Genomic DNA, 57,304 nt, shown 5'->3' on the forward strand with positions numbered 1-57,304 from the left:
CCGGGCCGGGGGCCCCGGGGGGGGGGGGGGGGCCCTCTGCCATGCCCGGAGGGATCAGCCCTGGTCGGTCAGGCGTGCGATCGCCTCGTCGACGGTGAGCTCCTCGCGCTCGCCCGTGCGGCGGTCCTTCAGTTCGAGGACGCCTTCGGCCGAGCGGCGTCCGGCGACCAGGATCTTCGGGACGCCGATGAGCTCGGAGTCGGTGAACTTCACGCCGGGCGAGACACCCGCGCGGTCGTCGACCAGGACGCGCAGGCCGGCGGCGTTGAGCTTCTCGGAGACGTCCAGGGCCAGCTCGGTCTGGAGCGCCTTGCCCGCGGCGACGACGTGCACGTCGGCAGGGGCGATCTCGCGGGGCCAGCACAGGCCCTTGTCGTCGGCGGTCTGCTCGGCGAGGGCGGCCACCGCGCGGGAGACGCCGATGCCGTACGAGCCCATGGTGACGCGGACCGGCTTGCCCTGCTGGCCCAGGACGTCGAGGGAGAAGATGTCGGCGTACTTGCGGCCCAGCTGGAAGATGTGGCCGATCTCGATGGCGCGGTCCACCTGGAGGCCGGCGCCGCAGTTGGGGCAGGGGTCCCCGGCCTCGACGACGACGACGTCGAGGTGGTCGTCGACCTCGAAGTCGCGGCCCGCGACGACGTTCTTCGCGTGCACGCCCTCCTTGTTGGCACCCGTGATCCAGGCGGTGCCCGGGGCGACGCGGGGGTCGGCGATGTAGCGGACCTTCTCCAGGCCCTGCGGGCCGACGTAGCCGCGCACCAGGTCGGGGCGGCCCACGAAGTCCTCGGCGGTGACGAGTTCGACGACGGCGGGGGCGAGGTGCTCACCGAGCTTGCCGAGGTCGACCTCACGGTCCCCGGGCACGCCCACGGCGACGATCTCGCCGTCGACCTTGACCAACAGGTTCTTCAGGGTGGCCGAGGCCGGGACGCCGAGGTGCGCGGCGAGGGACTCGATCGTCGGGGTGTCGGGGGTGTCCAGCTCCTCGACGGCACCGGCCGCGGAGGCGTCGGCGGCGGACGTGACCTTGTACGTCACCGCCTCGGTGTTGGCGGCGTAGTCGCAGTTCGGGCAGTCGACGAAGGTGTCCTCGCCGGCGGGCGCGGGGGCGAGGAACTCCTCGGAGGCGGAGCCGCCCATGGCGCCGGAGACGGCCGAGACGATGCGGTGGTCGAGGCCGAGGCGCTCGAAGATCCGGATGTAGGCGGCGCGGTGCAGCCGGTACGCCTCGGCCAGGCCCTCGTCGGTGGTGTCGAAGGAGTACGAGTCCTTCATCTGGAACTCACGGCCGCGCAGCACACCGGCGCGGGGTCGGGCCTCGTCGCGGTACTTGGTCTGGATCTGGTAGAGGATCACGGGCAGGTCCTTGTAGGACGAGCACATGTCCTTGACGACCTGGGTGAAGATCTCCTCGTGGGTGGGGCCGAGGAGGTAGTCGGCGCCCTTCCGGTCCTTGAGCCTGAACAGCAGGTCGCCGTACTCGTCGTACCGGCCGCTCGCCTCGTACGCCTCCTTGGGGAGCAGCGCGGGGAGCAGGACCTCCTGGCCGCCGATGGCGTCCATCTCCTCGCGGACGACGCGGGTGACGTTCTCCAGGACCTTCTTGCCGAGCGGCAGCCACGACCAGATGCCGGCCGCGGTGCGGCGTACGTAACCGGCGCGGACGAGGAGCTTGTGGTTGAGCGTCTCGGCGTCCGCCGGGTCGTCGCGCAGTGTCTTGATCATCAATCGGGACATGCGCTGGACCTGGGCCATGATGAACTCCTGCTCGGAAGGGTGGTGAGCCCGAGGTTAGCCGGGGGGCCCATGCGGGCGGAAATCGATTCGTCAGCCGCGGCGCAGCGGGAGGGGTGCGCCCATCACCGCGTACGGCTTGGGCGCGCTCGGGAAGAGCACCTGCCTGGCCAGGTCCTGGTAACCCAGAGCGCGGTAGAGGCCGCGGGCGGGGCTCTCGGTGTCGATCGCGGAGAGGATCGAGCGGGGCAGGCGGACCGCGTCCGTGATGGTGGTGATCAGGCTGCGGCCGATGCCGCGCTGCTGGAAGTCGGGGTGGACGTGCAGCTCGGTGATCACGAAGGAGCCGTCGAGCCAGTCGTCGGATCCCGTGGCGCGCAGATACGGCTCGACGACGGTGGACCACCAGTGCGCCCGGTCGTTCGGCAGGCCGTAGACGAACCCGACGAGCCGTCCATCCGCGGCGGTGGCGCCGAGGGCGCGGGCCTGCGGGTGGTCCAGGTGCCGGAGCACGATCTGGCGGCGTACGTCGATCTCGTCCTGGCCGAGACCGAAGGCGAGGGCCTGAACGGCGAGGGCCTCGTCGACGCGGGCGGCGAGGTCGAGCGGTCCGACCGTGATGTCGGGGGACCCGGAGCCCCGGGGGGACGCGGGCGTTGCTGCTGCCATGCGGGGAACCCTACTGGCCGCCCGCCGGGTCAGAACAGCACGCTCATGAACGCGCCCGTCTCACGGAAGCCGACGCGGCTGTACGCCCTGCGTGCGGCGGTGTTGTAGTCGTTCACGTACAGGCTGACGACCGGCGCCACGTCGCTGAGCGCGTAGCGCAGGACGGCGGCCATGCCCGTCTCGGAGAGACCCTGGCCCCGGGCCTCCGGGGCGACCCAGACGCCCTGGATCTGGCAGGCGCGGGGGGTGGCCGCCCCGATCTCCGCCTTGAAGAGGACCTTGCCGTCCTCTATGCGCGCGAAGGACCGGCGGGAGGTGATCAGTTCGGCGACCCGTGCCTGGTAGAGGAGCCCGCCGTCGCCGGCCAGCGGGGAGATTCCGACCTCTTCGGTGAACATGGCCACGCAGGCCGGCATGAGGACGTCCATCTCCTCCTTGCGCACCCTGCGTACGAGCGGGTCGGGGGCCACTTCCGCCGAGGTGCGCTCGGTCACCATCAGCGGCTGGTTGGGCCGGACCTCGCGGGCGGGACCCCAGCTCGGTTCGAGGAGGCGCCACAGCTGGGCCGTGGGGCCTGCGGGGCCGACGATCGAGGAGCAGCGGCGGCCCGCCCGCCGGGCGCGGTCGGCGAAGGCCCTGACGGCCTCGGGGGTGGCGCAGATGGGCACCAGGTTGGCCCCGGAGTAGCAGAGCGAGCGCAGCCGGCCGTCGGCGTACCAGCCCCACATCTCGCCGCCGAGGCGCCAGGGATCGAGTCCGGCGACCTGGACGCGTGAGGTGACGAACGCGTTGTCCACGGGTTCGCTCTCGAGGATGGCGAGCGCGGCGGGGAGCTCACCGGGGTCGAGGACCCGGGTAGTGGTCTGCGTCAACACTGGGGCCTCACCAAACGGTCTACTTGATGTCCGCACTGTACCCGCGAAGGCTGTGGGGTGCCGCCCCGCGCGGGAGGCCCGGGAAACACGCCTGTGCCCCGCAGGACGGGGCCTGCGGGGCACAGAGGGGCCGGTGGGTCAGCCGGCGACGGAGATCTGGGGCTCGCCCGAGGCGGTCCCGTCCTTCTCCATCTGCTCCGCGATCTTCATGGCTTCCTCGATGAGGGTCTCCACGATCTTCGACTCCGGGACGGTCTTGATGACCTCGCCCTTCACGAAGATCTGCCCCTTGCCGTTCCCGGACGCCACACCCAGGTCGGCCTCGCGGGCCTCGCCCGGGCCGTTCACGACACAGCCCATGACCGCGACGCGCAGCGGGACCTCCATGCCCTCCAGGCCAGCACTCACCTGGTCCGCGAGCTTGTACACGTCCACCTGCGCGCGCCCGCACGAGGGGCACGAAACGATCTCCAGCCGCCGCTGCTTGAGGTTCAGCGCCTCGAGGATCTGCAGCCCGACCTTGACCTCCTCGGCGGGAGGTGCGGACAGCGAGACCCGGATCGTGTCCCCGATGCCCTCCGAGAGCAGCGCGCCGAACGCCACCGCGGACTTGATCGTCCCCTGGAACGCCGGGCCCGCCTCCGTCACACCCAGGTGCAGCGGGTAGTCGCTCTGCGCCGCCAGCTGGCGGTAGGCGTTCACCATGACGACCGGGTCGTTGTGCTTGACCGAGATCTTGATGTCGCGGAAGCCGTGCTCCTCGAACAGCGACGCCTCCCACAGCGCCGACTCCACGAGGGCCTCCGGCGTCGCCTTGCCGTACTTCTTCAGCAGTCGCGCGTCCAGCGAGCCCGCGTTCACACCGATGCGGATCGGGGTGCCCGCGTCTCCGGCGGCCTTGGCGATCTCCTTGACCTTGTCGTCGAACTGCTTGATGTTGCCCGGGTTCACCCGGACCGCCGCACAGCCGGCGTCGATCGCCGCGAAGACGTACTTCGGCTGGAAGTGGATGTCCGCGATCACCGGGATCTGCGACTTCCTCGCGATGGTCGCCAGGGCGTCCGCGTCGTCCTGCGTGGGACACGCGACCCGCACGATCTGGCAGCCGGAGGCCGTCAGCTCCGCGATCTGCTGCAGCGTCGCACCGATGTCCGACGTGCGCGTGGTCGTCATCGACTGCACCGACACCGGTGCGTCCCCACCGACCGCCACCGATCCGACCTGGATCTGGCGGCTGACCCGTCGGTCGGCGAGCTTGGTCGGAACGTCCGGCATTCCGAGAGAAATCGCAGTCATGCGCTGAGCATCCCCAAGGTGTGGATCAGTGGTGATCGTGGTCCCGAGAACAGCGGGCTCCGGGCTTCGAGGTTACGGCACCGGAGGCGAACGAGGCGCACCCGTGCCGTCGAACCGCCCGGGGGCGGGTGGCCGGACACCACGTGGAAGTCCGGCCACCGCCCATGGGCGGACGGGCGGGTCAGGTGATCTTCACGGGGTTCACGATGTCGGCGACCAGCACCAACAGCGTGAAGCAGATGAAGATCCCGGCGACCACGTAGGCGACGGGCATGAGCTTCGCCACGTCGAACGGGCCGGGGTCGGGCCGTCGGAAGACCTTGGCCGCATTGCGGCGCAGGGCCTCCCAGAGCGCACCCGCGATGTGCCCGCCGTCCAGCGGGAGGAGGGGCAGCATGTTGAACAGGAACAGCGAGAGGTTGAACCCGGCCAGCAGGAACAGCATCATCGCGACCTGGTTCTGGGCCGGGATGTCGAGGTTCATGACCTCACCGCCGATCCGGGCCGCGCCGACCACACCGACCGGGGAGTCGTCGGCGCGTTCACCGTCGCCGAAGGCCGCGTTCCACAGGTCGGGGATCTTGGTGGGCAGGGCGATGATCGAATCGACGCCGTTCTCGATCATGTCGCCCATGCGGACCACCGAGTCCCCGAAGGACAGCGGCAGGATCTCCGTGTTGGCGGCGAAGCCGAGGTAGCCGGCGGTGACGTACTCGCCGGGGACGACCTCGCCGTCGGCGTCCTTCTTGGCCACGGCGTTCTTCTCCAGAACGGCGTTCAGGGTCTGTTCCCGGCCGTCGCGCTGCACGGTGATGGTGGCGGGGCCGACCGTCTGCCGGATCTTGTCCGACAGGGTGGCCCAGTCGTCGATCCTCTGCCCGTCGAAGGCGACGATCGTGTCGCCCTCCTCGAGACCCGCGGCCTTCGCCGGTGAGACCGGGTCGGACGCCTTGCAGGTGTCGCGCTTCTCGCTCTGCGAGATCACGCACTGCTGGACGCCCGCGACCTCGGTGGTCTGGGTCTGGAAACCGAAGGTCATCGCGACGCCCATGAAGATCGCGACGGCCAGGACCAGGTTCATGAAGGGTCCGGCGAACATCACGATCACGCGCTTCCACGGCTTGCGCGTGTAGAAGAGGCGCGACTCGTCGCCGGGCTGGAGCTCCTCGAAGGCGGCAGACCTGGCGTCCTCGATCATTCCGCGCCAGGGGGAGGTGGAGCGTGCCTCCAGCCGGCCGTCGGGCCCCGGGGGGAACATACCGATCATGCGGATGTAGCCGCCGGCGGGGATGGCCTTGATCCCGTACTCGGTGTCGCCCTTCCTGCGCGACCAGATCGTCGGGCCGAAGCCGACCATGTACTGCGGCACACGGATGCCGAAGAGCTTGGCCGTCGAAAGGTGGCCCAGTTCGTGCCAGGCGATCGAGAACAGCAGACCCACGGCGAAGATGGCGATCCCAAGGACCGTCATCAGGATCGTCGTCATGCTCATGCGTGCGCCTCCGCTGTCGCTTCCGCCGAGAGTTCTCGGGCCCTGGACCGGGCCCAGGTCTCCGCTTCGAGGACGTCCGCGACCGTCAGTGAAGTTCCCGTGGCGGGGGTGCCGTGTTCGGCCACCACCGCTGTGACCGTATCCATGATTCCGTTGAAGGGCAGCCGTCCCGCCAGGAACGCGTCCACGCACTCCTCGTTGGCCGCGTTGAACACCGCGGGTGCGGTGCCGCCGAGCGTGCCCACGTGCCGGGCGAGCCCGACGGAGGGGAACGCCTCGGTGTCGAGCGGGAAGAACTCCCAGCTGGAGGCCTTCGTCCAGTCGAAGGCGGGGGCCGCGTCCGGGACCCGCTCGGGCCAGCCGAGACCGATGGCGATGGGGCCCCCCATGTCGGGCGGGGTGGCCTGGGCGAGGGTCGAGCCGTCGGTGAACTCCACCATCGAGTGAACGTAGGACTGGGGGTGGACCACGACCTCGATCCGGTCGAACGGGATGTCGTAGAGCAGATGCGCCTCGATGACCTCGAGGCCCTTGTTGACCAGGGTCGCGGAATTGACCGTGATGACCGGGCCCATGGCCCAGGTCGGGTGCGCCAGTGCCTGCTCCCGGGTCACGTCGGCCAGCTCGGCGCGCGTACGCCCGCGGAACGGGCCGCCGGACGCGGTCACCACGAGCTTGCGGACGTCCGCGCGCTTGCCCGCGGCGAGCGCCTGGAAGAGCGCGGCGTGCTCGGAGTCGACCGGGATGATCTGGCCGGGGGCCGCGAGTGCCTTGACCAGCGGGCCGCCGACGATCAGCGACTCCTTGTTCGCCAGGGCGAGCGTGCGGCCCGCCTTCAGCGCGGCGAGCGTCGGGGCGAGGCCGATGGATCCGGTGATCCCGTTCAGCACGGTGTGACAGTCGCCCGCCGCGAGCTCCGAGGCCGCGTCGGGGCCCGCGAGGATCTCCGGGAGCGGCTCCCCCGCCCCGTAGACCTCGCGCAGTGCCTCGCGCAGCGCCGGCGCCTTGTCCCCGTCGGCGACAGCGACCGTACGCACGCGCAGCTGCCGCGCCTGCTCGGCGAGGAGCCCGACCCTGCCGCCCGCGGCGGAGAGGGCGGTGACGCGGAAGCGGGCGGGGTTGCGCAGGACCAGGTCGATGGCCTGGGTGCCGATGGACCCGGTGGAGCCGAGGATCACCAGATCCCGGCGGCCTTCCGCCGCGTCGAAGACGAGATGCGGGTCGGCGAGGGGTGCGGGGCTGTCGCTCATGGCCCCCATTGTTGCCGCATCCGCTGTGCGCGCTGACAGCGCTCCCCCGGCGGCGCGTACTTCAGGCCTTGCCCGGCACCGGATTTCCCGCACCGGTGCGCCGCTGACGTGACCCGCAGCGGCCCACCGTCGTCACCGGCCGGCGGTCCTCGCCACGAACTCGGCGAACTCCTCGTGGAACCCGGGGAAGGTCTTCCGCACGCAGCCGGGGTCGTCGTAGGTCGTGCCGGGCGTACGCAGGCCGGCGACGGCGAACGACATCACGATGCGGTGGTCGCCATGGGTGACGATCTCGGCGGGCCTCGGGGTACCGGGGTGGATCTCGATCCAGTCGGGACCCGTGTGCACGGTGATGCCCATGTTCCGCAGGTTCTGGGCGCAGGCCTCCAGCCTGTCGCATTCCTTCACCCGGGTGTTCGCGACGTCCTCGATCCGTACCGGCGACGTCGCGAACGGCGCGATCGCCGCGAGGGTCGGCATCGTGTCGGAGATGTCACGCATGTTGACGGTGAGACCGGAGAGCTGCGCGGTGGACCGCACGGTCGTGGACTCCGCGGTCGTCCGCACCTCGGCACCCATGCGGCGCAGTACGTCGGTGAAGCGCAGGTCGCCCTGGAGCGCGCCCGTGCCGAGGCCGGGGACGGTGACCTCACGGCCGGTGAGGGCCGCCGCGGCGAAGAAGTAGCTCGCGGTGGACGCATCGGGCTCGATCGCGTAGGTGGTGGCGCGGTAGCCGCCGGGCGGGACGCTGAAGGTGTTCCCCTCCCGGGCGACCTCGACGCCGAAGCTGCGCATCATCGCGAGGGTGATCTCGATGTACGGCGCCGAGACCAGCTCCGTGACGTCGATCCGGAGGCCTTCCCGCGTGAGCGGGCCGAGCATGAGCAGCGCGGTGAGGTACTGGGACGACTCCCCCGCGTCCAGGGTCAGTTCGCCGCCCTTGACGCCGGACGCCTCCACGGTGAGCGGGTGGTGGCCCTCCGCTCCCTCGTGCCGCAGGTCCACGCCGAGGGCGCGCAGGGCCTCGGTGAGGGGTGCGAGGGGGCGGCGGCGCATCTGCGCGGAGGCGTCGAAGCGGTACGTGCCGGAGGCCGCGGCGGCGGCGAGCGTCGGCAGGAAGCGGGCAGTGGTGGCCCCGTCACGGCAGTGGACCTCGGCCTCGGCGGCGGCCGGCCCCGAGGGGCTGCCCTCGATGTGCCATCGGTCCCTTTCCCGGCTGACCCCGTAGCCGAGGCGGGTCAGTCCCTCGGTGAAGCCCTCGGTGTCGTCCGAGTGCAGGGGGCGCAGGAGGGTGGTGGTGCCCTCCGCCGCGGCGGCCAGGAACAGGGCGCGGGCGGTGACGGACTTGGAGCCGGGGATGTCGATGACGGTCACGGGCGTCCATTTTGCCCTGTGGAGGGCGTGCCCGCGGGGCGCGTCCAGGCAGTGGACGCGCCCCGCGGGGTGTGCCGGGTTCAGCGGATGGGGTGGTGGACGTTCTCCCCGACGGCCGGGCCGGGAGTGGCGTCGGCGATCCAGGGGCCGTCGCCGCTCGGGTCGATGACCCCCTCCTCCAGCCAGGTGTAGGTCCCGGAGAGGACACCGTCGACGACGCGCCTGTCGATGTCGTCGGTGTTGGACCAGAGCCGGTTGAAGAGCTCCTCCACCCGGATGCGGGCCTGCCGGCAGAACACGTCGGCGAGCTGGTACGCCTCGCGGCCGTGGTCGTCGTCGGCCCGCAGGTGCTCGGCCCGGACACAGGCGGCGCTCATCGCGAAGAGTTCGGCGCCGATGTCGACGATCCGGCCGAGGAAACCCTGCTTGGTCTCCATGCGGCCCTGCCAGCGGGACATCGCGTAGAAGGTCGAGCGGGCCAGCTTGCGGGACGAGCGCTCGACGTACCGCAGGTGCACGGAGAGGTCGGGGTGCCCGGGAACGCGGAACTCGCCGTAGGCGTTGGGTCTCTGACCGGGTCCGCTGACCAGCTTGGGGAGCCAGCGTGCGTAGAACCCGGCGGCGTTGGCGCCTGCCCTCGCCTTGTCGGAGAGCGGCTTGTCGGGGTCGATGATGTCGCCGGCGACCTTGAGGTGGGCGTCCACGGCTTCGCGGGCGATCAGCAGGTGCATGATCTCGGTGGAGCCCTCGAAGATCCGGTTGATACGCATGTCGCGGAGCATCTGCTCGGCGGGGACGGCGCGTTCGCCGCGGGCCGCGAGCGAGGCGGCGGTCTCGAAGCCGCGTCCGCCGCGGATCTGGACGAGTTCGTCGGAGATCAGCCAGCCCATCTCGGACCCGTACAGCTTGGCGAGCGCCGCCTCGATGCGGATGTCGTTGCGGCTCTCGTCGGCCATCTGCGAGGAGAGGTCCACGACCGCTTCGAGGGCGAAGGTGGTGGCGGCGATGAAGGAGATCTTCGCGCCGACCGCCTCGTGCCGGGCGACCGCCCGGCCCCACTGCTCCCGGACCGCCGACCACTCGCGGGCGATCTTCAGGGACCACTTCCCGACGCCGACGCACATGGCGGGCAGCGAGAGGCGGCCGGTGTTGAGCGTGGTGAGGGCGATCTTGAGGCCGGCACCCTCGGGGCCGATCCGGTTGGCCGCGGGGACGCGGACCTGGTGGAAGCGGGTCACGCCGTTCTCGATGCCGCGCAGCCCCATGAAGGCGTTGCGGTGCTCCACGGTGATGCCCGGGGAGTCCGCCTCGACGACGAAGGCGGTGATGCCGCCCTTGTGGCCCTCGGACTCCGGCACACGCGCCATGACCACGAGCAGGTCGGCCACGACGCCGTTGGTCGTCCAGAGCTTCACACCGTCGAGGACGTAGTCTCCCCCACTCCCGGCTTCGCTCGAGCGGGAGGTGCCCCCATCGTCGGGCACCGCCGTGGTCGCGAGCCGTGCCGGGTCGGAGCCGACGTCCGGTTCGGTGAGGAGGAAGGCGGAGATGTCCGTCCGCGCGAGGCGGGGCAGGAAGGCGTCCTTCTGCTCCTGCGTGCCGAACATCTTCAGCGGCTGCGGTACACCGATGGACTGGTGGGCGGAGAGCAGCGCGCCGATCGAGGGGTTCGCCGAACCGGCCAGCGCGAGAGCCTTGTTGTAGTACACCTGGGTCAGCCCCAGGCCTCCGTACTTGGTCTCGATCTTCATGCCGAGCGCGCCGAGCTCCTTGAGGCCGTTGATCACCTCGTCGGGGATCCTGGCCTCGCGCTCGATCAGGGCGCCGTCGACGTGGGTCTCGCAGAATTCGCGCAGCCGGGCGAGGAAGGCCTCGCCGCGCCGTACGTCGTCCGGGGCCGGCTGGGGATGGGGGTGGATCAGGTCCAGCCGGAAGCGTCCGAGGAATAGTTCCTTGGCGAAACTCGGCTTACGCCAGTCCTGTTCACGGGCGGCCTCGGCCACCTGCCGCGCTTCGCGCTCGGTGACTTTGGGGGCCTGGGGGATGTCGGATGGGGCGGACATGAGGAGCTCACCTCGCCGCGAGTCGGGGTAGGGGTCGGGCCGTACGCGTGCCGATCGGTACCACTCGTCCGTATCTACCCGATCTGCGTCACCCCCACCACCCCTGCGGCGGGCTCCCGGCGGCATACGGAACCGGCCGGAGCCCCGCACTGCGGGCTCCGGCCGGTCCGTATCGGGTGTCGCGCCTACAGGGCCAGGCCGGTGAGGACCAGCACCCGCTCGTAGGTGTAGTCGTCCATGGCGTAACGCACGCCCTCGCGGCCCACTCCGGACTGCTTGGCACCGCCGTACGGCATCTGGTCGGCGCGGTAGGACGGCACGTCGCCGATGACCACGCCACCCACCTCCAGGGCGCGGTGGGCACGGAAGGCGGTCTGCAGGTCGTGGGTGAAGACGCCGGCCTGCAGGCCGTACTTGGAGTCGTTGACGGCGGCGAAGGCCCCGGCCTCGCCGTGCGTCCTCCGGACGTACAGGACCGGGCCGAAGACCTCCTCGCAGGCGATCGTCGTGGTGTCGGGGAGGTCGGCGAGGACCGTCGGGGCGTAGGTGGCGCCGTCGCGCTTGCCGCCGGTCAGCAGGGTGGCGCCGGCCGTGACGGCCTCGTCGACCCAGGACTCGACCCGGCGGGCGGCGTCCTCGCTGACGAGCGGGCCGACGTCGGTGGCCGCGTCCGAGGGGTCACCGGTCACCAGGGCCTCGACGGCCGCGACGATCTTCGGGACGAGCCGGTCGTAGACGGTGGCGTCGGCGATGACGCGCTGCACCGAGATGCAGGACTGGCCGCCCTGGTAGTTGGAGAAGGTCGCGATACGGGTCGCGGCCCAGTCCAGGTCCTCTTCGCGGGAGTAGTCGCCGAGCACGACGGCGGCTCCGTTGCCGCCGAGTTCCAGGGTGCAGTGCTTGCGCGGCACCGACTCCATGATCGAGTAGCCGACCGGTCCGGACCCGGTGAAGGAGATCACCGGCAGCCGCTCGTCCTGGACCAGGGCGGGCATCTTGTCGTTGGGCACCGTCAGCACGGACCAGGACCCGGCGGGCAGCTCCGTCTCGGCCAGCAGCTCGCCCAGGATCAGCGAGGAGATCGGGGTGGCCGGCGCGGGCTTCAGGATGATCGGCGCACCCACGGCGATGGCCGGGGCGACCTTGTGGGCGCTCAGGTTGAGCGGGAAGTTGAAGGGCGCGATGCCGAGGACGGGGCCGCGCGGGAAGCGCCGGGTGAGCCCGAGGCGGCCGGTGCCGCCGGCGTCCGTGTCGAGCCGCTGGGCGTCGCCGCCGTTGAAACGGCGGGCCTCCTCGGCCGCGAACCGGAAGACGGAGACGGCGCGGCCGACCTCGCCGCGGGCCCACTTGATCGGCTTGCCGTTCTCGGCTGAGATCAGCTGGGCGATCTCCTCGGTGCGCTCGGTGAGGCGGCGTACGACGTGGTCGAGCGCGGCGGCCCGCACGTGCGCCGGAGTCGCGGCGAACTCCTCGCGCACGGCGTACGCGGCGGCGACGGCCTCCTCCACCTGGGCGTCGGTGGGCACGGAGACCGTGCCGACGAGACGTTCGTCCCAGGAGTTGGTGACGTCGAAGCTGTCCTCGCCGGTGGCCTGGCGGCCGGCCAGCCAGAAGGCGTGGGTGGAAGTCATGGCGGTTCCGGCCCTTCGGGGGTGGTGTACGACGATCGCCGGGCGCCACGAGGGCACCCTTCGGCCCCACCGTAGGGCGGCCCGGTACGGATCAGGTTTGTCCGCCGTGGAGTGGAGGGGGTGAGGGGTGCGCCGGTTTGTCGTAGCCGGCCGGCAGCTTGCTCCAGGGACCTGGCTACTGCGCCCCCGAGGAGGCGGCCGTCGTCTTCAGGGCCAGCCACAGCTCCATCCGGACGTCCGGATCGTCCAGTGAGCGGCCCAGGATCTCCTCCACCCGGCGCATCCGGTAGCGCAGGGTGTGGCGGTGGACACCCAGGTCGGCGGCGGCCGCGTCCCACTGGCCGTGCCGGGAGAGCCAGGCGTGCAGGGAGGCGACCAGATCGCCGCGGCCCTTCGCGTCGTGTTCGTGGAGCGGTCGCAGCATCCCGTCGGCGAAGGCGCGTACGGCGTCGTCGGCGAGGAGCGGCAGGACGGAGCCGGCCGCCAGCTCCTCGTGCTCGACGAGGGTCCTGCCCCGGCGGCGGGCGACCGAGAGGGCCTGTTCTGCCTGCTTGTACGCGGCGGACACGGCGATCGGGCCGGAGGGCGCGGAGACGCCGACGACCACGTCGGCGTCGTCCGTACCCGGCTCGCGCGCAGGCTCGTCGTCCGCGGCCCGGGCGTGGGCCGCGCAGGCCGCGACGGCCGCGCCGCCGTCGACGGCCAGCACCACGAGGCGTTCGCCCTCGGGCACCGCCAGCAGGGTCTCGCCGGACCGCGAGGCCGCGGCCTCCATCGCCTCGGCCAGCAGTTCCGTCCCGGCAGGGGCCGGAGCCTCGGCGATCAGAAGCCGGAAGGGGGCGTCGAGCAGCCCGCCGTACAGGTCACCGGCGACGGCCCGGGCGTGGCCGGACTCGCCCGCCAGGAGCATCCGCAGGACCGCGGCGCCGAGGCGCTGCTCAGCGCCCAGGAGCGCGCGGGAGCGGGCCGTGGTCAGGGTCAGCAGGGCGACCGCGGAGTGCACCGCGTAGCGCTCCGCGGTACCGAGAGCCGCCCCGGTGCCGACGGCCAGTGCACCACGGTTACGGCGTCCGGCGCCCAGGGACTGGAGCTCGACCCGGTCGTCGCTGTCGCTGTCGCCGACGACCGCGCTGGCCGGGGCGGGACGGTCGCGCAGCCGCTCCACCTCGGGGGTGAGCCGGGCGGCACGACGGGCGGCCCAGGTGGGCGCGGCGGCGACGACGGCACCCGAGGAGTCGTACAGCGCGGCCCACCCGTCGACGTGCGCGGCGAGGCGGGTGAGGAGTTCTCCTGGACCGTCACCGGCGACGGCGGCGCGGGTCAGCTCCCGCTGGGCCTCGAAACCGGCGGTGACGGACCGGTACTGGTCCGCGGCGATCGCCGCGGACACTGCCTTGCTGATGGCGAGGAAGGGTGTGCGCCGCGGCACCTCCAGGAGCGGAAGCCCCGCTTCCTCCGCGGCGTCCACGAGCGCCGACGGGATCTCCTCGTAGGTGACGCCCACGGCGAAGCCGAGCCCCGCGACACCGGCTCCGACCAGTCGCCGCACGTACCGGCGCATGGTCGCCGGGTCACGGGCGTCGAGGTTGGTCGCGGTGACCAGGAGCAGCTCACCGCCGTCCATGTACGGGACCGGGTCGGCGAGCTCACTGGCGTGCGCCCAGCGCACGGGGGTGCCGAGCCGGTCGGCGCCCGCCCGGACGGTGAGCTTGAGCGCCGAGTGCTGGACGAGCGAGGCGAGAGTGGGAGGCATGGGACGCCGGACCTCTGAGTCGTGGGCGCCGCCCGTGCGGGCGGCTCGATTGGGCCACCCCGCGTGGGCGGCTCGATTGCGCCGCCCCGTACAGACGACCGACTTCGACTATGCCAGGGTGGCAGGTTCTCCGTAACCTCGCGCTCAGCCGCCCAGCTCGACCAGCAGCGGGGGCGCGTGCTCGCCGTCCACCGTCGTCAGTGACAGGACCGCATGGCCTGCGGGCAGCTGGTACGCCAGCTCCGACGCGGACCAGCGCTCCCGCTCGACCCGCCGTACGGTCACCGCGTCCCTCGTCACCGCCTTGCCGGTGACGAGCTTGCGCAGGCCGTGCAGGGCGCGGGTGAACGGCTGGTCCGCGAAGACCGCGTGCTGGGCGACCTCCCGGGTCTCCACCCACTCCTTGCCCCAGACCTCGGCGAAGCGCTTGCCGTCCCAGGTGGTGACCCCGCTGAAGGCCATGCAGCAGCCGAAGGCGCCGAGCAGCGCGGTGTGCAGCCCCTCGGGTACGTCGTCGACGGTGCGCAGGGTGAGGAGCGCGCCGGCGTTGACGGACCGCAGCCGCCGGATGCCCCGGACGGTCTCGGGGGTGACGGTGTGCGTGGCGTCGTCCAGGACCAGGCAGACGAAGAGCGACCGGTCTGCGCGGGCGGCGGCGATCGTCGTGAACTGGGCGAGGACGAGCCGGGTGAGCAGCCGCGACGCCTCGGCGTGTGCCCGCTCGGGAAGGTCGATCCTGACCCGGAGCGGCAGGTGTTCGAGAGAGCGCAGCGAGAAGGGGCGGGCGCCCTCCCCGGTGGCGAAGAACGGCGCGAAGGCGGGCCGGTCGAGCAGCGCGATCCGGTCGGCGAGCACCGGGCCGGGGTCTCCGGCTCCGCCCTTCTGCCGGGTGCGGGCCTCCAGCTCGCGCAGCATGGCCTGGTGGCCGCCCGCCCCGAGGGCCTCCCTCAGCGCTCCGGTCGCGGCGAGGTCGCCGTCCAGGAGCTCCCGGAGAGCGGGCACCCCGGGGAAGTGGCCGTGGACGGCGCGGTAGGGCCCGAGCAGTTGTGCGAGCACGGTGGCGGCGCGCCTGCTGTCCAGGTGTGTCACATCGCCTACCAGGCCCTCCGCGAGCACGCCGGCGGCCTCGTCCGGGTCGGTCGTGCCTCCGTACAGGTCGAAGTCGTGCACGGAGGCCGGGTCACCGATCCGCACCACGACGTCGAAGGCGTCGTCCGGACCGAGTTCGCCCCCGGCGCCGCCGACTGCCAGCACCGCGGCCCGGCCGGCGAGGGCCTGCAGGGCGAGCGACTCGACGACGGGCCGCACCAGCCGCGCGGTCTTGCCCGCCCCGGGCGGGCCGACCGCCAGCAGTGAGGTGCCCAGCAGGGCGGGTTCCAGGGCGACGCCCGAGCCGCGGCGGACGTACGGGTTGTGCGGGTCGTCGGCGCAGCCGCCGAGGCGGACCTGGCCGGTGAGCAGATCGTGCCGGGCGGTGCGCCGCGGCAGGTCCCGTGCGCCCGAGGGGTGGAGCGCGGCGGCGCCGCCGGCGCGCAGGACGGCCTCGGTGAGTGCGGCGAGCCGCTCGGGGTGACCGGTGCCGACGGTCCAGGCGTGGCGCAGCCGCGCCACGTCGACGTCGTTCATCCGGCCGGTGCGCACCTCGGCGGTGAGGGCCTCGGCCGCGTCGGTCAGACCGGCCGCGCGGAGCTCCGGCCACTGCTCGGGGGTGGGGGCGTCGGGTGGCCCGGCAGGGGCCTCGGGCGTCGCGGAGCCCCTGCCGAGCCGGGTGGCGAGCAGCGCGCGCCAGTGGCCGAGACGTGCGAACGGCCAGAGCACCGCGACGGCGATCAGGGTGTAGAGCACGTTGACGACGGCCTGGCTCTGGTAGATCTCGCCGCCCGCGACGGAGGCGACGAGGATCAGCACCGGCCGGACGAGCGGCACGGCGTCCTTCCATACGAGGAGCTCGGCCAGGGCCCCTCCGGCGGCGGTGGCGAGTCCGAGGAAGGGCTGCCCCCGGCCTGCGACATGGCGCCGGAAGATCTCGGACCAGTTGCCCATCCGGCCGCAGCCGTAGACGAGGAGCCCGAACAGGACGGCCTCGTAGACCGTGAGGGCGTCGGCGCCCTCGATCGTCCGGGGCCCGCCAAACGTGCCCGCGTACCACCAGTCGCCGGGGGTGAAGAGCTTCAGCGGGACGAGCCGGTAGGGGATGTACCCGTTGCGCCAGAGGGACCACAGGAGCAGCCCGCTGAGTACGGAGATGAGGACGCCGACCAGCAGCGAGCGGTCGGACACCCCGTCGGGCTTCTCGGGCGGGCGCGGCGTGTGCCCGTAGCGCCATACGCCCGGTTCCCGCACGGGGCGCGGGGTGCGCAGCCACGCCTCGACACCGGCGTCGCCCGCCGATGGGTGACGGGGTCCCGGGGCATACGCGGGAGGGGGTGGCGCCGCGGGCGGTGGCCCGGCGGGCCGGGGCACCCGGTCCGCGCCCGTACCCCGTGCGTCGTACGTGCCTTCGGTGTCCATGAACCGCTGCCCCCTGACCAGCCGCGTCCCGCCTTCTGCACCGGCCAATCTAGTGCCCGGGCACCGGGAGTTCAGCCATGCGGCCGTACGGCCCGGCGGGGACGTCGCCGGGCGGCTCCGCCGGGGACCTGTCCGCCGCGGACAAGGACACGCACCCCATCACTCCCGATCGGAGCATGACCGCTGCCTTCACCCGCCCCTAGCCTGCAGAAAGAGAAGCGTCCGAAACACCCCCAGGAGCCCCGCATGTCCGACATTCCGCAGGAGCGCCGCGTCGTCACCGCCATTCCCGGCCCGAAGTCGGTGGAGCTGCAGGCCCGCCGCGTCGCGGCCGTCGCCGCGGGCGTGGGTTCCACGCTGCCGGTCTTCACCGCTCGGGCGGGCGGCGGAATCATCGAGGACGTGGACGGCAACCGGCTGATCGACTTCGGTTCCGGTATCGCCGTGACCTCGGTGGGCGCCTCCGCCGAGGCGGTCGTGCGCCGCGCGTCGGCCCAGCTCGCCGACTTCACCCACACCTGTTTCATGGTCACGCCGTACGAGGGCTACGTCGAGGTCTGTGAGCAGCTCGCCGAGCTGACGCCGGGCGACCACGCGAAGAAGTCCGCGCTGTTCAACTCGGGCGCCGAGGCGGTCGAGAACGCCGTGAAGATCGCCCGCGCGTGGACCAGGCGCACCGCGGTCGTCGTCTTCGACCACGGCTACCACGGCCGGACCAACCTCACGATGGCCCTGACCGCGAAGAACATGCCGTACAAGCAGGGCTTCGGTCCGTTCGCTCCCGAGGTCTACCGCGTACCGGTGGCGTACGGATACCGCTGGCCGACCGGCGCCGAGAACGCCGGCGCCGAGGCGTCCGCGCAGGCCATCGACGAGATCACCAAGCAGATCGGCGCGGACAACGTCGCGGCGATCATCATCGAGCCGGTCCTCGGCGAGGGTGGTTTCATCGAGCCCGCCAAGGGCTTCCTGCCGGCGATCGCCGAGTTCGCGAAGGACAACGGGATCGTCTTCGTCGCGGACGAGATCCAGTCCGGCTTCTGCCGGACGGGCCAGTGGTTCGCCTGCGAGGACGAGGGCATCGTGCCCGACCTCATCACCACCGCCAAGGGCATCGCCGGCGGCCTCCCGCTGTCCGCGGTGACCGGCCGCGCCGAGATCATGGACGCCGCGCACGCCGGCGGCCTCGGAGGAACGTACGGCGGCAACCCGGTGGCCTGCGCGGGTGCGCTCGGCGCCATCGAGACGATGCGCGAGCTGGACCTGAACGCCAGGGCCAGGCGCATCGAGGAGGTCATGAAGGGCCGTCTCGCCGAGATGCGGTCGAAGCTCCCGAACGGCGACATCATCGGGGACATCCGCGGCCGCGGCGCGATGATCGCGATCGAGCTGGTGAAGACGGGCACGAAGGAGCCCGACGCGGCCGCCGCGGGGGCCCTGGCCAAGGCCTGCCACTCCGAGGGTCTGCTGGTGCTGACCTGCGGCACGTACGGCAACGTCCTGCGCTTCCTGCCGCCGCTCGTCATCGGCGAGGACCTGCTGGACGAGGGCCTGGACATCCTCGAGCAGGCGTTCGCGCGCCTCTGACATGTGCGAACCACCCGGGCGCCGGGCGGGGTTCACGACGCCTCGGAACGGCGCCCGGGTGAGGGCGTGTGAAGAAGGTGTGCGGGGGCGATGGCGGGATACCGTTGCCGCTTCCGGTGCCTCCTCCCTCTGACGTACGGTTTTCCCAGATGAGAGAAACACCCCGCCCGCAGGGGACTGCGGGTGATGCCGGACCGGAGCTCCCCCAGCGCCGTTCCGGCCGTGCCATCGCGCACACCGCTGGAGCTTCGGGCTCCGGGACTCCTCACCGATCGGATGGCCGCCCGCCCCACACCCCCCGGGGCGCGCGGCAAACCGGTCCGACCGGCCACCTCGGAACAATCCCCCCTGTTCCCCGGTGGCCGGTTCTTCTCGTTTCGACGGCCGCCGCGCTGCTCGCGCTCTTCCTCGTGATCACCTGGCAGGTGCTGGCCGACGGCCCTCTGCTGGATCCCGACGAACGGCTCGGCCTGGAGCTGGCGGGGCGCGGCCCGGCCCCGCTCACGGATCTCCTCGCCGATCTCGGCAACATGCAGGTCGCCGTTCCCGTGCTGGCGTGCGCGGTCCTCGTCGCCTGGCTGCGGCACGACCGGCGCGCGGCCGCGTACGCCGTCCTGGCCATGGCCGCCGTCCCGGCGCTCGTCGTGCCGCTCAAGCTGTGGACCGACCGTCAGGGGCCGCTGACGGAGGCGACGGGCTACTTCCCCTCGGGGCACACGACCACGGCGATGGTGGCGTACGGCGCCGCGGCCCTGCTGCTCGCCCCGCACCTGAGGCGGACATGGGTGACGCTCGTCACCGCCGTCCTGCTGACGGCGGCGACGAGCGTCGGTCTGGTGCTGCGCGGTTACCACTGGCCGCTGGACGTGGTGGCCGGCTGGTGCCTCAGCGGGATGCTGCTGCTCGCGCTGCGGGCGGGTACGCGAAGCGGTCAGCCCCCGAAGTAGGCGTCGAAGTTCTTCGAGAACTCCCAGTTGTTGAAGCGGTCCCAGTTGATGGACCAGGTCATCAGCCCCCGCAGCCCGGACCAGGTGCCGTGCGTCTGGTAGGAGCCACAGGACGTGCCCGCCTTCTTCGTCAGGCAGTCGAGCGCCTTGGTGACCTCGGCGGGCGACGTGTGGCCGTTGCCCGCCTGGGTGGACGCCGGGAGGCCGAAGGCCACCTGTTCGGGCCGCAGCGCCGGGAAGACCTTGGTCCGGTCACCCGCGACGGGGAAGCCGGTGAGCAGCATGTCGGTCATGGCGATGTGGAAGTCGGCGCCGCCCATGGAGTGGTACTGGTCGTCCAGGCCCATGACGGAGCCGGAGTTGTAGTCCTGGACGTGCAGCAGGGTGAGGTCGTCGCGCAGGGCGTGGATGACCGGCAGGTAGGCGCCGGCGCGCGGGTCCTGGCCACCCCAGGGGCCGGAGCCGTAGTACTGGTAGCCGAGCTGCACGAAGAAGGTCTCGGGGGCCATGGTGAGGACGAAGTCGTCACCGTACTTGGCCTTGAGGGACTTCACCGCGGAGATCAGGTTGACGATGACGGGGGTCGTCGGGCTGCGGAAGTCGGTGTCGCCGGTCGCGAGTGACAGCGAGTGGCCCTCGAAGTCGATGTCCAGGCCGTCGAGGCCGTAGGTGTCGATGATCTTGCCGACGGAGCTGACGAAGGCGTCACGGGCCGCGGTCGAGGCGAGCTGCACCTGCCCGTTCTGGCCGCCGATCGAGATGAGCACCTTCTTGCCGGCCGCCTGCTTGGCCTTGATGGCGGCCTTGAACTCGGCTTCGCTCTCCACGTTCGGGCACTCGGCGACAGGGCAGAGCGAGAAGCGGATGTCCCCCGAGGTGACGGACGTCGGCTCGCCGAAGGCGAGGTTGATGACGTCCCACGAGTCCGGCACGTCGGCCATCCGCGTGTAGCCGGAGCCGTTGGCGAAGCTGGAGTGGAGGTAGCCGACGAGTGCGTGGGCCGGGAGCCCCCCGTCACCGCCTCCCCCGCCGCCGGTGGCCGTGGTGGCGCTCACGGCCGCCGACTTCGCCGACTCACCGGCGGCGTTCACGGCGGAGACCTGGAAGCTGTACGCGGACGAGGCGGCCAGCCCCGTCACGGTCGCCGAGGTGCCGGTGGTGTCGAGGACCTTCGCACCGCCGCGGTAGACGCGGTAGCCGGTGGCTCCGGCGGACGCGGTCCAGGACAGCGGGACGGCCGACGCGGTGGCGGTACCGGCTCTCAGGCCGGCGGGAGCGGCGGGCACGGCGACGGGGTCGCCGCCGGGGCCGGTCAGGGTGAGGTCGTCGGCGTGGTAGGCGGGGGTGCCGTACCAGCCGTGGGTGTAGACCGTCACCGACGTGGTCGTGGGGCCGGTCCTGAAGGTGGTGGTGAGCTGCTTGTAGGCACCGGCGGACTGGGTCCAGGTGGAGACGTCGGTGGTGCCCGTGCCGGACGCCCCGAGGTAGACGTAGCTTCCCTGCACCCATGCGCCCAGCGTGTAGGCGGAGTCGGGCTTGACGGTCACCGTCTGGGAGCACCGGGCGTTGTCGCTGCCCGCCGGTGTCGCCTTCAGGGCCGAGGTCCCGCTGCGCACGGGCGTGCTGACGGCCACTCCGCTGCCCCCGGTGCAGCTCCAGCCGTCCAGCCCCGCCTCGAAGCCGCCGTTGCGCGCCAGGTCGGCGTCGGCCGCTCCGGCGGCCGGTGCCGTGGCGGCCAGGGCGCCGACGGCGAGCACGACGGCCGAGAAGGCGGCCAGGAGCCCGGAGAGGCGGACGGGTGGTCGGGATCCGGTGCGTTCCACAACAGCCTCCGAGCAAGGGCGAATTGAGTGGTGCGCACAACATGGTCCAGACCAATCAGGTTGTCAATACCTCTGGCGGCGCCTCACCTCCCGTCACCGCGCGCCGCGGACAGCCGCGGCCTCGTGCAGGGCGAGCTCCAGGAGGCTCGCGTCGGTGAGGGTTCCGGAGCCGTCGGGCGGGATCAGCCACCGCACCCCGCCCACGGTGCCGCCCGGCCGGGGAACCACGATCCACACCCCCGCCCCGACACCGCGGATCCCCGTCCCGATCCAGCGGGCCGCCGTACCCGGGGGCACGAAGAAGCCCATCCGGGAGTCCCCGAAGTCCGCGAGGACGGGCCCCGGCCTGTCGAGGAGCCGGGTGAGCACGTCGAGCGTCGGATAGCCCAGCTCACCGGGGACGATCAGCACGTCCCAGCGCTTCCCGGCGGGCAGGAGTGCCATCCCCTGCGGGTCGCGCTCCCACTCCCTCAGGCACGCGCCCGGATGCGGTGCCACCGATGCGAGCCATGCGACCGCGGTTTTCGCACCCGTGCCGGTCATGGACTGCCTCCCTCTCCCCGTGGGCACCGGCAGGGTCCTGCCGGTGCGTTCACGGGAGAGAGGGGGCGGGCGCGGGATCATGACGCGGGTTCCGCCGCCGATCGGAAGTGATCTGGATCACCCGTGACGGGCTGCCGGTCGACGCCGCGGCCGGCCCGCCGGGGGTCAGCTGTCGAAGCCCAGCCCCAGCCGGTCCATGGTCCGCAGCCACAGATCGCGGCGTCCGCCGTGGCTGTCCGCCCGGGCGAGGGATCTCTTGGTGAGCTCGATCCCGGCCCAGGCGAACGGCTCGGGCGGGAAGGGCACCGGCCTGGACCGGACCATCCGCAGGGCGGTCCGCCCGGTCTCCCGGCCCGACAGCAGGTCGAGCATCACTTCGGCACCGAAACGCGTGGCCCCGACACCCAGCCCGGTGTATCCGGCGGCATACGCGACCCGCCCGCGATGGGCCGTTCCGAAGAACGCGGAGAAGCGGGTGCACGTGTCGATCGCGCCTCCCCAGGCATGGGTGAAGCGCACACCGGCCAGCTGGGGAAAGCACTCGAAGAACTGACCGGCGAGCTTCAGGAAGGTCTCCGGCCGCTGGTCCAGCGAGGGATCCAGCCGGCCGCCGAACGGATAGACCGCGTCGTACCCGCCCCAGAGGATGCGGTTGTCCGCGGAGAGCCGGAAGTAGTGGAACTGATTCGCGCTGTCGCCCAGCCCCTGACGGTTGCGCCATCCGACCGAGGCCAGCTGTTCCGCGTGGAGGGGCTCCGTCATCAGCGCGTAGTCGTACACCGGGACCGTGTAGGGGCGTACCCGTCGCACCAGGGACGGAAAGATGTTCGTCCCGAGAGCGACGTCGCGGGCGAACACCCTGCCGTACGGGGTGCGCACGGCCATGCCGGCGCCCGACGGGGCTAGTTCGAGGCCAGGGGTGTGCTCGTGAATCCGTACGCCGAGGCTGAGGCACGCCTCCTTCAGACCCCAGGCGAGCTTCGCCGGATGCAGCATGGCGACGCCGCGGCGGTCCAGCAGACCGCCGAGGAACGTCGGTGAGTCGACTTCCGCGCGCACCTGGTCCCGGTCGAGGAACTCCGTTTCCCCGAAGCCGAGTTCCCTGGTCGTGCGATGCCGCTCCCGCAGCTCGTCGAGCTGGTGGGGCTGCGTCGCGATGTCGATCTCCCCGGTGCGCTCGAAGTCGCAGTCGAGGGAGTAGCGGGCGACGGCCGCCTCGATGGCGTCGAGGTTCCGCGCGCCCAGCTCCTCCAGCTTCCCGATCTCGTCCGGCCAGCGCTCCAGACCGTTGGCCAGGCCGTGGGTCAGCGAGGCGGCGCAGAATCCTCCGTTGCGTCCCGAAGCCGCCCAGCCCACCTCGTGCCCCTCGATGAGGACGACATCGCGCCCGGGGTCCCTCTCCTTGGCGATGAGCGCGGTCCACAGCCCGCTGTAACCGCCGCCGACGACCAGGAGATCGCACCGCTCGTCGCCGGTCAGAGCGGGACGGGCCCGCGGCCTCCCCGGGTCGTCGAGCCAGTAGGACAGGGGACGTGCGTCGGAGAGTGAGTGTGCGGCAGTACGCATGGCGTCCGGGGCCATGGTTTCCAACTCCTTCGGCTTCTACTTGACCGCGTTGCTCTTCCGCCGGTTCGCGATGAGCTGTCCGGCGAGAACCACCACCACGGCGATGACGAACATGGCCGTGCCGATGACGTTGATCTGCACGGGTGTTCCACGCTGCGCCGATCCCCAGACGAACATGGGGAACGTCACCGTGGAGCCCGCGTTGAAGTTGGTGATGATGAAATCGTCGAAGGAGAGCGCGAAGGCGAGCAGCGCCCCGGCGGCGATTCCCGGGGCGGCGATCGGGAGGGTCACCCGGAGGAACGTCTGCACGGGGCCCGCGTAGAGATCGCGGGCCGCCTCCTCCAGCCGCGGGTCCATCGACATCACCCGTGCCTTGACGGCCGTCACCACGAAGCTGAGGCAGAACATGACGTGGGCGATCAGCACGGTCCAGAAGCCCAGCTGTGCGCCCATGTTGAGGAAGAGGGTGAGCAGCGAGGCCGCCATGACGACCTCGGGCATCGCCATCGGCAGGAAGATCAGCGAGTTGATCGCGCCGCGGGCCCGGAAGCGGTAGCGGACCAGCGCGAAGGCGATCATCGTGCCCAGCGCGGTCGCGCCGATCGTCGCCCAGAACGCGATCCGCAGCGAGAGCGAGAGCGAACCGCAGAGGTCGGCGACGCCGCAGGGATCCTTCCAGGCGTCCAGGGAGAAGCGCTGCCAGGCGTAGTTGAAGCGTCCGTTCGGCTTGTTGAAGGAGAACACCATCACGACGATGTTCGGAAGGATCATGTACGCGAGGGTCAGCAGACCGGCGAGCACGACCAGGTTCCGGTGGATCCATCGGAGTGCGGGCATCAGACCAGGTCCTCCGTGCCGGAGCGGCGGATGTAGACGGTGACCACGAGCAGGACGACCGCCATGAGGATGAACGAGAGGGCGGCCGCCGTCGGGTAGTCCAGGACCCGCAGGAACTGGGTCTGGATGACGCTGCCGACCATCTTGGTGTCGGTGGAGCCGAGGAGTTCCGCGTTGACGTAGTCGCCGCTGGCCGGGATGAACGTCAGCAGGGTGCCGGAGACGACCCCGGGCATGGACAGCGGCAGCGTCACCTTGCGGAAGGTGGTGGCGGGCGTGGCGTACAGGTCGCGCGCGGCCTCGTGCAGACGGCCGTCGATCCGTTCCAGCGAGGTGTAGAGCGGCAGGATCATGAACGGAAGGAAGTTGTACGTCAGACCGCAGACGACCGCCATGGGGGTGGCCAGGACCCGGTTGTCCCCGGTCCAGCCGAGCCAGGCTGTGACGTCCAGGACGTGCAGGGTGTTCATCACCCCGACGACCGCTCCGCCGTCCGCGAGGATCGTCTTCCAGGCGAGCGTCCGGATCAGGAAGCTGGTGAAGAACGGTGCGACGACGAGCACGAGCACGAGGTTGCGCCAGCGGCCCGCCTTGAACGCGATGAGATAGGCGAGCGGGTAGCCGAGCAGCAGGCACAGGAAAGTGGCGGTGCCCGCGTACAGGAGGGACCGGACGAACTGCGGGTAGTAGTCGGCGAAGGCGTCCCAGTAGGTCCGGACGTGCCAGGTGACCTGGAAGCCCTTCTCCAGGGATCCGGTCTGCACGGAGGTCGACGCCTGGTAGACCATCGGCAGCGCGAAGAAGACGAGCAGCCACAGGATGCCGGGGAGCAGCAGCCAGTACGGGACGAGCCGCCTGCGGGCGGACGGTTTGCGGACGTCGGTGTTCACTGAGGGCGCCGGTGGCGCCTCGGCGGCGCTCACGCCGCTTCCTCCATGCCTTCCGCACCGGCGTTGATGTGCTGGGCCGCGTCGAGCCCGAAGGTGTGCTCGGGATTCCAGTGCAGGACGACGCCGGCGCCGGGTACGAGCCGGCCGTCGCGCTCGATGTTCTGCTCGTAGACCTGGAGCGCCGTGCCGGCGGGGCTCTCGACGACGTACTGCGTGGAGACGCCGATGAAGCTGGAGTCGGTGATGCGGCCGGTGACCCGGTTGCGGCCGTCGGGTATCGCGGCCGCGTCGTCGGCGTGGGTCAGGGAGATCTTCTCGGGGCGCACGCCCACGAGTACCTTCCCGCCGCTCTCCGCCGAGGACGGACACCGCCCGCCGGGCAGTCTGAGCCTCCCGCCGCCGGCGGCCACGACGACGTCCGCTCCCGTGGAGACGATCCGCCCCTCGATGAGGTTGGAGGTGCCGAGGAAGTTCGCCACGAAGGTGGTGCGGGGGTTCTCGTACAGATCGGCGGGGGCGCCGAGCTGCTCGACCCGGCCGCCGTTCATCACCGCGACGGTGTCGGCCATCGTCATGGCCTCCTCCTGATCGTGGGTGACGTGCACGAAGGTGATGCCGACCTCGGTCTGGATCCGCTTGAGTTCGAGCTGCATCTGGCGGCGCAGTTTCAGGTCGAGGGCGCCGAGCGGCTCGTCGAGGAGGAGGACCTGGGGGTGGTTGATGAGCGCGCGGGCCACGGCGACGCGCTGCTGCTGTCCGCCGGAGAGCTGGTGCGGCTTGCGTCGGGCGAAGTCGCCGAGCTGGACGAGGTCGAGCATCTCGCCGACCTGCTTGGCGACGGACTTGATGCCGCGGCGGCGCAGCCCGAAGGCGACGTTCTCGCTGACATCGAGGTGCGGGAAGAGCGCGTAGCTCTGGAAGACGGTGTTGACGGGGCGCTTGTACGGGGGCAGGTCCGTGATGTCGCGGCCGCCGAGCGAAACTGTGCCGGTGGTGGCCTCCTCCAGGCCCGCGATCATGCGAAGGGTGGTGGTCTTGCCGCAGCCGGACGCGCCGAGCAGCGCGAAGAAGGAGCCCTGCGGGACGGTGAGGTCGAGGGGGTGCACTGCGGTGAAGGAGCCGTAGGTCTTGCTGATCCCGGTGAGACGGACGTCGCCGCCCTCTGTCTGCTGCTGTGTCATGGGTCGCGGTCCCAGTGGTGTCGAGGGAAGATCGGGAGGGGGACGGGCCGGTCAGGCGCCGATGAGCTTGGCGAACTTCTCCTCGTACGCCGTCTCTTCCCCGGCGCTGAGGGAGCGGAAGGACCGTGACTTCGCGGCCATCGCCCTGTCGGGGAGGATCAGCGTGTTGGACGCCATCGACTCGTCGATCTTCGCGAGCTCACCGGCGACGCCGTCCACCGGGCAGACGTAGTTGATGTAGGCGGCGAGCTGGGCGGCGACCGGGAGCTCGTAGTAGTGGTCCATGAGCTTCTCGGCGTTGGTCTTGTGCCGCGCTCCGGCCGGGACCAGCATGTTGTCGCTCGACGTGATGTAGCCGGCGGACGGGATCGAGAACTTGATGTCCGGGTTGTCGGCCTGGAGCTGGATGATGTCGCCCGCCCAGGCCACACAGGCCGCGATGTCCCCCTTGCTCAGGTCCGCGGTGTAGTCGTTGCCGGTGAAGCGGCGTATCTGCTTCGTGTCGACACCCTTCTGCATCCGGCCGACGGCCGCGTCGAAGTCGGCGTCGGTGAAGGACCCGGGGTCCTTGCCCATGTCGAGGAGCGTCATGCCGACCGAGTCGCGCATCTCGGAGAGGAACGAGACCTTGCCCTTGAGCTTCGGGTCGTCGAGGAGCTGGGTGACGGAGTCGACCTTCCGGCCACCGGTCGCCTTCTCGTTGTAGGCGATGACGGTCGGGATACCGGTCCACGGATAGGAGTAGGCGCGCCCCGGGTCCCAGTCGGGTGTACGGAACTGGGGCGAGAGGTTCGCGAAAGCGTGGGGCAGGTTCGCCGGATCGAGCTTCTGCGCCCATCCGAGCCGGATGATGCGGGCGGCGAGCCAGTCCGTCACGATGATGAGGTCGCGTCCGGTGTCCTGGCCCGCGGCGAGCTGCGGCTTGATCTTCCCGAAGAACTCGACGTTGTCGTTGATGTCCTCGGTGTACTTGACCTTGATCCCGGTGCGTTTCGTGAACGCGTCAAGGGTCGGACGGCTCTTCTCGTCCTCGCTCACGTCCATGTACTCGGTCCAGTTGGAGAAGTTGATCCGCTTCTCCGTTGCCGAGTGGTCGTCGAAGGACGCGGCGTCCCCCTCCCGTTTCGCGGGCGGTATCCCGCACGCGGTCAGCGCTCCGAGGCCACCGAGGGCGAGGGCTCCCATGCCCGACGCCCTGAGAAGCGAACGGCGGGTGAGGGCGCCCCTGCCGTTTCCGAGGCTGCGCCTCATGGCTGCCAGCTGTGGCGCGGAGAGGCGCTCGGGCTCGTACTGCTCCATACGCGTGGGCCCTTCCGGGTGGGTGGGGCCGCCGGGCGGCGGCCGCTGCTATCGGTCCCCGAAGACGGTGCGGTGCCAGTCCTTCCGGGCCACCGCGGTGTTGTCGTACATGACGTGCTTGACCTGCGTGTACTCCTCGAAGGAGTACGACGACATGTCCTTGCCGAAGCCGCTGGCCCGGTATCCGCCGTGCGGCATCTCGCTGATGATCGGGATGTGGTCGTTGATCCACACGCAGCCCGCCCTGAGCTCACGGGTTGCGCGGTTGGCCCGGTACAGACCGGTGCTCCACGCGGAGGCGGCCAGCCCGTAGGGGGTGTCGTTGGCGAGGCGGATTCCCTCGTCGTCGGTGTCGAAGGGCAGCACGACGAGGACGGGGCCGAAGATCTCGGAGGTGACGATCTCGCTGTCCTGGGCGGCGCCCGTGATCAGGGTGGGCCGGTAGTAGGCACCGGCGGCGAGGTCACCTCCGGGGGCCCCGCCGCCGGTGACGACGGTGGCGTAGGCGCGGGCGCGGTCGACGAACCCGGCCACCCGGTCACGATGCTGATGGCTGATCAGCGGTCCGAGGTCGGTCGAGGGGGCGAAGGGGTCACCGAGCCGCACGGTCTCCATCAGGGCGGCGACCCCGCTCACGAACGCCTCGTAGAGGGGACGCTGGACGTAGGCGCGGGTGGCGGCCGTGCAGTCCTGGCCGCTGTTGATCAGGGCTCCGGCGACCGCCCCCTCGATCGCGGCGTCGAGATCCGCGTCGTCGAACACGAGGAAGGGCGCCTTGCCGCCGAGCTCCAGGTGCAGGCGCTTGACGGTGGCGGTGGCGAGCGCGGCGACCCGCCTGCCGACGGCGGTTGATCCGGTGAAGGAGGTCATCACGACGTCGGGGTGGCTCACGAGGTGCTCGCCCGCGTCCCGCCCGGCACCGGAGACGATGTTGATCACGCCGTCGGGAATGCCTGCCTCCGTGGCCGCCTGCGCGAACATCAGCGCCGTCAGCGGCGTGATCTCGGCAGGCTTCAGCACGATGGTGTTACCGGCGGCGACGGCCGGGAGGATCTTCCAGGCCGCCATCTGGAGCGGGTAGTTCCAGGGCGCGATCGAGCCGATCACACCGAGGGCCTCACGGCGCACGTAGGAGGTGTGGTCGCCGCTGTACTCGGCGGCCGACTTCCCTTCGAGGTGACGGGCGGCGCCGGCGAAGAACGAGGCGTTGTCGACCGTGCCGGGGACGTCGAACTCGGTGGACAGCTTGACGGGCTTTCCGCACTGCAGGGACTCGGCGTACGCGAGGTCCCCGGCCTGGTCGGCCAGTACGGCGGCGAAGCGGTGCAGCGCCTGCGAGCGTTCGGCGGGGGTGAGCCCCGACCAGCCGGGGAACGCCTCGCGGGCGGCCGCCACGGCGGCGTCGACGTCGCCGGTGCCGGCCAGTTCGTAACGGAGGACCGTGCGGCCCGTGGCGGGGTCGACCACGTCCTGGTGGCGCCCCGAGGTGCCGGGGCTCAGCCGGCCGCCGATGTACTGCGCGCCCCCGGCGAAGCGGTCCTGCGGCTGGAAGCCGTTGCCCATGACGTTCTCCTCCACTGCGCCGTGACCAGGGGCGGCGTAGCTTCTTGTCGAATTGAGTGCCGATCCTGACAGAGCAGACCTCCACCAACAAGTGATTCCGTTGTTTCCATTTGGTTACGCAACGGAATCTGTCGACGATGTGTCTCGCACGTGCGGAAATCCATGTACTCACTGTCAGTGGCGGATGCCAGACTCGGCTGCCATGGGACAGGAACACATGGACCTCCTCCTGGAGCGCACGGCGCGCGGGGAGAACGTGAAGTACCTGCCGTTCTGGGGGCACCGGCCCCGCACGGACGGCAGGCTCGGGGAGAGCTGCCTCAGCCAGTGGTGGCCGGCGCCGTTCACGGTCGGTCCGGTGGCCTACGCGACTGCGGAGCACTGGATGATGGCCGGCAAGGCGCGGCTCTTCGGGGACGCGGACGCCGAGGCCTCGGCCGTGGCGGCGGGCAGTCCCGCGGCGGCGAAGAAGGCGGGCCGGCTGGTGAGGGGCTTCGACGAAGACGTATGGGCGCGGGAGCGGTTCGCCCTGGTCGTCGCGGGCAGCGTGCACAAGTTCGGTCAGGACCCGGCGCTGCGGGCGTATCTGCTGGGCACCGGGGAGCGCGTGCTCGTCGAGGCCAGTCCCCTGGACCGGATATGGGGCATCGGACTGTCCAAGGACGATCCGCGGACCGCGGATCCGGTTTCCTGGCGCGGGCTGAATCTGCTGGGCTTCGCGCTCATGGAGGCGCGTGCGCGGCTGCGCGCGGGGTGACGACGCGCGCGGCCGCGGCCGGGAGATGCTTCCCCCGGCCCGGCCGTCCCCCGCTGGTCAGCGGTCGGTGCCGACGACCAGTGACGTGGAGTAGGGATCGTCGTAGTCGTAGCCATTGCTCGATTCGTCGTTGGCGATGGCCCAGATGATGAATCCCAGGAAGACCGCGCTGATGACGATTCCGACCGACCCCAGGATGATCCCGGCGAGCGCCATGCCCCCGTTGGTCGCCTCACCCCGCCTGGCGCGACCTCGGCCGATGATGCCGAAGATCAGAGCGAGGACGCCCAGGATGACGCCGAACCCGTACATGCAGAAGCCGACCACCGCGATGATGCCGAGGACCATCGCGGCGATGCCCAGCCCGTTGGTGGGCGCCGGGCCCCAGGGCTGCTGGCCGCTGTAGCCGGGGTATCCCGGGTAGCCGTACGCAGCCGAGGGTGCGGCGGGCGCGGACGGGTAGCCGTACCCAGCCGAAGGTGCGGCAGGCGCGGACGGGTAGCCGTACCCAGCCGAAGGTGCGGCGGGCGCGGACGGGTAGCCGTGCTGCCCCGGCCCGTTCGGCCCGACCGGCGGCGCCGGCACGGGGGGCTGTTGCGGACCGAAGGAGCCGACGGGTCCGGGTCCAGGTATGGGCCCGGCGCCCGTGTCGGGGCTCGGCATGGACGTGACCGTGGGCTGGTTGTGCACCGCGGGCGGCACGGCGTCCGTGGGCTGCTTGCCCAGGTCGACCCTGTTGTCCGGCGGAGCCCACGGATCGCGCGGTGCGCCCTCGCCCCCGGGCTGCTGTGTGTTGTCTGACATGGGCCTCCCCCATCGTGGTCCCGCCATGCTACGGCCCGGTCCGCGGCCGCAGGGTCCCGCCTACGATGATCGGTGCAGCCGGTGCACCCGGCCGAATTTCAGAGATCCGGGAGTATCCGATGAACGATCTGCACCCCTTCGTCGCGGGGCTGCCCAAGGCCGAGCTCCACGTCCACCACGTCGGGTCGGCCTCGCCCCGCATCGTGGCCGAACTGGCGGCGCACCACCCCGACTCCAAGGTCCCCACGGACCCGGAGGCGCTGTCCGACTTCTTCACCTTCACCGACTTCGGGCACTTCATCGACGTCTACCTCTCGGTCGTGGACCTGATCCGCACCCCCGAGGACGTCCGCCTGCTGACCTTCGAGGTCGCCCGGGACATGGCCCGCCAGAACATCCGGTACGCGGAGCTGACCGTCACCCCCTTCAGCTCGACCCGCCGGGGCATCCCGGAGCAGGGCTTCATGGAGGCCATCGAGGACGCGCGCAAGACCGCCGAGTCCGAGCTCGGCGTCGTCCTGCGCTGGTGCTTCGACATTCCCGGCGAGGCCGGTCTCGAGGCCGCCGAGGAGACCGCCCGCCTCGCCGTCGACCTGCGGCCCGAAGGACTGGTCTCCTTCGGCCTGGGAGGACCCGAGGTCGGCGTGGACCGTCCGCAGTTCAAGCCCTACTTCGACCGTGCCATCGCCGCGGGTCTGCACTCCGTCCCGCACGCCGGGGAGACCACGGGCCCGCAGACCGTCTGGGACGCCCTCACCTCGCTGCGCGCGGAGCGCATCGGCCACGGCACCAGCTCCACCCAGGACCCGAGGCTGCTGGCCCACCTCGCCGAGCACCGCATCGCCCTGGAGGTCTGCCCGACGTCGAACATCGCCACCCGTGCGGTGGCCGACCTCGACCGGCACCCGATGCGGGAGATGGTGGAGGCGGGGGTCCTCGTCACGGTCAACAGCGACGACCCGCCGATGTTCGGCACCGACCTCAACAACGAGTACGGGGTGGCGGCCCGGCTGCTCGGCCTGGACGAGCGCGGAGTGGCCGACCTGGCGAAGAACGCCGTGGAGGCGTCGTTCCTGGACCCGGCCGGCAAGCGGACGCTGGCCGCCGAGATCGACACGTACACGACGAACTGGCTGGAGGCTCCCGGCCGCTGACCCCGGCCGGTCACAATGGCCCCATGACCACCACTGTCACCGCCGTGGCACACCGCGGAGATCCCTACCGTGCCCGCGAGAACACCCTTCCCTCGATCCTGTCCGCCGTGGAACAGGGCGCGGACGCGGTCGAGATCGATGTCCGCGTCACCCGGGACAAGGTGCCCGTGCTGCTCCACGACTCCACGCTGGAGCGCCTGTGGGGCCACGACGTCCGCCTCGACCGGCTGGATCGACAGGAGTTGCTGGAACGGAGCGGCGGCGGGGTGCCGACCCTGCGTGAGGCGCTGTCCGCCGCCGGCGACCGCCGGGTCATGGTCGACCTGCCTGGCGCCACCGACGCGTCGGTGCGGGAGATCGTCGGTGTGGTGCGGGACAGCGGGGCGCGGGAGCGCGTGTACTACTGCGCGGACACGCACGCGATGCTGAAGGTGCGGGCGGCCGATCCGTCCGCCGAGATCGCGCTGACCTGGACGACACTCGCGCCTCCGCGTGCCGTCCTGCTCGAGGCGGTGCGGCCGCGCTGGCTGAACTACCGCTTCGGACTGCTGAGCCGCGAGCTGACGGACCGTATCCACAGGGACGGACTGCTGGTCTCGGCCTGGACGGTGGACACCCGGCGCACGATGCGCCGGCTGATGGCGTGCGGCGTCGACTCGATCACCAGCAACCGGATCGACGCACTCCGCGACCAGCTGACCAACTCTCTTTCCCGTGGGGCCGCTTGACCGGTCCGGCATCATGGGCGGTCCGTACCGTCCGTGGCCACTGGAGCAGACGTGACCGAGCCCGGCGCCCGTACCGCACCCTCCCGCGTCCGCACCGACATCGCCCACAACGCCCGGGTGTGGAACTACTGGCTGGGCGGCGCCGACCACTACCCCGTCGACCGCGCGGTGGGTGACCGGGTCACGGCCCTGTACCCGAGCATCGGCGAAGTGGCCCGTGCCGACCGGGCCTTCCTCGGCCGGGCGGTGCGTCATCTGGCCGGCGACACGGGGACCGGCCAGTTCCTGGACATAGGCACCGGACTGCCGACCGCGGACAACACCCACGAGATCGCCCAGCACACGGCGCCCGACGCACGCGTCGTGTACGTCGACAACGACCCGATGGTCCTGGTGCACGCGCGTTCCCTGCTCACCAGCTCACCCGAGGGCGCCACCGAGTACATCGCCGCGGACGCCCGGGACCCGGAGCGGATCCTGCGCGACGCCGGGCGGACCCTGGACCTCGGGCTGCCGGTCGCGGTGATGATGCTGGGCATCCTCAACTTCATCCTGGACACGGAGGAGGCGCGGAGCATCGTGAGGACGCTGACGGACCCCCTGCCGTCGGGCAGCCACCCGGTGCTCACCCATCCCACACCGGAGCTGGGCGGCGAGGGCAACGAGGCCGCGATGCGCTTCTGGAACGAGAACGCCACCCCGCCGATCACCGCCCGCAGCCGCTCCGAGTTCGCCTCGTTCCTCGACGGCCTGGACATCCTGGAGCCGGGCATCGTGTCCTGCTCCCGCTGGCGGTCCGGTTCCTCCGTGCGGGGTCCCGAGGTGGCCCAGTTCGGCGCGGTGGGCCGCAAGCCGTAAGCGCGGGTGGCGGGTCAGGCCGGCGCGGCGGCGGGAACGTCCCCCATCGCCTCCAGCCGCTTGATCATGCGCCGGACGACGAGCAGCGGGATCACCCCGAAGACGCCGAAGGACATGTCGATGACGGTCCACCAGAAGGGGATGTCCCGGATCGGCCCGCAGATGAGGGCGAGCGGGATGATCCCGGCGCAGGCGATCATGCCGAACTCGATCACCCAGATGTTGCGGACCGGATCACGGTAGGGGCCGTAGAAGGCGACCGCGATGACGAGATGGGCGAAGGCCAGCCAGTCGGTGCCGTACAGCACGAAGGGATAGGAGGCATCGGCCTCGTCGAGACCGGTCCGGACCCGGGTGATCCACTCGGTCAGGGCCGGGAAGTGCTCGGGGACGGGAGATGCGGAGGACTTCAACAGGTCCTCGGCCCAGTGGAGTTCGGTGACCAGCGGGAAGGCGGTCAGCCCGCTGAGCACCAGACAGACGATGAAGACGACCAACCACACGCGTATGCGCCGCAAGAGGGCTCGCTCGCTCATGGCCGCAGCGTACGCCCGTCATGAACACGTTCAAAAAGTGGGGTGCGCCCGGCACGCGAACGGCCCCGGGCGGAACCCGGGGCCGTGGTCCTCGCCGGACGCCGGTCAGTCGTCGAGCGACGTCATGACGTGCTTGATCCGGGTGTAGTCCTCGAAGCCGTACGCGGAGAGGTCCTTGCCGTAGCCGGACTTCTTGAACCCGCCGTGCGGCATCTCGGCGACGAGCGGAATGTGGGTGTTGATCCACACACAGCCGAAGTCGAGCTTCTTGGACATCCGCATCGCGCGGGAGTGGTCCTTGGTCCACACCGATGAGGCCAGCGCGTACTCGACACCGTTGGCGTACTCCACGGCCTGCGCCTCGTCCGTGAAGGACTGGACGGTGATCACGGGCCCGAAGACCTCGTGCTGGACGATCTCGTCGTCCTGCCGGAGGCCGGAGACGACGGTCGGGGCGTAGAAGTAGCCCTTGTCGCCCACACGGTGGCCGCCCGCCTCGACCTTGGCGTGTGCGGGGAGCCGCTCGATGAACCCGCTGACCTGCGCCAGCTGGTTGGCGTTGTTCAGCGGGCCGTACAGCACGTCCTCGTCGTCCGGCAGACCGGTCTTCGTGTCCGCGGCCGCCTTGGCGAGCGCGGTGACGAACTCGTCGTGGATGGACTCGTGGACCATGACGCGGGTCGCGGCCGTGCAGTCCTGTCCGGCGTTGAAGTAGCCCGCGACGGAGATGCCCTCGACGGCCTTGGCGATGTCGGTGTCCTCGAACACGACGACGGGAGCCTTGCCGCCGAGCTCCAGGTGAACGCGCTTGACGTCCTTGGCCGCGGACTCGGCGACCTGCATACCGGCCCGCACCGAGCCGGTGATCGAAGCCATTGCCGGGGTCGGGTGCTCGACCATCGCGCGGCCGGTGTCACGGTCGCCGCAGATGACGTTGAAGACGCCCTTGGGCAGGATCTGCCCGATGATCTCGGCGATCAGCACGGTCGACGCCGGGGTGGTGTCGGACGGCTTGATGACGACGGTGTTGCCCGCGGCGAGCGCCGGGGCGAACTTCCACACGGCCATCATCATCGGGTAGTTCCACGGCGCGACCTGGGCGCAGACACCCACGGGCTCGCGGCGGACGATGGAGGTGAGCCCCTCCATGTACTCGCCGGCCGAGCGGCCTTCGAGCAGCCGGGCGGCACCCGCGAAGAAGCGGATCTGGTCCACCATCGGCGGGATCTCTTCGGTGCGGGTGAGCTCCAGGGGCTTGCCGGTGTTCTCCGACTCGGCCGCGATGAGGTCCTCGGCCCGCTCCTCAAAGGCGTCGGCGATCTTCAGCAGTGCCTTCTGGCGCTCGGCGGGCGTCACGTCGCGCCAGGCGGGGAACGCGGCCGCGGCGGCGTCCATGGCGGCATCGACGTCGGCCTGTCCGGAGAGCGGCGAAGTCGCGTAGACCTCCTCCGTCACCGGGTTGACCACATCGATGGTCCGCCCGTCCGCGGCGTCCCGGAACTCTCCGTTGATGTAGTTGCGCAGACGGCGCACCTCGGTGGTCACAACCACCCCTCCTGTCGACTGTCCGATGGGTGAGACTTCCACACTAAACCGTCGGGTGCCGCTTTCGACATACCCACCCGCCGCGAACTTCGGATTCAGTTACATACAGGCGCCAGGACAACGAATTTCATCGATTCACGCTTGCCAGACAGACGAGTAGCGGTGCAGAGTGGATGTGTGGCCAGTCGTAGCGCAGACTCCAGGATTGGGAGCGGATCGTCACCAGCGGTCGATGCCGTCTCCCTCGCGATCATCGAGCAGCTCCAGGAGGACGGCCGCCGGCCGTACGCCGCGATAGGCAAGGCCGTCGGCCTTTCCGAGGCGGCCGTGCGCCAGCGCGTGCAGAAGCTCCTCGATCAGGGCGTGATGCAGATCGTCGCCGTCACGGACCCGCTGACGGTGGGCTTCCGGCGCCAGGCCATGGTCGGTGTCAACGTCGAGGGCGATGTCGACCCCGTCGCCGAAGCCCTCTCGGCGATGACCGAGTGCGAGTACGTGGTGATGACCGCGGGCTCCTTCGACCTCATGGTGGAGATCGTCTGCGAGGACGACGACCACCTGCTGGAGACGATCAACAAACGCATCCGGGCCGTACCCGGGGTGCGCTCCACCGAGAGCTTCGTCTACCTCAAGCTCAAGAAGCAGACCTATATGTGGGGAACCCGATAGCCGTGAGCAAGGACCTCAGCCGGACCGCGTACGACCACCTGTGGATGCACTTCACCCGCATGTCGGACTACGAGAACGCGCCCGTTCCCACCATCGTGCGTGGCGAGGGAACCCACATCTACGACGACAAGGGCAAGCGCTACCTCGACGGTCTCTCCGGCCTGTTCGTCGTCAACGCCGGACACGGCCGGCACGAGCTCGCCGAGACGGCGTACAAGCAGGCTCAGCAGCTGGCCTTCTTCCCTGTGTGGTCCTACGCCCACCCCAAGGCCGTCGAGCTCGCCGAGAGGCTCGCCCACCACGCCCCGGGCGACCTCAACAAGGTCTTCTTCACCACCGGTGGCGGCGAGGCCGTCGAGACCGCGTGGAAGCTGGCCAAGCAGTACTTCAAGCTCAAGGGCAAGCCGACCAAGTACAAGGTCATCTCACGCGCGGTCGCCTATCACGGCACCCCCCAGGGCGCCCTTTCGATCACCGGACTGCCCGCGCTCAAGGCCCCGTTCGAGCCTCTGGTGCCGGGCGCGCACAAGGTGCCGAACACCAACATCTACCGCGCCCCGCTCTTCGGTGACGACCCGGAGGCCTTCGGCCGCTGGGCCGCCGACCAGATCGAGCAGGAGATCCTCTTCGAGGGCCCTGACACCGTCGCGGCCGTCTTCCTCGAGCCCGTGCAGAACGCCGGCGGGTGCTTCCCGCCGCCGCCCGGCTACTTCCAGCGGGTGCGCGAGATCTGTGACCGGTACGACGTGCTGCTCGTCTCCGACGAGGTCATCTGCGCCTTCGGCCGCCTCGGCACGATGTTCGCCTGTGACAAGTTCGGCTACGTACCGGACATGATCACCTGCGCCAAGGGCATGACGTCGGGCTACTCCCCCATCGGCGCCTGCATCATCTCCGACCGGCTGGCCGAGCCGTTCTACGAGGGCGACAACACCTTCCTGCACGGATACACCTTCGGCGGCCACCCGGTCTCCGCCGCGGTCGCCCTCGCCAACCTCGACATCTTCGAGCGCGAGGGCCTCAACCAGCACGTCCTGGACAACGAGAACGCCTTCCTCACCACGCTGCAGAAGCTGCACGACCTGCCGATCGTCGGCGACGTCCGCGGCAACGGCTTCTTCTACGGAATCGAGCTGGTGAAGGACAAGGCCACCAAGGAGACGTTCACCGACGAGGAGACCGAGCGCGTCCTCTACGGCTTCCTCTCCAAGGCCCTGTACGAGGCCGGCCTCTACTGCCGGGCCGACGACCGCGGCGACCCGGTCGTCCAGCTCGCTCCCCCACTGATCTCCGACCAGTCGACCTTCGACGAGATCGAGGGCATTCTCCGCGGTGTCCTCACGGAGGCATGGAAGAAGCTCTGACCGACGCCCCGGCCCGGACGACCGCGCCGGAAGTCATTTCATACGGTCTACGCGGCCCGGATGCACCCGTTCGAGTGAGAAGGGGTGCATCCGGGCCGTGTGCTGTCCCGACACCCAGGTCCGGCTGCCTAGCGTGCCGAGTGACCGATCGGCCTTGCCTTCGTTCCCCCGTACGGGGGAACGGGAAATCTGATCCGAACCGAGGTGTACGCCATGGCCCCGCCCGACAACGACGTGATCTGGGCACGTTCCCTGCACCACTCCCACAACGGATCGCCGGGGCTCAGCGGCGTCTCGCTCGGTGTCCGCGACGGCGAGGTCCTCGCCGTCACCGGGCGCCGCGGGTGCGGCAAGACGACTCTGCTCAACTGCCTCTCCGGCCAGCTGGTGCCCCAGCAGGGCGAGGTCTGGTTCAACAGCGTGCCCGTGCACACCATGGGCCCCCGGCTGCGCGAGCGGCTCCGCCGGGACAGATTCGGCTGGATCGCGGCAGAACCGCAGCTCGTCCCCGAGCTCAGCACCTGGGAGAACGCCGCCCTGCCGCTTCTGCTGCGAGGTGTCTCGCACCGGGCCGCCAAGAAGGCCGCCACCGAGTGGCTGGAGCGCCTGGACATCGGCCCGCTCGCCAGGAAACGGCCCCACACGCTGCTCCAGTCCCAGCGCCAGCGGATCTCCGTGGCCCGCGCGCTCACCGCCTCGCCGTCGGTGATCTTCGCGGACGAGCCGACGGCGAGCCTGCACCACGCCGAGCGCACACAGCTCCTCCGCACACTCACCACGGCGGCGCGGTCCCACGGGATCACCGTCGTGCTCGCGACCCACGACGCGGACGTCGCAGCGCTCGCCGACCGTGTGGTCGGCATGCTGGACGGCCGCCGCGTCACCAACGTCTCCCTGCCCGCCGCCTCCGATACGGAAGGCCGCTCGGCGTGCTCGCTCTCCGTCTGACCCGCGGCTCGCACCCACTCGTCCTGATGCGGCGTCTGCTCCTCGCCGCCGCGTCGGCCGGGGTGGGTTTCCTGCTCCTGTGCACCCTGGGATACGCCTCCGGGCACCCGGCGCACGCGTCGAGCTCCGTACTCCGGCTGCTGTGGTGCGCCGTCCCGCTCGCCGCGACCGTCCAGTTCGCGGTGGCGGTCGCCCGTACGGATCCGAGCACCCGTCCGCGCCCCGGGCTGTTCGCCGCCGGTCTGGGACCGGTGCGTCTCTCCTTGCTGGCGGCGATCTCGACGGCGGTGTCCACGACCCTGGGGTCGATGGTGGCGCTGCTCGTCTTCCTCCATCTGCGCGGCGATCTGACGGGTCTTCCGTTCGACGGCGGTGCCGCGGAGTTCCTCGGCGCCGGCACTCCGCTGCCGCTCGCCGCCGCACTGACGCTGCTGGCGCTGGTGCCGCTGGCCGCGTCGGCGGCCGGCGGGCTCGCGCTCCGCTCCAGGCCGGCCGCCCCGTCCGACGCCCAGGAAGCCGAGGAGGACCTCGCGCCCGCGCCCACACCGAAGGGGCTGCCCTGGGGAGTCGCCCTCACCGCGGCCGGCCTCGCGGTCGAGGCGTACGCGAGCCGCGGATCGGCGGGCAACCCCTTCCCGCTGCCCGGCCGGCTGGACTCCACCCCCGCGGCCGTCCTCGCGGGCTGGACCCTCACCGCGATCGGCCTGGCGATGGCGGGCCCCGGCCTCACCCATCTGTGCGGACGGCTGCTCCAGGCGGTACGTCCGGGAGCCGTACGCCTGCTGGCGGGCAGGGTCCTGATGGACGAGGCGACCAGGATCGGCCGCCCGCTGGGAATCGTCTGCGCGGTGCTGTCCGGGGTGGTCGCGGCCTCCGTGCTCTACACCGGCGGCCCCCGCCCCTTCGGCCCGCTCACCGCGCTCGGCGCCGTCCTCGTCCTCGGCTGCACCACCGCGACCCTCCTGACCACCGCCCTGGAGGCCAAGCAGGCCCGTGTCCGTACGGCCGGGACGCTGCTGCGGCTCGGCGCCCCGGCCTCCGCGCTGCGCACCGCCGCCGTCCTGAGGGCACTGGTCCTGCTGGCCGTCTTCGCCCCGCTGACCTGGGCGATCGCCGAGCTGGCAGCACTGCCTCTGACGGGGTGACATCCGCCGCGGGGGCGGTCCGTAGCATGGCGGCGTGGAGAATCCGGACGAGAACACCTACGCACCCGGCGTCGAGATAGAGACGCTCGGCGCATTCGACCAGGCAGTCGCGGCCGGAACCCTGGCCGGCCACCGAGTGCAGTCCATCGACCTGAGGGAGCGGAGCGACGCGCTGCTCACGACGGGTGCCCGGGGCGCCGTCTTCCTCGGCTGCCGCATGGAGCCCCGCGCCGAGGAGAAGATACGCGCGGACGGGGCCTTCGTCTTCCCGCCGGTCCCCGGGCTTCCCTTCGACCCGTACCGCGGCTTGCTCTACACACCCGACGCCCTGTACGAGGGTCTGGCGGAGGGCGGTTACGAGGCGACGCCCGACGCGCGGGCGTACGACTGGTTCCAGGCGACCAAGTCGAACGGCGACGTCTTCGCTTCGATGCTGCGGGCGCTCCACGACGACGCGGTGTCCGACGCCCTCGACGAACACCTCACCGGGGCCCGGGTGGTGGGCGTGATGGGCGGCCACGCACTGGCCCGCGGCTCGAACGCGTACCACGGGGCGGCGATGCTCGGCAGGGAGCTGGCCCGCAGCGGTCTGACCGTGGCGACGGGTGGCGGCCCCGGCGCCATGGAGGCGGCCAACCTCGGCGCGTACGCGGCTCCGCACTCCGACGCGATGCTGCTGAAGGCCTGCGAACTACTGGCGGCCACACCGTCGTTCAGCCCGTCGGTCACCGACTGGGTGGGGGCGGCCTTCGCCGTACGGGAACGCTGGCCCGAGGGTGGGTCCTCGGTCGCGATCCCCACCTGGTTCTACGGTCACGAGCCGCCGAACGCCTTCGCGGACCACATCGCCAAGTACTTCGCGAACGCCGTGCGCGAGGACGGGCTGCTGGCCCGCTCGACCGCCGGGGTGATCTTCCTGCCGGGTGCGGCGGGCACCGTGCAGGAGATCTTCGACAACGCGACGCCGAACTACTACGAGTCCCGTTCCGCGCCCACCCCGATGGTGCTGGTGAACCGCGCGCACTGGACGGAGAAGCTGCCCGCCTGGCCGTTGCTCAGGGCACTCGCGGCGGACCGGGCGATGGAGTCCCGTATCGCACTCGTCGACACGGTGGAGGAGGCGGCCCCGGCTCTCGCCCGGCTGACGGGCTGACCTCAGGGCCGGCCGGTTCAGCGGGCGGCGAGCCGGGCGTCGAGGGCGTCGAAGAACACCTCCCAGCCGTCCTCGGCCGCCGCGTACTGCTCGGGTGTGAGATTGCCGCCGCGCTGCCGGAAGACCATCTCGGTGGACTTCCGGCTCTTCTCGGTGAAGGTCACCGTGACGGTCTCGCCCTCCACGTCGGCGGGCGCGCTCCGGTCCTTCAGCGTGAAGACGAGCCGCTCCGGGGCGGACACCTCCAGGTAGACACCGTGGAAGGGCATGTCCGCGCCGGGCACGACGATGACCAGGCTCCACCCACCGCCGGGTGTGACATCCATCGACAGACGATCGAGCGGCACGTCGGCGTCGCCTCCGTACCAGGCGGCGAAGTCCTCGGGGACCGTCCACGCCTCGAAGACCCGCTCCCGGGGCGCCGCGACGACACGGGTGATGTCGATGCCCTCACGTGCCGACCGCGTCATGGGACCTGCCCCTTCCGGACGTTTCGGAGTCAAGGGGACCACGGCACGGCGGACGCCGCCAGCCGGTGGGACGTGCCCGTCGTCACCTGGCCGGAGGAAGCACCACCGTCTCCGCCGGGTCGAACGTCACGCCCACGGCGGCCCCCTCCTCCGGGGTGTTACGCAGACCGCACTCCGCCTGGAGGGACGGACCGTCGCCGGGGTGCAGGGTGACGGTGACGTGGTGGCCGCGGAAGGTGCGTACGCCCACCGTGCAGCGCAGCCCGTCCTGCGGGCCGCCGATCCGTACGCCGCCCGGCCGTACGAGCAGCTCGCGTTCGCCCTGGGGCGACTCCTCGGGTACCGGCACCTTGCCCCAGACCGTGTCGGCGGCCGTCCCCGATACCGTGGCGTCGACCAGGTTGTCGAAGCCGAGGAAGCGGGCGACGAAGGAGGACGCCGGTTGCTGCCACACCTCCAGGGGAGTGCCCGCCTGGGCGATCCGGCCGTCGCGCATGACCACGACGCGGTCGGCGAGCGCGAATGCCTCGCCCTGGTCGTGGGTGACTGCGAGCACCGTGGTGCCCAGCCGGCCGAAGAGGGTGCGCAGTTCGACGACGAGACGTTCGCGCAGGCTCCGGTCCAGCTGACCCAGCGGTTCGTCGAGCATGAGCAGCCTGGGGCGGGGCGCCAGGGCGCGGGCGAGTGCCACCCGCTGCTGTTCACCGCCGGACAGGGCGGCCACGGCTCGTCGGCCCGCCCCCGGCAGGCCGACCAGGTCCAGGAGTTCACCGGCCCTGCGGTCACGCTCGGCCCGGGGGACGCCGTGCATCCGCAGCCCGAAGGCGACGTTGGCACCGGCGTCCCGGTGCGGGAACAGCTGGTGGTCCTGGAACATCAGACCGAGCCCGCGGCGGTGCACCGGCAGGGACGCCTGGTCGGCGCCGTCCAGGAACACCCGCCCGCCGTCCAGGGGCTGCAGCCCGGCCACGGCCCGCAGCAACGTCGACTTGCCACTGCCGCTCGGCCCCAGCACGCAGACGATCTCGTGGTCCGCCACTTCGAGGTCCACGGCGTCCAGCGCGGTCCGCTCCCCGAACCGGACCGTGGCCGCCTCCACTGCCAGCATCTTCAGAACTCCCCGGATCGGTCGGTGCGGATACGTTCGAGCAGGAGCAGCGACACCGCGCAGACGAGCATCAGAATCGTGCTGAGGGCCATCGCCTGCCCGTAGTTGAGCTCTCCGGAGCGCCCCAGCAGCCTGGCGACGGCAACCGGGAGGGTGGGGTTGTCGGGGCGGGCGATGAACACGGTCGCCCCGAACTCACCGAGCGACACGGCGAAGGCGAACCCCGCGGCCACCAGCACCGCGCGCCGCACGAGTGGCAGGTCGACCTCGCGCCAGGCCCGCAGCGGGGAGGCGCCGAGGACCGCGGCGGCCTCCCGCAGCCGGTCGTCCACCGCGCGCAGGACGGGCAGCATGGTGCGTACGACGAAGGGGACACCGACCAGTGCCTGGGCGAGCGGCACGAGGATCCAGGACGTACGCAGGTCGAGCGGCGGCTCGTCGAGGGTGATCAGGAAGCCGAAGCCGACGGTGACCGCCGACACCCCGAGCGGCAGCATCAGCAGGGCGTCGAAGCCCCGCACCAGCCGGCCGGCCCGCCTGGTCAGCGCGGCAGCCGCGAGGCCGCCGACCACGAGGGCGATGAGGGTCGCGACCAGCGCGTAGCGCAGGGAGTTCCCGATGGCGTCGAGCGGCGGCACGAGGAAGGTGGAGCTGTTGGCGTCGGCCGACTGCAGCGCGCGGTAGAAGCCGAAGCCGTAACCGTCCGAGGTGTCCAGGGAGCGTTCCACCAGCACGCCGAGAGGCACCACGATCAGCAGCAGAACGGTCAGCAGTACCCCGCCCAGCAGCGCCCGTTGCCCTGCTCCGTGCGGGCGGCGGGCGGTCCGCGCCGGATCGACGAGCTTCAGCGCGGTCTCACGGCGCCGTACGGTCCACGCGTGGACGGCGAGGATCCCGGCGACCGCGGCGAACTGGACCAGGGTCAGTACGGCGGCCGTCGGCAGATCGAGGAGCTGCGCGGTCTGCCGGTAGATCTCCACCTCCAGCGTGGAGTAGGCCGGACCGCCGAGGATCTGGACGACGCCGAAGGAGGTGAAGGTGAAGAGGAAGACCATGAGCGCGGCGGCGGCTACGGCCGGAGCCAGCGCGGGCAGCGTCACGCGCCGCCAGGCGGCGAGGCGGCCGGCCCCGAGCACCCGGGCGGCCTCCTCCTGGCGTGGGTCGAGCTGGGACCACAGCCCGCCCACCGTCCTGACGACGACCGCGTAGTTGAAGAACACGTGGGCGAGCAGGATCGCCCACACCGTGGTGTCGAGGCGCACTCCCCAGAGCTCGTCGAGGAATCCGCCGCGTCCCAGGAGTGCCAGGAACGCCGTGCCGACGACGACGGTCGGCAGGACGAACGGCACGGTCACCACGGCGCGCAGCAACTGCTTGCCGGGGAAGTCGAACCGCGCGAAGACGTAGGCGCCGGGCAGCGCGATCAGCAGGGTGAGCGCGGTCGAGGCAAAGGCCTGCCAGGTGGTGAACCAGAGGACGTCCAGGATGTCCGGCCGGCTGAGCACCGTGCCGATCCGGCCGAACTGCCAGTCACCGTCCGCCTTCAGCCCCCGGCCGACGATCGCGACGACCGGATAGGCGAAGAACAGCGCGAAGAACGCGACGGGCACGGCCATCAGGCCGAGCCGAACCGCGTTCCCGCGCACGCCGCCCCCGTGGGTGCGCCCGCCCTTGCTCCCGGGCGCACCGCCCTTGCCGGTGCGCCCGCCCTTGCCCGAGGGCCGCGCGGTTACTTCACGACGAGCGAGGACCACGACTGGACCCACTGCTCACGGTTCTCGGCGATCTTCTTCGGAGCCACGGTCGCCGGCTTGTCGACGGTCGCACCGAACTTCGTGAACAGCTCCGGCAGCTTCGCGTCCTTCACCACCGGGTTCACGAACATGTTCAGCGGCATGTCCTCCTGGAACCGCTTGCTGATCAGGAAGTCCAGCAGCGCCTTGCCCCCCGCCTCGTTCTTCGCGCCGTCCAGCAGACCGGCGAACTCGATCTGGCGGAAGCAGGTGCCGGTGGCGACACCGGTCGGCGCCTCGGTGGGCTGCGGATCGGCGTACAGCACCTCGACGGGCGGGCTGGAGGCGTAGGAGACGACCAGCGGGCGGTCGGCCTTGGCCTTCTTGCCCCCCGCGGAGCCGGAGAACTCGTCGTTGTACGCCTGCTCCCAGCCATCGACGACCTTGACGCCGTTGTCCTTCAGCTTCTTCCAGTAGTCCTGGTAGCCGTCCTCACCGTGGGTGGCGACGGTCCCGAGCAGGAAGCCGAGTCCGGGCGAGGAGGTCGCGGCGTTCTCGGTGACGAGGAGGTTCCTGTACGCGGGCTTCAGCAGGTCGTCGAAGGTCTTCGGCGGGTCGAGCTTCTTGTCGGCGAAGTACTTCTTGTCGTAGTTGACGCAGATGTCACCGGTGTCGACGGGCGTGACGCGATGCTTCTCCGCGTCGAGCTGGGCGTCGGCGGCGACACGGTCGAGACCCTTCGCCTCGTACGGCGTGAACAGACCGTTGTCGAGGGCGCGGGAGAGCAGCGTGTTGTCGGCTCCGAAGAAGACGTCGCCGCGCGGGGACCCCTTGGTGAGGATCTCCTGGTTGAGCGCGGCTCCGGCGTCACCGCTCTTGAGCACCTTGATCTTGTAGCCGGTCTCCTTCGTGAACGCCTTCAGTACGGCGTCCGAGGCGTTGAAGGAGTCGTGGCTGACCAGGGTGACGGTCTTGGAACCCTTGGATCCCTCGCCACCCGCGGACGCGTCGTCCGCCCCGCCGCAGCCCGCGAGCGCTGATATGCCGAGTGCGGCGGCGAGCGCGGTCACCGCGTACTTCGTGGTGTTGTTCATGTGATTCCTCCTGGAGATGACCAGGAAGAGACGCGGCCCTGCCCGCTCGGTGAGCGGGCAGGGCGCAACAGCTTGAGTAAGGTCCGAACTTCCTACCCGGAATGACCCGGGCGAGGTTCAGAGGGTCTGCGGCCGACCTGTCCTCGGTGCCGCACTCTCAGCGCTGTGGCGCTCCCCTGTCGGAATATGAAGTTGATTTCCCGGCCAGGCTACACCGGCCGGAACACGCCGGACCGTCCGGATCGCGCCCGTCCGCCCGGGACGCCTCAGCGCTCGGTGGCCGCCAGCTGTCCGCAGGCCCCGTCGATCTCCTGGCCGCGGGTGTCCCGGACGGTGACCGGCACGCCGTGCGCGGCGATGGCGTCGACGAACGCCTTCTCGTCCTCGGGGCGTGAGGCGGTCCACTTCGAACCCGGAGTCGGGTTCAGCGGGATGAGGTTGACGTGGACCCGCTTGCCCTTGAGCAGCCGGCCCAGCCGGTCACCGCGCCATGCCTGGTCGTTGATGTCCCGGATGAGCGCGTACTCGATGGAGATGCGGCGGCCGGACTTCTCCGCGTACTCCCACGCGGCGTCCAGAACCTCGCGGACCTTCCAGCGGGTGTTGACGGGAACGAGGGTGTCGCGCAGTTCGTCGTCCGGGGCGTGCAGGGAGACCGCGAGGCGGCACTTGAAGCCCTCGTCGGCGAAGCGCAGCATCGCAGGCACCAGGCCCACCGTGGACACGGTGATCCCGCGCTGCGAGAGACCGAGGCCGTCCGGCTCCGGGTCCGTCAGCCGGCGGATCGCACCGACCACGCGCTTGTAGTTGGCCAGCGGCTCGCCCATGCCCATGAAGACGATGTTGGAAAGCCGCGCCGGCCCGCCCGGGACCTCGCCGTCGCGCAGCGCGCGCATGCCGTCCACGATCTGGTGCACGATCTCCGCGGTCGACAGGTTGCGATCGAGTCCCGCCTGCCCGGTCGCGCAGAACGGGCAGTTCATGCCGCAGCCGGCCTGGGACGAGATGCACATGGTCACCCGGTCCGGGTAGCGCATGAGGACGGACTCGACGAGCGTCCCGTCGTGCAGCTTCCAGAGCGTCTTGCGGGTGGTGTCGTCGTCGCAGCTGATGTGGCGCATCACCGACATCAGGTCGGGGAACATCGCCTCGGCGAGCCTCTCCCGCGAGGCGGCCGGGATGTTGGTCCACTCCGCCGGGTCGTGCGCGTACCGCGTGAAGTAGTGCTGCGACAGCTGCTTGGCACGGAAGGGCTTCTCGCCGGTCGCGGCGACTGCTTCCTTGCGCTCGTCGGGGGTGAGGTCGGCGAGGTGCCGCGGCGGCAGCTTGGCTCCGCGGGGCGCGACGAAAGTGAGTTCTCCGGGCTTAGGCATGGTTCATCCAGTGTCGCAGACACGCCGTGGTACTCGGGTCCGCCGAGGATCCGGGCGGGACGTCAGCGGCGCTCGGCCCGGCTCCGCCCCAGGTCAGCGGGCGTACCACGGCCCATGGACGGCCCAGGCGCGGGCAGATACGGTGACCGGTCGCACAAGGCGTGCGCGGGAACGGCCACCGGTCGCACAGGCAGGGGCCTCCCGGGGAGCGACGGCCGCGGGCCGGATCAGGCACACGGAGAAGGGGCCGGTCGTCCGACTGGACGACCGGCCCCACCCCTGCAAGCGCGACGCGCGGAACTCAGCCGGATCCGACGAACAGCACCAGCAGCAGCCATACGACCGGGGCGCTCGGCAGCAGCGAGTCCAGCCGGTCCATGATGCCGCCGTGACCGGGCAGCAGCGTGCCCATGTCCTTGATCCCGAGGTCCCGCTTGATCATGGACTCACCCAGGTCGCCGAGCGTGGCGCTGGCCGCGACGGCGAGGCCCATCAGCAGCCCCTGCCACCAGCTCCCGCCGTCGATCAGGAACTCCATGCACAGGGCGCCGGCGACCATCGCGAAGCCGACCGCGCCGACCAGGCCTTCCCGGGTCTTCCCGGGACTGATGCGGGGAGCCAGCTTGTGCGTGCCGAAGCGCCAGCCGACGGCGTACGCGCCGGTGTCACTGACCACGGTCAGCAGGAGGAAGGTCAGCACCCGCCACGCACCGTCGTCCGCGGTGAGCATCATCGCGACGAACGTGGCGAGGAACGGCACGTAGAACACGGCGAAGACCCCCGCCGTGACGTCCTTGAGGTAGCCCTCGGGCGGCTCCGTCATCCGCCACACGAGCACCGCGAGAGCGGTGAGTGCCATGGCGACCCAGGCACCCTCCGCCTCCCTCACGTAGCCGGCGACGACCATCGCGGCGCCGCCGACGGCGAGCGGCACGAGAGGGGCGTTGATGCCCTTGCGCTCCTTGAGCCGGGAGGTGAGCTCCCAGAGACCGACCACCACCGCCAGCACGACCACGCCGACGAAGACGGCCTTCACCACGAAGAGGGAGCCGGCGACGAGGGCGCCGAGGCCCACCCCGACGCCTATGGCAGCACGCAGGTCACGCCCCGCGCGCTTCTTGGGCGGCGGGGACGGCAGCGGGGTGGACATGGGCTCCTGCGGCTTCTCGTCACGGAACAGGGGGCCGCTGACCCGCGCGGCGTCCCCGTTCCGGTCGTCGCGGTCGTCAGCGTCTCTACCTGCGTCGGGAACGTCCGGCACGATGGGCATGGGCCGAGTCTGCTGGGCGCCGTGCACATCGTATGCAGGACCCGCCGGAGCGGCCCCCATCTCGGGCGCGCCCCGGTAACCGGCTCCCTGCGGGGCACCCCAGGAAGAGTCGTTCATCAGACTTCGAGCAGCTCGGCTTCCTTGTGCTTGAGCAGCTCGTCCACCTGCGCGACGTACTTCGCGGTGGTGTCGTCGAGCTCCTTCTCCGCGCGGCGGACCTCGTCCTCGCCGGACTCCTTGTCCTTGACGAGCTTGTCCAGCGACTCCTTGGCCTTACGGCGGATGGAGCGGATCGAGATCTTGGAGTCCTCGGCCTTGGTCTTGGCGACCTTGATGTACTCCTTGCGGCGGTCCTGCGTGAGCTCGGGGAACGTCACACGGATGATGTTGCCGTCGTTGCTCGGGTTGACGCCGAGGTCGGAGTCACGGATCGCCTGCTCGATGTTGCGCAGCGCGGTCTTGTCGAACGGGGTCACCACGGCCATCCGCGGCTCGGGAACCGAGAACGAGGCCAGCTGGTTGATCGGGGTCAGCGCGCCGTAGTAGTCGGCGACGATCTTGTTGAACATCGCCGGGTGCGCACGGCCGGTACGGATCGCGGCGAAGTCCTCTTTCGCCACGACGACGGCCTTCTCCATCTTCTCCTCGGCCTCGAGGAGGATTTCTTCGATCACCACGTGCTCCTGCGTGTCTTGAGCGGACCCGGCATCGTCGGGTCCTGCGTCGCGTCCTCACCTGCACGGTGTCCGACCGGCAGGCCGTTGTCCATCGGTTCGGGCCGTCAGGCCCGGGTGCTCTCGTCGCTCACCAGCGTGCCGATCTTCTCACCCTTGACCGCGCGGGCGATATTGCCCTCCGCGGTCAGCTCGAAGACCAGGATGGGGAGCTGGTTGTCACGGCAGAGTGTGATCGCGGTGGCGTCGGCGACCTTGAGGTCGCGGGCGATCACTTCGCCGTACTGCAGGGCGTCGAACTTCACCGCGTCGGGGTTGGTCTTCGGGTCGGAGTCGTAGACCCCGTCCACGCCGTTCTTCCCCATCAGCAGCGCCTCGGCGTCGATCTCCAGGGCGCGCTGGGCAGCGGTGGTGTCGGTGGAGAAGTACGGCATGCCCATACCGGCACCGAAGATCACGACGCGACCCTTCTCCAGGTGCCGTACCGCACGGAGCGGGATGTACGGCTCCGCGACCTGGCCCATGGTGATGGCGGTCTGGACGCGTGAGTCGATGCCTTCCTTCTCCAGGAAGTCCTGCAGCGCCAGGCAGTTCATGACCGTGCCGAGCATGCCCATGTAGTCGGACCGTGCCCGGTCCATGCCGCGCTGCTGGAGTTCGGCGCCGCGGAAGAAGTTGCCGCCACCGATGACGACCGCGATCTCCGCGCCGTCGCGCACGACCGCGGCGATCTCGCGGGCGATGGTGTGCACGACGTCGGGGTCGACGCCGAGGCCTCCGCCACCGGCGAAGGCCTCACCCGACAGCTTCAGCATGAAGCGTCCGGAAATCTTGCCGTCGTCGCGCTTGTCGTCGGCCTGGGTGGCGTCCGCGCCCTTGTCCATGGAAATTCTCCTCGTGCACATACGAAGAAGGCCATTGCCGGTGGGTCTGGTGTCCCTCAGCGGCAATGGCCTCCTCGTCAGATCTGCGGTCGTCCGGCATGAGTGCGGCCGTCGACTGCACTAGACCCTATAGGGTCCGCCGTTGTTCGCGGACGGACTCAGATGCCGACCTTGATACGCGCGAAGCGCTTCAGGGCGACACCGGCCTCGTCCAGGACCTTCTGGACGGACTTCTTGTTGTCCAGCGCGTAGGGCTGGCCGAGGAGGGTGGCCTCCTTGAAGAAGCCGTTGACGCGACCCTCGACGATCTTCGGGAGCGCGGCTTCGGGCTTGCCCTCGGCGCGGGTGGTCTCCTCGGCGACGCGGCGCTCGGCCTCGACGACCTCGGCGGGGACGTCCTCGCGGGACAGGTACTTCGGGGCGAAGGCGGCGATGTGCTGCGCGAGGCCCTTGGCCAGCTCGGCGTCGGCCTTGTCCAGCTCGACCATGACGCCGATCTGCGGCGGCAGGTCGGGCATCGTGCGGTGCATGTAGACGGAGACGAACGCACCCTCGAACTGCGCGAAGCGGTCCAGGACGATCTTCTCACCGAGGTTGGCGTTGGCCTCGTCCACGAATGCCTGAACGGTCTTGCCGGGCTCGATCTCCGAGGCGAGGAGCGCCTCGATGTCGGCCGGAGAGGTCGCGGCGACGTGCGCGGCGAGCGTGTTGGCGACGGCCTGGAACTTGTCACCCTTGGCGACGAAGTCCGTCTCGCACTTCAGCTCGACGAGGACGCCGGACGTCTTGTCCTCGGAGACGAGGGAGACGACGGCACCGTTCTCGGCGGAACGGCCCTCGCGCTTGGCGACGCCCTTCTGGCCCTTGATGCGAAGCGCCTCGACGGCGCCGTCGACGTTGCCGTCCGCCTCGTCGAGCGCCTTCTTGCAGTCCATCATGCCGGCGCCGGTGAGCTCGCGGAGCTTCTTGACGTCAGCGGCGGTGTAGTTCGCCATGAGTCTGTTTCTCTCTCGAAGTCTGAAAGATACGGGTGAACGGCGGGGGCGGTGCCGATGCACCGACCCCCGCCGTCATTCAGCCGTGGCTGACGGGTGTCAGGCCTGCTCGGCGTCCGCGGCCGGAGCCTCGGCGGCGGGGGCCTCGGCGGCAGGGGCCTCGGCGGCAGGGGCCTCGGCGGCGGCCGGGGCCTCAGCCTTCTCGGCGTCCTGCTCGTCGGCGGCGGCGGCCGGCTCGGCGTCGGCGGCCTTCTCGGTCTCGGCGGAGGACTGGACCTCGGCGTCGTCCTTCTTCTCGCCCGTGAGCAGGTCACGCTCCCACTCGGCGAGGGGCTCGCCGGCGGCCTTCTCGCCCGGCTTGGAGTCACCGGTGGCGGCACCGGAACGGGCGATGAGGCCCTCGGCGACAGCGTCGGCGATCACACGGGTGAGCAGGGTGACGGAGCGGATCGCGTCGTCGTTGCCCGGAATCTTGTAGTCGACCTCGTCGGGGTCGCAGTTGGTGTCGAGGATCGCGACGACCGGGATGTGGAGCTTGCGCGCCTCACCGACGGCGATGTGCTCCTTCTTGGTGTCGACGATCCAGACGGCGCTCGGCACCTTCTGCATTTCGCGGATACCACCGAGGGTCTTCTCCAGCTTGGCCTTCTCGCGGGAGAGGACCAGGAGCTCCTTCTTGGTGAGGCCGGAGGCGGCCACGTCCTCGAAGTCGATGAGCTCGAGCTCCTTCAGACGCTGAAGGCGCTTGTAGACGGTGGAGAAGTTGGTGAGCATGCCACCGAGCCAACGCTGGTTGACGTACGGCATGCCGACGCGCGTCGCCTGCTCGGCGATGGCCTCCTGGGCCTGCTTCTTCGTACCCACGAACATGATGGAGCCGCCGTGGGCGACGGTCTCCTTGACGAACTCGTAGGCGCGGTCGATGTACGACAGCGACTGGAGCAGGTCGATGATGTAGATGCCGTTGCGCTCGGTGAAGATGAAGCGCTTCATCTTCGGGTTCCAGCGACGGGTCTGGTGACCGAAGTGGACGCCGCTTTCCAGCAGCTCCCGCATCGTGACGACGGCCATGGCCGTACTCCTTGAGGTACTCGGTTGTCGCGACCGCAGGATTGCTGTCGCGCCTGACGCCCCGACGCGCCGTGCCACAAGGGACCGAGAAGCGCGGCCACCGTCCGCAGAGAGGGAGGTGGAGGGGCGTGCGAAGTCGACCCGGTGACCCGGATCGCCAGAAGAAGTGTACGGGACCCGCCGGGTGCCGGGTGACGGCGATGTCCACAACGCCCCGGCCGTCCACAGAAGCGGACCATGATCCCCGGCGAACGGGCCTTCGGGGGATCGTTCCCCTCATGTGCCGCTCACCAGGAAACCCGGTCGCCGCCCCGCTTCATGAAGCCCCTCCCGCGGCGCTCCTCGCACCCGTGGCCAGGCCGTCCGCATGCACGCTGCCCCTGTCGGCCGCACTGGTGTCGGCACTGGTGGTCGGACTGCTCACGGTCCTGCTGGGACCTGCCACGGCCGAGGCCGCGACGGGAGCGCCGGACGGCGACCGGGTCTGGCCGCTCGCGGGCCGGCCCCCGGTCGTACGGGGCTGGGAGCCGCCCGCCGGGCCCTACGGACCGGGCCACCGCGGGGTCGACCTCGCCGGCCCACCGGGCACTCCCGTACGGGCGGCCGCCCCAGGCCGGGTCGCCTTCGCCGGACCGGTGGCGGGGCGTGGGGTGCTCTCCGTCGACGTGGCCGGGAGTGGGGAGCCCCCGCTCCGCTTCACCTACGAGCCGGTGCGGCCACAGGTCACCGAGGGCGAGGAGGTGGCCGCCGGGCAGGTCGTGGGGGTGGTCGGGCCAGAGCCGTCCCACTGCGCCCAGGGCTGCCTGCACTGGGGCCTGCGGCGCGGTGTCGCCTATCTCGACCCGCTGTCGCTGCTTCCTCCGTCACTGCTGCGACGGGGGCCCTCCCGGCTGCTGCCGGTGTTCGGCGCCCCGCTCGCGGAGGCTGCCCGGACCACCGCTCAGCCGCGCACGCCGCGCAGGACCATGCCGACGGCCGTGTCCGCGACGATGCCCGGTTCCTCCGCCGCTCCCAGCTCGATCCTGCGCACCGCGGCGTCCACGGAGCCCTGCAGCAGCATGGCCGCGAGCCTCGGCTCGGTGTGGCCCAGGTCGGCGAGTGCCTCGACGATCATCGCGACGAGCCCGCCGTGCGCGGCACGGATCTTCTCCCGTGCGCCCGCGTCGAGCTCGCTCGCCGAGATCGCCACCACCGCACGATGCCGCCGGTCTCCGACGAGATCGAGCTGCCGGCGCACGTAAGCCTCGATCTTCGCCTCGGGCGTACCGGCCCGCTCCATGGCGTTCTCGACCTCGGCGGCCCAGACGGGGAAGTCGACGGCGCAGAGTTCCTCGACCACGGCCGCACGGGACCGGAAATACTCGTAGACGGACGACCTGGCGAGGCCGGTGCGCTCGGCGAGGGCGGGGAAGGTCAGCGCCTCCGTACCACCCTCGGACAGCAGGGAGCGTGCGGCGTCCAGGAGGGCGCCGCGCTGCATGGTCCGGTGCTCGGCCACGGAGGCCGCTCGAATCCTGGGCACCCGCCCACTCTACGGCGGCATCGGTGCCCAGTGGGGTCCGCATCCGCAGCCGGGTGGCCGAAGCCGTTCCCGCTCAGCGTCCGGCGTCGGCCAGTTTCGCCCGGAGCTGCAGCACCGACTTGGTGTGGATCTGACTGACCCTGCTCTCGGTGACCCCGAGGACGTTGCCGATCTCCGCGAGGGTGAGCCCCTCGTAGTAGTAGAGCGTGACCACGGTCTTCTCACGCTCGGGGAGGGTGTTGATGGCGCGGGCGAGCAACCGTCTGAGCTCGCGGTCCTCGGCGACCTCGACCGGGTTGTCGGCCGCGGTGTCCTCCAGGGTGTCCATCAGGCTGAGCCGGTCACTGCCCTCGCCGCCGACATGCAGCAGTTCCTCGAGCGCCACCACGTTGGCGAGCGACAACTGGCTGAAAACTGCGTGCAGTTCCTCCACGGCGACGCCCATCTCAGCGGCCACCTCGGGCTCCGAGGGCGTGCGCCGCAGCCTCGCCTCCAGCGTGGCGTAGGCACGCTCGACGTTGCGCGCCTTCTGCCTCACGGACCGGGGAATCCAGTCCAGCGCCCGGAGTTCGTCGATCATCGCGCCGCGGATCCTGGTGATCGCGTAGGTCTCGAACTTGATGGCCCGCTCGATGTCGAACTTCTCGATGGCGTCGATCAGCCCGAAGACGCCGGACGAGACGAAGTCCGCCTGCTCCACGTTGGACGGCAGCCCCACGCTGACCCGGCCGGCGACGTATTTCACGAGGGGCGAGTAGTGCAGGATCAGCTGCTCCCGCAGCCGTTCGTCACCGGTGGTCTTGTACGAACGCCACAACTCGTCGAGCGAGGAGGGGGCGGGAGGGCGCACAGTGCCACGCGCTGCCGGTGGCGCTGCCGCGCGGTCAGACCCGGAGGTGTGCTGGGGCATGTGATGCCTTGAGCCGTTCTGCTGTGAAGTGCTGGGACGTGTCTCTGGGGCGGATTCCTCGTGAGCGTAGCGTGACTGGGGTGTTGCGTTGCGCGCAGGACAAGAGAGCCGTGCTGTGCGATTACGTTCCATATCTCTCGTCGTCCTCCCGCCGCCGGACAGGGCCGAACAGCGGGGGCCTCACCACGCGCACCGCCCCCCTGACGCCAGGCCGGGTGCCGCCGAGGTCGTCGGCATCACCTTTTCACCCGAATGCTCCGGGTCAAGTACCGGCTCGCCGCGCGCCCCCGTCGCGTGTGCGTCCGGGCGTCAACCGCCATCCGTCGCCCTCGCGTTCGACGAACCCCAGTGAGTGCAGTTCGTACAACCGCCCGAGGGCTTCGTCCGTTGACACCCCGGCGCTCCGGGCCACGTCCCGCCCGTCCATCACTCCTGTGCCGGGCAGTGCGTCCAGTACCCGTGCGGAGGCGGCGTCGAGCAGGTCGCGGGGCAGGACGGGACCGCGTCTGGCAGGGGCGAGTTCGCCCATCTCCCCCACCAATTCCGCGATTTCGGCCGCATCGGTGACCAGAACGCCCTCTCCGCGCAGGAGTTCATGGACGCCGGCCGAGAGGCCGCTGGTGGCCGGGCCCGGGACCCCCATGATGAAGCGGCCCAGCCGCTCCGCGTTCCTCGCGGTGACCAGTGAGCCGCTGCGGTACTCGGCCTCCACCACCACGGTGCCTCGCGTGAGTGCCGCGATCACCCTGTTGCGCAGGATGAACCTGCTGCGCGTCGGATGGTCCGAGGGCGGCAGCTCACCCATGACCATGCCCTGCTCGATGATGCGCCCGATCAGCTCGGCGTGGCCCCGGGGGTAGGCCATGTCCACCCCGCAGGCCAGGACCGCCATGGTCGCCCCTCCCGCGGCCAGCGCCCCGCGGTGGGCGGCACCGTCCACCCCGAACGCGGCGCCGGAGACCACCACCCAGCCCCGCTCGGCCAGCCCTGCGGCGAGCGTCGCGGCCATGTGCGCCCCGTACGGCGTGCAGGCCCGGGCTCCGACCACGGCGACCGAGCGCAGCGCCCAGAGGCGCAGGTCGGACCGGCCTCTGACCCAGAGGCCGATGGGCCGCGCGTCCCCCAGGTCGTCGAGCTGGCTCGGCCACTCCCGGTCTCCGGGGCAGACGAACCGCCCGCCGATCGCGGCCACGTCCGCCAGGTCCCTTACCGGGTCGGCGCTCGACGCCCGCAGGCGGTAGCCGGCCAGTCGGGTCGACGTCATCCCCTTGAGTGTCCGCGCCGATCCGTCGGTGCCGGTGAGACGCCGGATCAGCTCGACGGGCCCCTCCTCGCGGATCCAGCGGCCACCGCGCTCGTCCCCCGGCTCGAAGACGCGGGTCAGGGCGACGCGCGCCAGCCGCTCCCGCTCCCCCTGGACCGGCGGGGCGTTCACGAGGCACCCGCCCGCATCGGAACCCCCCGCTGGATGCCCGTCCGCAGTTCCAGCGCCACCGCGATGTCCGAGGCGTCCGGCCGGTCGGCGGCCCGCAGGTCGGCGACCGTCCACGCCACGCGCAGGACCCGGTCGAGGCCGCGGGCGGTGAGGACACCCCGCTCCATGTCACGCTCGGCGGCCATCAGGGCGCCCGGCGCCGTGACCAGCCTGGTCCGCAGTTCGTGCCCGGGCACTTCGCTGTTGGTGGTCCAGGGAGTGCCGGCGAGCCGCTCCGCGGCGCGCTCCCTGGCCTCCCGCACCCGGCCCGCCACCTCGGCCGAGGTCTCCCCTCGGCCGCCGCTCCCCATCAGGTCGGCCCTTCCGACCGGCTCGACCTCGACGCGCAGGTCGACGCGGTCGAGCAACGGGCCCGACAGCCGCGCCTGATAGCGGCGGACCGCGGAGGGCGGGCACTCGCAGCCCGCACCGGCCAGGGTGTGCCTGCCGCACGGGCAGGGGTTAGCGGCGAGGATCATCAGGAAGCGCGCGGGCAGCCGGACGACCCCGGCCGCGCGTGCGACCACCACGTGTCCGGACTCCAGGGGCTGGCGCAGCGCGTCGAGTGCCCTCACGGAGAACTCCGGTGCCTCGTCGAGGAAGAGAACACCCCGGTGCGCCAGGGACACCGCTCCCGGCCTCGGCAGACCGTTCCCCCCGCCCACGAGTGACTGCATCGTCGCCGAGTGGTGCGGGGCGCAGTACGGTGCTCTGCCGATCAGGGGTTCACCCGGCGGGAGGATGCCCGCGACCGAGTGCACCGCCGTCACTTCGAGGGACTCCTGCCGGGACAGCGGCGGCAGGATCGCCGTGAGCCGCTCGGCCAGCATGGTCTTCCCCGCGCCCGGCGGCCCCGAGAGCAGCAGGTGGTGCCCTCCCGCGGCGGCCACCTCCAGCGCCTTGCGCGCCCGTCCCTGGCCCGCCACATCGGCCAGGTCGGGCCGGTGTGCCGTGCCGTCGGACGAGAACGGTGCCAGCCCGGTGCCGAGGCCGGCTCCGGGCACCATCAGTCCGGCGAGCATCGCGTCGGGACGGCCCCGGTCGGCGACCGGCTCCTCGGGCACGGGTTCGTCGCCGAGGACGGCGATCAGCTGACGCAGGCTCCGCACGCCGAGGACGGTGACGCCCGGCACGAGGGCGGCCTCTCCCGCGGTCTGTTCCGGGACGACGACGTGCCGGTACCCCGCCTCCGCCGCCGCGAGCACCGCGGGCAGCACCCCGCGCACGGGGCGGACCCTGCCGTCGAGGCCGAGCTCCCCGATCATCACCACATCGGCGATGGCGGCAGGATCGATCCGGTCCGCCGCGCCGAGCACCGCACACGCGACGGCCAGATCGAACCCCGAACCGCCCTTGGGTACGGACGCGGGCGAAAGGCCCACCGTGAGCTTCTTCTGCGGCCACTCCGCCCCGGAATTGACGACCGCGGCCCTGACCCGGTCCCGGCTCTCCACCAGGCTCTTGTCCGGCAGGCCGACGAGCGTGAACGCCGCCACGCCCGGTTCCAGATCGGCCTGGACCTCCACCACCACGCCCTCGACGCCGACGAGCGCCACCGAGCAGGCCCGCGCGAACCCCATCAGGCCACGCCCCGCACGTGTTCGGTCACCGGGGCACCGCGGCTGGGCAGAACCACACCGACCAGATCGATCCGGACCCCGCCCGGCGGCGGCCCACCGTGGCCGTCGAGCCAGATCTCGGCGAGCCTGCGCAGCCGGTCGGCCTTGGTCGGTGTGACCGCCTCCATCGGATGTTCGAAGGAGCCCGCTCTGCGCGTCTTCACCTCGCAGACGACCACCGCGTCGCCGTCCCTGGCGACGATGTCGATCTCTCCCGAGCGACACCGCCAGTTGCGCTCCAGCACCGTCATACCGGCGTCAGCCAGCAGCCGTACCGCCAGATCCTCGCCGTACCGCCCGAGTGCACCCCGTGCGTTCATATCGGCACCACCTCCGGCACCGACTGTGCCGCGCCCCGCCCGAGCTGGTGGATCTTGGTGGACAACCAGGTCGATGTGAATATCCCGGCCACTCGGACGAGTGAACCGGGACGCCGGGAGAAGGTCCGGATCCGGCCGTTCGGCCGGTATATCGAGAGTTTGCGCCGGAGACTGTGCCGGGGATCAGCCGCCCGGCAGTTCGAGGTCGCTCTTGTTGAGTTCCTCGATGTTCACGT

Annotated in this window: 49 protein-coding genes, 1 pseudogene and 1 riboswitch (1 of these 51 cut by a window edge); of the genes and pseudogenes, 12 read left to right on the forward strand and 38 right to left on the reverse strand. The window is 70.9% G+C overall.

The window, feature by feature from the left end:
* Positions 1-54 precede the first annotated feature (54 nt).
* The 11 genes from ABZ441_RS27150 to ABZ441_RS27200 all read right to left on the reverse strand — a co-directional run bounded on the left by ABZ441_RS27150 (position 55) and on the right by ABZ441_RS27200 (position 16,651).
* Positions 55-1,758: a proline--tRNA ligase gene (locus ABZ441_RS27150; protein WP_358978833.1), complete on the reverse strand. Its 1,704-nt coding sequence runs from the start codon at positions 1,756-1,758 to the stop codon at positions 55-57.
* Positions 1,759-1,830: 72 nt separating this feature from the next.
* Positions 1,831-2,406 (reverse strand): GNAT family N-acetyltransferase, encoded by a 576-nt coding sequence (locus tag ABZ441_RS27155; protein WP_358978835.1) that lies wholly within the window; start codon positions 2,404-2,406, stop codon positions 1,831-1,833.
* Positions 2,407-2,435: 29 nt separating this feature from the next.
* Positions 2,436-3,281, reverse strand: coding sequence for a GNAT family N-acetyltransferase (locus ABZ441_RS27160; RefSeq protein WP_358978838.1), 846 nt, complete (start codon positions 3,279-3,281; stop codon positions 2,436-2,438).
* Positions 3,282-3,419: 138 nt separating this feature from the next.
* Positions 3,420-4,577, reverse strand: a complete 1,158-nt coding sequence (ispG, locus tag ABZ441_RS27165) for a flavodoxin-dependent (E)-4-hydroxy-3-methylbut-2-enyl-diphosphate synthase (RefSeq protein WP_358978840.1) — start codon at positions 4,575-4,577, stop codon at positions 3,420-3,422.
* Positions 4,578-4,758: 181 nt separating this feature from the next.
* Complete coding sequence (locus ABZ441_RS27170) at positions 4,759-6,069, reverse strand: site-2 protease family protein (protein WP_358978842.1); 1,311 nt, start codon at positions 6,067-6,069, stop codon at positions 4,759-4,761.
* Positions 6,066-7,328, reverse strand: a complete 1,263-nt coding sequence (gene dxr, locus ABZ441_RS27175) for a 1-deoxy-D-xylulose-5-phosphate reductoisomerase (protein WP_358978844.1) — start codon at positions 7,326-7,328, stop codon at positions 6,066-6,068. The genes ABZ441_RS27170 and dxr overlap by 4 nt, the downstream gene beginning before the upstream one ends.
* A 123-nt stretch (positions 7,329-7,451) precedes the next feature.
* A complete protein-coding gene (aroA, locus tag ABZ441_RS27180) occupies positions 7,452-8,693 on the reverse strand; it encodes a 3-phosphoshikimate 1-carboxyvinyltransferase (protein ID WP_358978846.1) in 1,242 nt (413 codons plus the stop codon).
* Positions 8,694-8,773: 80 nt separating this feature from the next.
* Positions 8,774-10,756 carry an acyl-CoA dehydrogenase family protein gene (locus ABZ441_RS27185; protein ID WP_358978848.1) on the reverse strand — a complete coding sequence of 661 codons (1,983 nt, stop codon included), beginning with the start codon at positions 10,754-10,756 and terminating at the stop codon, positions 8,774-8,776.
* A gap of 185 nt (positions 10,757-10,941) precedes the next feature.
* The gene (locus ABZ441_RS27190; protein ID WP_358978851.1) at positions 10,942-12,387 is read right to left on the reverse strand and encodes an aldehyde dehydrogenase family protein; all 1,446 of its coding nucleotides are present in this window, start codon (positions 12,385-12,387) and stop codon (positions 10,942-10,944) included.
* 175 nt (positions 12,388-12,562) lie between these two features.
* Positions 12,563-14,140, reverse strand: a complete 1,578-nt coding sequence (locus ABZ441_RS27195) for a PucR family transcriptional regulator (RefSeq protein ID WP_358978853.1) — start codon at positions 14,138-14,140, stop codon at positions 12,563-12,565.
* Between the two features lie 144 nt (positions 14,141-14,284).
* A complete protein-coding gene (locus ABZ441_RS27200; RefSeq protein WP_358978855.1) occupies positions 14,285-16,651 on the reverse strand; it encodes an ATP/GTP-binding protein in 2,367 nt (788 codons plus the stop codon).
* Positions 16,652-16,897: 246 nt separating this feature from the next.
* On the opposite strand from ABZ441_RS27200, the gene gabT reads away from it, so the two are divergent.
* Both gabT and ABZ441_RS27210 read left to right on the forward strand, forming a co-directional pair.
* On the forward strand, positions 16,898-18,238 hold the full coding sequence (gene gabT, locus ABZ441_RS27205) for a 4-aminobutyrate--2-oxoglutarate transaminase (RefSeq protein ID WP_358978857.1): 1,341 nt from the start codon (positions 16,898-16,900) through the stop codon (positions 18,236-18,238).
* Positions 18,239-18,648: 410 nt separating this feature from the next.
* On the forward strand, positions 18,649-19,185 hold the full coding sequence (locus ABZ441_RS27210; protein WP_358978859.1) for a phosphatase PAP2 family protein: 537 nt from the start codon (positions 18,649-18,651) through the stop codon (positions 19,183-19,185).
* Here ABZ441_RS27210 and ABZ441_RS27215 read toward each other — a convergent pair.
* The 8 genes from ABZ441_RS27215 to ABZ441_RS27250 form a co-directional block, all read right to left on the reverse strand.
* Entirely contained in the window at positions 19,170-21,008 is a 1,839-nt protein-coding gene (locus ABZ441_RS27215; RefSeq protein WP_358978862.1) for a glycoside hydrolase family 18 protein, read from the reverse strand. The genes ABZ441_RS27210 and ABZ441_RS27215 overlap by 16 nt on opposite strands.
* A 93-nt stretch (positions 21,009-21,101) precedes the next feature.
* Complete coding sequence (locus ABZ441_RS27220) at positions 21,102-21,551, reverse strand: hypothetical protein (RefSeq protein WP_358978864.1); 450 nt, start codon at positions 21,549-21,551, stop codon at positions 21,102-21,104.
* A 165-nt stretch (positions 21,552-21,716) separates the two neighbouring features.
* Positions 21,717-23,132, reverse strand: a complete 1,416-nt coding sequence (locus ABZ441_RS27225) for an FAD-dependent oxidoreductase (protein ID WP_358978866.1) — start codon at positions 23,130-23,132, stop codon at positions 21,717-21,719.
* A gap of 21 nt (positions 23,133-23,153) precedes the next feature.
* Positions 23,154-23,957 (reverse strand): ABC transporter permease, encoded by an 804-nt coding sequence (locus tag ABZ441_RS27230; RefSeq protein ID WP_358978869.1) that lies wholly within the window; start codon positions 23,955-23,957, stop codon positions 23,154-23,156.
* Entirely contained in the window at positions 23,957-24,880 is a 924-nt protein-coding gene (locus ABZ441_RS27235; RefSeq protein WP_358978871.1) for an ABC transporter permease, read from the reverse strand. Before ABZ441_RS27235 ends, ABZ441_RS27230 begins: the two co-directional genes overlap by 1 nt.
* The gene (locus ABZ441_RS27240; RefSeq protein WP_358978873.1) at positions 24,877-26,028 is read right to left on the reverse strand and encodes an ABC transporter ATP-binding protein; all 1,152 of its coding nucleotides are present in this window, start codon (positions 26,026-26,028) and stop codon (positions 24,877-24,879) included. Before ABZ441_RS27240 ends, ABZ441_RS27235 begins: the two co-directional genes overlap by 4 nt.
* 51 nt (positions 26,029-26,079) lie before the next feature.
* Positions 26,080-27,327 (reverse strand): spermidine/putrescine ABC transporter substrate-binding protein, encoded by a 1,248-nt coding sequence (locus tag ABZ441_RS27245; protein ID WP_358978875.1) that lies wholly within the window; start codon positions 27,325-27,327, stop codon positions 26,080-26,082.
* A 48-nt stretch (positions 27,328-27,375) separates the two neighbouring features.
* Positions 27,376-28,890, reverse strand: coding sequence for a gamma-aminobutyraldehyde dehydrogenase (locus ABZ441_RS27250; RefSeq protein ID WP_358978877.1), 1,515 nt, complete (start codon positions 28,888-28,890; stop codon positions 27,376-27,378).
* 202 nt (positions 28,891-29,092) lie between these two features.
* On the opposite strand from ABZ441_RS27250, the gene ABZ441_RS27255 reads away from it, so the two are divergent.
* Complete coding sequence (locus tag ABZ441_RS27255) at positions 29,093-29,647, forward strand: NADAR family protein (protein ID WP_358978879.1); 555 nt, start codon at positions 29,093-29,095, stop codon at positions 29,645-29,647.
* A gap of 57 nt (positions 29,648-29,704) precedes the next feature.
* On the opposite strand, the gene ABZ441_RS27260 is transcribed toward ABZ441_RS27255, so the two are convergent.
* Positions 29,705-30,451 carry a DUF4190 domain-containing protein gene (locus tag ABZ441_RS27260; RefSeq protein WP_358978881.1) on the reverse strand — a complete coding sequence of 249 codons (747 nt, stop codon included), beginning with the start codon at positions 30,449-30,451 and terminating at the stop codon, positions 29,705-29,707.
* Positions 30,452-30,570: 119 nt separating this feature from the next.
* On the opposite strand from ABZ441_RS27260, the gene ABZ441_RS27265 reads away from it, so the two are divergent.
* Genes ABZ441_RS27265 through ABZ441_RS27275 form a run of 3 tightly spaced genes read left to right on the forward strand, consistent with a single transcriptional unit; the run spans position 30,571 to position 33,191 of the window.
* Positions 30,571-31,605: an adenosine deaminase gene (locus tag ABZ441_RS27265; protein WP_358978883.1), complete on the forward strand. Its 1,035-nt coding sequence runs from the start codon at positions 30,571-30,573 to the stop codon at positions 31,603-31,605.
* Between the two features lie 23 nt (positions 31,606-31,628).
* Positions 31,629-32,333, forward strand: coding sequence for a glycerophosphodiester phosphodiesterase (locus ABZ441_RS27270; protein WP_358978886.1), 705 nt, complete (start codon positions 31,629-31,631; stop codon positions 32,331-32,333).
* A gap of 51 nt (positions 32,334-32,384) precedes the next feature.
* Positions 32,385-33,191 (forward strand): SAM-dependent methyltransferase, encoded by an 807-nt coding sequence (locus ABZ441_RS27275; RefSeq protein WP_358978888.1) that lies wholly within the window; start codon positions 32,385-32,387, stop codon positions 33,189-33,191.
* A 14-nt stretch (positions 33,192-33,205) separates the two neighbouring features.
* On the opposite strand, the gene ABZ441_RS27280 is transcribed toward ABZ441_RS27275, so the two are convergent.
* Positions 33,206-33,727 carry a hypothetical protein gene (locus ABZ441_RS27280; protein ID WP_358978890.1) on the reverse strand — a complete coding sequence of 174 codons (522 nt, stop codon included), beginning with the start codon at positions 33,725-33,727 and terminating at the stop codon, positions 33,206-33,208.
* 105 nt (positions 33,728-33,832) lie between these two features.
* On the reverse strand, positions 33,833-35,272 hold the full coding sequence (locus ABZ441_RS27285) for a gamma-aminobutyraldehyde dehydrogenase (protein ID WP_358978892.1): 1,440 nt from the start codon (positions 35,270-35,272) through the stop codon (positions 33,833-33,835).
* 162 nt (positions 35,273-35,434) lie between these two features.
* Between ABZ441_RS27285 and ABZ441_RS27290 the strand changes: the two genes are divergently transcribed.
* From ABZ441_RS27290 to ABZ441_RS27310, 5 genes are all read left to right on the forward strand, one after another.
* Positions 35,435-35,941, forward strand: coding sequence for an Lrp/AsnC family transcriptional regulator (locus tag ABZ441_RS27290; RefSeq protein WP_358978895.1), 507 nt, complete (start codon positions 35,435-35,437; stop codon positions 35,939-35,941).
* Complete coding sequence (locus tag ABZ441_RS27295) at positions 35,926-37,305, forward strand: aspartate aminotransferase family protein (RefSeq protein ID WP_358978897.1); 1,380 nt, start codon at positions 35,926-35,928, stop codon at positions 37,303-37,305. Before ABZ441_RS27290 ends, ABZ441_RS27295 begins: the two co-directional genes overlap by 16 nt.
* Positions 37,306-37,518: 213 nt before the next feature.
* Positions 37,519-38,253 carry an ATP-binding cassette domain-containing protein gene (locus tag ABZ441_RS27300; protein WP_358978899.1) on the forward strand — a complete coding sequence of 245 codons (735 nt, stop codon included), beginning with the start codon at positions 37,519-37,521 and terminating at the stop codon, positions 38,251-38,253.
* Positions 38,235-39,398: a hypothetical protein gene (locus tag ABZ441_RS27305; RefSeq protein WP_358978901.1), complete on the forward strand. Its 1,164-nt coding sequence runs from the start codon at positions 38,235-38,237 to the stop codon at positions 39,396-39,398. Before ABZ441_RS27300 ends, ABZ441_RS27305 begins: the two co-directional genes overlap by 19 nt.
* A 34-nt stretch (positions 39,399-39,432) precedes the next feature.
* Entirely contained in the window at positions 39,433-40,551 is a 1,119-nt protein-coding gene (locus ABZ441_RS27310; RefSeq protein WP_358978903.1) for a Rossmann fold nucleotide-binding protein, read from the forward strand.
* 17 nt (positions 40,552-40,568) lie between these two features.
* On the opposite strand, the gene ABZ441_RS27315 is transcribed toward ABZ441_RS27310, so the two are convergent.
* The 10 genes from ABZ441_RS27315 to rpsB all read right to left on the reverse strand — a co-directional run bounded on the left by ABZ441_RS27315 (position 40,569) and on the right by rpsB (position 51,223).
* Positions 40,569-41,021: an SRPBCC family protein gene (locus tag ABZ441_RS27315; RefSeq protein WP_358978905.1), complete on the reverse strand. Its 453-nt coding sequence runs from the start codon at positions 41,019-41,021 to the stop codon at positions 40,569-40,571.
* An 82-nt stretch (positions 41,022-41,103) separates the two neighbouring features.
* Entirely contained in the window at positions 41,104-42,129 is a 1,026-nt protein-coding gene (locus ABZ441_RS27320) for an ABC transporter ATP-binding protein (RefSeq protein WP_358978907.1), read from the reverse strand.
* Positions 42,130-42,131: 2 nt separating this feature from the next.
* Complete coding sequence (locus tag ABZ441_RS27325) at positions 42,132-43,745, reverse strand: iron ABC transporter permease (protein ID WP_358978967.1); 1,614 nt, start codon at positions 43,743-43,745, stop codon at positions 42,132-42,134.
* 113 nt (positions 43,746-43,858) lie between these two features.
* The gene (locus ABZ441_RS27330) at positions 43,859-44,956 is read right to left on the reverse strand and encodes a thiamine ABC transporter substrate-binding protein (protein WP_358978909.1); all 1,098 of its coding nucleotides are present in this window, start codon (positions 44,954-44,956) and stop codon (positions 43,859-43,861) included.
* A gap of 71 nt (positions 44,957-45,027) precedes the next feature.
* A riboswitch (TPP riboswitch) is annotated at positions 45,028-45,144 on the reverse strand.
* Positions 45,145-45,222: 78 nt separating this feature from the next.
* Positions 45,223-46,329, reverse strand: coding sequence for a 23S rRNA (adenine(2503)-C(2))-methyltransferase RlmN (rlmN, locus tag ABZ441_RS27335; RefSeq protein ID WP_358978911.1), 1,107 nt, complete (start codon positions 46,327-46,329; stop codon positions 45,223-45,225).
* Between the two features lie 301 nt (positions 46,330-46,630).
* The gene (locus ABZ441_RS27340; protein WP_358978914.1) at positions 46,631-47,716 is read right to left on the reverse strand and encodes a phosphatidate cytidylyltransferase; all 1,086 of its coding nucleotides are present in this window, start codon (positions 47,714-47,716) and stop codon (positions 46,631-46,633) included.
* Positions 47,716-48,273 (reverse strand): ribosome recycling factor, encoded by a 558-nt coding sequence (gene frr, locus ABZ441_RS27345; RefSeq protein WP_031100531.1) that lies wholly within the window; start codon positions 48,271-48,273, stop codon positions 47,716-47,718. The genes ABZ441_RS27340 and frr overlap by 1 nt, the downstream gene beginning before the upstream one ends.
* Before the next feature lie 107 nt (positions 48,274-48,380).
* Positions 48,381-49,157: a UMP kinase gene (gene pyrH, locus ABZ441_RS27350; RefSeq protein WP_358978917.1), complete on the reverse strand. Its 777-nt coding sequence runs from the start codon at positions 49,155-49,157 to the stop codon at positions 48,381-48,383.
* A gap of 158 nt (positions 49,158-49,315) precedes the next feature.
* Positions 49,316-50,152 (reverse strand): translation elongation factor Ts, encoded by an 837-nt coding sequence (tsf, locus tag ABZ441_RS27355; RefSeq protein ID WP_358978919.1) that lies wholly within the window; start codon positions 50,150-50,152, stop codon positions 49,316-49,318.
* A gap of 99 nt (positions 50,153-50,251) precedes the next feature.
* Complete coding sequence (gene rpsB / locus ABZ441_RS27360; protein ID WP_358978921.1) at positions 50,252-51,223, reverse strand: 30S ribosomal protein S2; 972 nt, start codon at positions 51,221-51,223, stop codon at positions 50,252-50,254.
* A gap of 278 nt (positions 51,224-51,501) precedes the next feature.
* Between rpsB and ABZ441_RS27365 the strand changes: the two are divergent.
* A pseudogene (locus tag ABZ441_RS27365) lies at positions 51,502-52,210 on the forward strand (M23 family metallopeptidase); the annotation flags it as partial.
* Here the strand turns inward: ABZ441_RS27365 and ABZ441_RS27370 are convergent.
* The 6 genes from ABZ441_RS27370 to ABZ441_RS27395 all read right to left on the reverse strand — a co-directional run.
* Positions 52,164-52,721, reverse strand: a complete 558-nt coding sequence (locus ABZ441_RS27370; RefSeq protein ID WP_358978969.1) for a helix-turn-helix domain-containing protein — start codon at positions 52,719-52,721, stop codon at positions 52,164-52,166. The pseudogene ABZ441_RS27365 and the gene ABZ441_RS27370 overlap by 47 nt on opposite strands.
* Positions 52,722-52,818: 97 nt before the next feature.
* Positions 52,819-53,655 (reverse strand): RNA polymerase sigma factor WhiG, encoded by an 837-nt coding sequence (whiG, locus tag ABZ441_RS27375; RefSeq protein ID WP_358978923.1) that lies wholly within the window; start codon positions 53,653-53,655, stop codon positions 52,819-52,821.
* A gap of 262 nt (positions 53,656-53,917) precedes the next feature.
* Positions 53,918-55,090, reverse strand: a complete 1,173-nt coding sequence (gene dprA / locus ABZ441_RS27380) for a DNA-processing protein DprA (protein ID WP_358978925.1) — start codon at positions 55,088-55,090, stop codon at positions 53,918-53,920.
* On the reverse strand, positions 55,087-56,709 hold the full coding sequence (locus tag ABZ441_RS27385; protein WP_358978928.1) for a YifB family Mg chelatase-like AAA ATPase: 1,623 nt from the start codon (positions 56,707-56,709) through the stop codon (positions 55,087-55,089). Before ABZ441_RS27385 ends, dprA begins: the two co-directional genes overlap by 4 nt.
* Positions 56,709-57,068 carry a YraN family protein gene (locus tag ABZ441_RS27390; protein WP_358978930.1) on the reverse strand — a complete coding sequence of 120 codons (360 nt, stop codon included), beginning with the start codon at positions 57,066-57,068 and terminating at the stop codon, positions 56,709-56,711. Before ABZ441_RS27390 ends, ABZ441_RS27385 begins: the two co-directional genes overlap by 1 nt.
* A 183-nt stretch (positions 57,069-57,251) precedes the next feature.
* Positions 57,252-57,304, reverse strand: the end of a protein-coding gene (locus tag ABZ441_RS27395) for a DUF2469 domain-containing protein (RefSeq protein ID WP_003965949.1). It continues 256 nt past the right edge of the window; 53 of the gene's 309 nt are visible here — the last part of the coding sequence; its start codon lies beyond the right edge, outside the window; the stop codon is at positions 57,252-57,254.

This window comes from Streptomyces sp. NPDC005752, from assembly GCF_040630715.1.
GTDB lineage: Bacteria > Actinomycetota > Actinomycetes > Streptomycetales > Streptomycetaceae > Streptomyces.

Coding starts and splice junctions, on each gene's coding strand:
- ABZ441_RS27150 (WP_358978833.1), bottom strand. CDS start 1,758: ATGGCCCAGGTCCAGCGCATGTCCCGATTGATGATCAAGACACTGCGC.
- ABZ441_RS27155 (WP_358978835.1), bottom strand. CDS start 2,406: ATGGCAGCAGCAACGCCCGCGTCCCCCCGGGGCTCCGGGTCCCCCGAC.
- ispG (WP_358978840.1), bottom strand. CDS start 4,577: ATGACTGCGATTTCTCTCGGAATGCCGGACGTTCCGACCAAGCTCGCC.
- ABZ441_RS27170 (WP_358978842.1), bottom strand. CDS start 6,069: ATGAGCATGACGACGATCCTGATGACGGTCCTTGGGATCGCCATCTTC.
- dxr (WP_358978844.1), bottom strand. CDS start 7,328: ATGGGGGCCATGAGCGACAGCCCCGCACCCCTCGCCGACCCGCATCTC.
- ABZ441_RS27185 (WP_358978848.1), bottom strand. CDS start 10,756: ATGTCCGCCCCATCCGACATCCCCCAGGCCCCCAAAGTCACCGAGCGC.
- ABZ441_RS27190 (WP_358978851.1), bottom strand. CDS start 12,387: ATGACTTCCACCCACGCCTTCTGGCTGGCCGGCCGCCAGGCCACCGGC.
- ABZ441_RS27195 (WP_358978853.1), bottom strand. CDS start 14,140: ATGCCTCCCACTCTCGCCTCGCTCGTCCAGCACTCGGCGCTCAAGCTC.
- ABZ441_RS27200 (WP_358978855.1), bottom strand. CDS start 16,651: ATGGACACCGAAGGCACGTACGACGCACGGGGTACGGGCGCGGACCGG.
- gabT (WP_358978857.1), top strand. CDS start 16,898: ATGTCCGACATTCCGCAGGAGCGCCGCGTCGTCACCGCCATTCCCGGC.
- ABZ441_RS27220 (WP_358978864.1), bottom strand. CDS start 21,551: ATGACCGGCACGGGTGCGAAAACCGCGGTCGCATGGCTCGCATCGGTG.
- ABZ441_RS27225 (WP_358978866.1), bottom strand. CDS start 23,132: ATGGCCCCGGACGCCATGCGTACTGCCGCACACTCACTCTCCGACGCA.
- ABZ441_RS27230 (WP_358978869.1), bottom strand. CDS start 23,957: ATGCCCGCACTCCGATGGATCCACCGGAACCTGGTCGTGCTCGCCGGT.
- ABZ441_RS27240 (WP_358978873.1), bottom strand. CDS start 26,028: ATGACACAGCAGCAGACAGAGGGCGGCGACGTCCGTCTCACCGGGATC.
- ABZ441_RS27245 (WP_358978875.1), bottom strand. CDS start 27,327: ATGGAGCAGTACGAGCCCGAGCGCCTCTCCGCGCCACAGCTGGCAGCC.
- ABZ441_RS27250 (WP_358978877.1), bottom strand. CDS start 28,890: ATGGGCAACGGCTTCCAGCCGCAGGACCGCTTCGCCGGGGGCGCGCAG.
- ABZ441_RS27255 (WP_358978879.1), top strand. CDS start 29,093: ATGGGACAGGAACACATGGACCTCCTCCTGGAGCGCACGGCGCGCGGG.
- ABZ441_RS27260 (WP_358978881.1), bottom strand. CDS start 30,451: ATGTCAGACAACACACAGCAGCCCGGGGGCGAGGGCGCACCGCGCGAT.
- ABZ441_RS27265 (WP_358978883.1), top strand. CDS start 30,571: ATGAACGATCTGCACCCCTTCGTCGCGGGGCTGCCCAAGGCCGAGCTC.
- ABZ441_RS27270 (WP_358978886.1), top strand. CDS start 31,629: ATGACCACCACTGTCACCGCCGTGGCACACCGCGGAGATCCCTACCGT.
- ABZ441_RS27280 (WP_358978890.1), bottom strand. CDS start 33,727: ATGAGCGAGCGAGCCCTCTTGCGGCGCATACGCGTGTGGTTGGTCGTC.
- ABZ441_RS27300 (WP_358978899.1), top strand. CDS start 37,519: ATGGCCCCGCCCGACAACGACGTGATCTGGGCACGTTCCCTGCACCAC.
- ABZ441_RS27315 (WP_358978905.1), bottom strand. CDS start 41,021: ATGACGCGGTCGGCACGTGAGGGCATCGACATCACCCGTGTCGTCGCG.
- ABZ441_RS27320 (WP_358978907.1), bottom strand. CDS start 42,129: ATGCTGGCAGTGGAGGCGGCCACGGTCCGGTTCGGGGAGCGGACCGCG.
- ABZ441_RS27325 (WP_358978967.1), bottom strand. CDS start 43,745: ATGGCCGTGCCCGTCGCGTTCTTCGCGCTGTTCTTCGCCTATCCGGTC.
- ABZ441_RS27330 (WP_358978909.1), bottom strand. CDS start 44,956: ATGAACAACACCACGAAGTACGCGGTGACCGCGCTCGCCGCCGCACTC.
- rlmN (WP_358978911.1), bottom strand. CDS start 46,329: ATGCCTAAGCCCGGAGAACTCACTTTCGTCGCGCCCCGCGGAGCCAAG.
- ABZ441_RS27340 (WP_358978914.1), bottom strand. CDS start 47,716: ATGAACGACTCTTCCTGGGGTGCCCCGCAGGGAGCCGGTTACCGGGGC.
- pyrH (WP_358978917.1), bottom strand. CDS start 49,157: ATGGACAAGGGCGCGGACGCCACCCAGGCCGACGACAAGCGCGACGAC.
- tsf (WP_358978919.1), bottom strand. CDS start 50,152: ATGGCGAACTACACCGCCGCTGACGTCAAGAAGCTCCGCGAGCTCACC.
- rpsB (WP_358978921.1), bottom strand. CDS start 51,223: ATGGCCGTCGTCACGATGCGGGAGCTGCTGGAAAGCGGCGTCCACTTC.
- whiG (WP_358978923.1), bottom strand. CDS start 53,655: ATGCCCCAGCACACCTCCGGGTCTGACCGCGCGGCAGCGCCACCGGCA.
- ABZ441_RS27385 (WP_358978928.1), bottom strand. CDS start 56,709: ATGGGGTTCGCGCGGGCCTGCTCGGTGGCGCTCGTCGGCGTCGAGGGC.
- ABZ441_RS27390 (WP_358978930.1), bottom strand. CDS start 57,068: ATGAACGCACGGGGTGCACTCGGGCGGTACGGCGAGGATCTGGCGGTA.